The sequence below is a fragment of the Caldivirga sp. UBA161 genome (assembly GCF_002506515.1).
In the GTDB taxonomy this organism is placed as follows: Archaea; Thermoproteota; Thermoprotei; order Thermoproteales; family Thermocladiaceae; genus Caldivirga.
In genome coordinates, this window is sequence record NZ_DAXS01000052.1 from 4,795 (window position 1) to 59,401 (window position 54,607).

Annotated in this window: 57 protein-coding genes; 29 read left to right on the forward strand and 28 right to left on the reverse strand. The window is 43.1% G+C overall.

Going from position 1 to position 54,607, the window contains the following annotated elements; all coding sequences use genetic code 11:
* Nucleotides 1-185: 185 nt before the first annotated feature.
* Nucleotides 186-491, forward strand: a complete 306-nt coding sequence (locus tag BP896_RS05725) for a hypothetical protein (RefSeq protein ID WP_291766632.1) — start codon at nucleotides 186-188, stop codon at nucleotides 489-491.
* Here BP896_RS05725 and BP896_RS05730 read toward each other — a convergent pair.
* A complete protein-coding gene (locus BP896_RS05730; RefSeq protein ID WP_291766634.1) occupies nucleotides 450-953 on the reverse strand; it encodes a GNAT family N-acetyltransferase in 504 nt (167 codons plus the stop codon). The genes BP896_RS05725 and BP896_RS05730 overlap by 42 nt on opposite strands.
* A gap of 125 nt (nucleotides 954-1,078) precedes the next feature.
* On the opposite strand from BP896_RS05730, the gene BP896_RS05735 reads away from it, so the two are divergent.
* Together BP896_RS05735 and BP896_RS05740 are read left to right on the forward strand one after the other, a co-directional pair.
* Nucleotides 1,079-1,366 carry a hypothetical protein gene (locus BP896_RS05735; RefSeq protein ID WP_291766636.1) on the forward strand — a complete coding sequence of 96 codons (288 nt, stop codon included), beginning with the start codon at nucleotides 1,079-1,081 and terminating at the stop codon, nucleotides 1,364-1,366.
* A complete protein-coding gene (locus BP896_RS05740) occupies nucleotides 1,363-1,602 on the forward strand; it encodes a hypothetical protein (RefSeq protein ID WP_291766637.1) in 240 nt (79 codons plus the stop codon). The genes BP896_RS05735 and BP896_RS05740 overlap by 4 nt, the downstream gene beginning before the upstream one ends.
* 4 nt (nucleotides 1,603-1,606) lie before the next feature.
* Here the strand turns inward: BP896_RS05740 and BP896_RS05745 are convergent, their stop codons facing one another.
* Together BP896_RS05745 and BP896_RS05750 are read right to left on the reverse strand one after the other, a co-directional pair.
* Complete coding sequence (locus BP896_RS05745) at nucleotides 1,607-2,548, reverse strand: (Fe-S)-binding protein (RefSeq protein ID WP_291766639.1); 942 nt, start codon at nucleotides 2,546-2,548, stop codon at nucleotides 1,607-1,609.
* 75 nt (nucleotides 2,549-2,623) lie between these two features.
* Nucleotides 2,624-3,106, reverse strand: coding sequence for a flavin reductase family protein (locus BP896_RS05750; protein WP_291766640.1), 483 nt, complete (start codon nucleotides 3,104-3,106; stop codon nucleotides 2,624-2,626).
* Nucleotides 3,107-3,242: 136 nt separating this feature from the next.
* Between BP896_RS05750 and endA the strand changes: the two genes are divergently transcribed.
* Nucleotides 3,243-3,821: a tRNA-intron lyase gene (endA, locus tag BP896_RS05755; protein WP_291766641.1), complete on the forward strand. Its 579-nt coding sequence runs from the start codon at nucleotides 3,243-3,245 to the stop codon at nucleotides 3,819-3,821.
* Between the two features lie 19 nt (nucleotides 3,822-3,840).
* Here the strand turns inward: endA and BP896_RS05760 are convergent, their stop codons facing one another.
* Both BP896_RS05760 and glyA read right to left on the reverse strand, forming a co-directional pair.
* Nucleotides 3,841-4,827 carry a hypothetical protein gene (locus BP896_RS05760; RefSeq protein WP_291766642.1) on the reverse strand — a complete coding sequence of 329 codons (987 nt, stop codon included), beginning with the start codon at nucleotides 4,825-4,827 and terminating at the stop codon, nucleotides 3,841-3,843.
* Between the two features lie 45 nt (nucleotides 4,828-4,872).
* Nucleotides 4,873-6,168 (reverse strand): serine hydroxymethyltransferase, encoded by a 1,296-nt coding sequence (glyA, locus tag BP896_RS05765; RefSeq protein ID WP_291766645.1) that lies wholly within the window; start codon nucleotides 6,166-6,168, stop codon nucleotides 4,873-4,875.
* Nucleotides 6,169-7,169: 1,001 nt separating this feature from the next.
* Here glyA and BP896_RS05770 point away from each other — a divergent pair.
* Entirely contained in the window at nucleotides 7,170-7,535 is a 366-nt protein-coding gene (locus tag BP896_RS05770) for a prefoldin subunit beta (protein ID WP_291766647.1), read from the forward strand.
* A gap of 83 nt (nucleotides 7,536-7,618) precedes the next feature.
* Here BP896_RS05770 and BP896_RS05775 read toward each other — a convergent pair whose 3' ends face one another.
* The 3 genes from BP896_RS05775 to BP896_RS05785 form a co-directional block, all read right to left on the reverse strand.
* Nucleotides 7,619-7,807, reverse strand: coding sequence for a hypothetical protein (locus BP896_RS05775; RefSeq protein WP_291766649.1), 189 nt, complete (start codon nucleotides 7,805-7,807; stop codon nucleotides 7,619-7,621).
* 80 nt (nucleotides 7,808-7,887) lie between these two features.
* Entirely contained in the window at nucleotides 7,888-8,055 is a 168-nt protein-coding gene (locus tag BP896_RS05780; RefSeq protein WP_291766650.1) for a HEPN domain-containing protein, read from the reverse strand.
* Nucleotides 8,056-8,109: 54 nt separating this feature from the next.
* The gene (locus tag BP896_RS05785; protein ID WP_291766651.1) at nucleotides 8,110-9,543 is read right to left on the reverse strand and encodes a V-type ATP synthase subunit B; all 1,434 of its coding nucleotides are present in this window, start codon (nucleotides 9,541-9,543) and stop codon (nucleotides 8,110-8,112) included.
* 53 nt (nucleotides 9,544-9,596) lie between these two features.
* Between BP896_RS05785 and BP896_RS05790 the strand changes: the two genes are divergently transcribed.
* On the forward strand, nucleotides 9,597-10,445 hold the full coding sequence (locus BP896_RS05790; RefSeq protein ID WP_291766653.1) for a class I SAM-dependent methyltransferase: 849 nt from the start codon (nucleotides 9,597-9,599) through the stop codon (nucleotides 10,443-10,445).
* Between the two features lie 70 nt (nucleotides 10,446-10,515).
* On the opposite strand, the gene BP896_RS05795 is transcribed toward BP896_RS05790, so the two are convergent.
* Both BP896_RS05795 and BP896_RS05800 read right to left on the reverse strand, forming a co-directional pair.
* Nucleotides 10,516-10,974 carry a DUF2153 family protein gene (locus BP896_RS05795; RefSeq protein WP_291766715.1) on the reverse strand — a complete coding sequence of 153 codons (459 nt, stop codon included), beginning with the start codon at nucleotides 10,972-10,974 and terminating at the stop codon, nucleotides 10,516-10,518.
* A 179-nt stretch (nucleotides 10,975-11,153) separates the two neighbouring features.
* Entirely contained in the window at nucleotides 11,154-11,342 is a 189-nt protein-coding gene (locus tag BP896_RS05800; RefSeq protein ID WP_291766655.1) for a hypothetical protein, read from the reverse strand.
* A 269-nt stretch (nucleotides 11,343-11,611) separates the two neighbouring features.
* On the opposite strand from BP896_RS05800, the gene BP896_RS05805 reads away from it, so the two are divergent.
* A complete protein-coding gene (locus tag BP896_RS05805; RefSeq protein WP_291766656.1) occupies nucleotides 11,612-12,877 on the forward strand; it encodes an alkaline phosphatase family protein in 1,266 nt (421 codons plus the stop codon).
* A gap of 70 nt (nucleotides 12,878-12,947) precedes the next feature.
* Nucleotides 12,948-14,042, forward strand: coding sequence for a hypothetical protein (locus tag BP896_RS05810; protein WP_291766657.1), 1,095 nt, complete (start codon nucleotides 12,948-12,950; stop codon nucleotides 14,040-14,042).
* A 111-nt stretch (nucleotides 14,043-14,153) separates the two neighbouring features.
* On the opposite strand, the gene BP896_RS05815 is transcribed toward BP896_RS05810, so the two are convergent.
* From BP896_RS05815 to BP896_RS05830, 4 genes are all read right to left on the reverse strand, one after another.
* Entirely contained in the window at nucleotides 14,154-16,016 is a 1,863-nt protein-coding gene (locus BP896_RS05815; RefSeq protein ID WP_291766659.1) for an aldehyde ferredoxin oxidoreductase family protein, read from the reverse strand.
* A 91-nt stretch (nucleotides 16,017-16,107) separates the two neighbouring features.
* Nucleotides 16,108-18,084, reverse strand: a complete 1,977-nt coding sequence (locus BP896_RS05820) for a 3-hydroxyacyl-CoA dehydrogenase/enoyl-CoA hydratase family protein (protein WP_291766661.1) — start codon at nucleotides 18,082-18,084, stop codon at nucleotides 16,108-16,110.
* Nucleotides 18,085-18,148: 64 nt separating this feature from the next.
* The gene (gene glyS / locus BP896_RS05825) at nucleotides 18,149-19,921 is read right to left on the reverse strand and encodes a glycine--tRNA ligase (protein WP_291766663.1); all 1,773 of its coding nucleotides are present in this window, start codon (nucleotides 19,919-19,921) and stop codon (nucleotides 18,149-18,151) included.
* A 44-nt stretch (nucleotides 19,922-19,965) separates the two neighbouring features.
* Complete coding sequence (locus BP896_RS05830; RefSeq protein ID WP_291766665.1) at nucleotides 19,966-21,342, reverse strand: glycosyltransferase family 2 protein; 1,377 nt, start codon at nucleotides 21,340-21,342, stop codon at nucleotides 19,966-19,968.
* A gap of 92 nt (nucleotides 21,343-21,434) precedes the next feature.
* Here BP896_RS05830 and BP896_RS05835 point away from each other — a divergent pair, with 92 nt between their 5' ends.
* Nucleotides 21,435-22,346, forward strand: a complete 912-nt coding sequence (locus BP896_RS05835) for a fumarylacetoacetate hydrolase family protein (protein WP_291766666.1) — start codon at nucleotides 21,435-21,437, stop codon at nucleotides 22,344-22,346.
* On the opposite strand, the gene BP896_RS05840 is transcribed toward BP896_RS05835, so the two are convergent.
* Entirely contained in the window at nucleotides 22,333-23,964 is a 1,632-nt protein-coding gene (locus tag BP896_RS05840; RefSeq protein WP_291766667.1) for a CTP synthase, read from the reverse strand. The genes BP896_RS05835 and BP896_RS05840 overlap by 14 nt on opposite strands.
* A 105-nt stretch (nucleotides 23,965-24,069) precedes the next feature.
* On the opposite strand from BP896_RS05840, the gene BP896_RS05845 reads away from it, so the two are divergent.
* Genes BP896_RS05845 through BP896_RS05855 form a run of 3 tightly spaced genes read left to right on the forward strand, consistent with a single transcriptional unit; the run spans nucleotide 24,070 to nucleotide 25,025 of the window.
* Nucleotides 24,070-24,369 carry a hypothetical protein gene (locus tag BP896_RS05845; RefSeq protein ID WP_291766668.1) on the forward strand — a complete coding sequence of 100 codons (300 nt, stop codon included), beginning with the start codon at nucleotides 24,070-24,072 and terminating at the stop codon, nucleotides 24,367-24,369.
* Nucleotides 24,350-24,664 (forward strand): hypothetical protein, encoded by a 315-nt coding sequence (locus tag BP896_RS05850; RefSeq protein ID WP_291766669.1) that lies wholly within the window; start codon nucleotides 24,350-24,352, stop codon nucleotides 24,662-24,664. The genes BP896_RS05845 and BP896_RS05850 overlap by 20 nt, the downstream gene beginning before the upstream one ends.
* The gene (locus BP896_RS05855; protein ID WP_291766670.1) at nucleotides 24,654-25,025 is read left to right on the forward strand and encodes a hypothetical protein; all 372 of its coding nucleotides are present in this window, start codon (nucleotides 24,654-24,656) and stop codon (nucleotides 25,023-25,025) included. Before BP896_RS05850 ends, BP896_RS05855 begins: the two co-directional genes overlap by 11 nt.
* Here the strand turns inward: BP896_RS05855 and BP896_RS05860 are convergent.
* The 7 genes from BP896_RS05860 to BP896_RS05890 form a co-directional block, all read right to left on the reverse strand.
* On the reverse strand, nucleotides 25,022-25,954 hold the full coding sequence (locus BP896_RS05860) for a carbohydrate kinase family protein (RefSeq protein WP_291766671.1): 933 nt from the start codon (nucleotides 25,952-25,954) through the stop codon (nucleotides 25,022-25,024). The genes BP896_RS05855 and BP896_RS05860 overlap by 4 nt on opposite strands.
* The gene (locus tag BP896_RS05865; protein ID WP_291766672.1) at nucleotides 25,954-27,207 is read right to left on the reverse strand and encodes an MFS transporter; all 1,254 of its coding nucleotides are present in this window, start codon (nucleotides 27,205-27,207) and stop codon (nucleotides 25,954-25,956) included. The genes BP896_RS05860 and BP896_RS05865 overlap by 1 nt, the downstream gene beginning before the upstream one ends.
* 106 nt (nucleotides 27,208-27,313) lie before the next feature.
* Nucleotides 27,314-27,757 (reverse strand): 30S ribosomal protein S12, encoded by a 444-nt coding sequence (locus BP896_RS05870; RefSeq protein ID WP_291766673.1) that lies wholly within the window; start codon nucleotides 27,755-27,757, stop codon nucleotides 27,314-27,316.
* 31 nt (nucleotides 27,758-27,788) lie between these two features.
* Nucleotides 27,789-28,235 carry a NusA-like transcription termination signal-binding factor gene (locus BP896_RS05875; protein ID WP_291766675.1) on the reverse strand — a complete coding sequence of 149 codons (447 nt, stop codon included), beginning with the start codon at nucleotides 28,233-28,235 and terminating at the stop codon, nucleotides 27,789-27,791.
* On the reverse strand, nucleotides 28,228-28,539 hold the full coding sequence (locus tag BP896_RS05880; protein ID WP_291766676.1) for a 50S ribosomal protein L30e: 312 nt from the start codon (nucleotides 28,537-28,539) through the stop codon (nucleotides 28,228-28,230). Before BP896_RS05880 ends, BP896_RS05875 begins: the two co-directional genes overlap by 8 nt.
* 121 nt (nucleotides 28,540-28,660) lie before the next feature.
* Entirely contained in the window at nucleotides 28,661-29,335 is a 675-nt protein-coding gene (locus BP896_RS05885) for an AMMECR1 domain-containing protein (protein ID WP_291766677.1), read from the reverse strand.
* Between the two features lie 131 nt (nucleotides 29,336-29,466).
* Nucleotides 29,467-31,737, reverse strand: coding sequence for a DEAD/DEAH box helicase (locus BP896_RS05890; protein ID WP_291766678.1), 2,271 nt, complete (start codon nucleotides 31,735-31,737; stop codon nucleotides 29,467-29,469).
* Between the two features lie 160 nt (nucleotides 31,738-31,897).
* On the opposite strand from BP896_RS05890, the gene BP896_RS05895 reads away from it, so the two are divergent.
* From BP896_RS05895 to BP896_RS05905, 3 genes are read left to right on the forward strand one after another with little or no spacing between them, the layout of a single operon-like run.
* A complete protein-coding gene (locus BP896_RS05895; protein ID WP_291766679.1) occupies nucleotides 31,898-32,941 on the forward strand; it encodes a 50S ribosomal protein L3 in 1,044 nt (347 codons plus the stop codon).
* A gap of 1 nt (nucleotide 32,942) precedes the next feature.
* Complete coding sequence (gene rpl4p, locus BP896_RS05900; protein ID WP_291766680.1) at nucleotides 32,943-33,779, forward strand: 50S ribosomal protein L4; 837 nt, start codon at nucleotides 32,943-32,945, stop codon at nucleotides 33,777-33,779.
* Between the two features lie 2 nt (nucleotides 33,780-33,781).
* Entirely contained in the window at nucleotides 33,782-34,042 is a 261-nt protein-coding gene (locus BP896_RS05905) for a 50S ribosomal protein L23 (RefSeq protein WP_291766681.1), read from the forward strand.
* Here the strand turns inward: BP896_RS05905 and BP896_RS05910 are convergent, their stop codons facing one another.
* A complete protein-coding gene (locus BP896_RS05910) occupies nucleotides 34,043-35,044 on the reverse strand; it encodes an ROK family protein (RefSeq protein WP_291766683.1) in 1,002 nt (333 codons plus the stop codon). It lies immediately after the preceding gene.
* 292 nt (nucleotides 35,045-35,336) lie between these two features.
* Here BP896_RS05910 and BP896_RS05915 point away from each other — a divergent pair, with 292 nt between their 5' ends.
* A complete protein-coding gene (locus tag BP896_RS05915) occupies nucleotides 35,337-36,512 on the forward strand; it encodes an MFS transporter (RefSeq protein ID WP_291766685.1) in 1,176 nt (391 codons plus the stop codon).
* Here BP896_RS05915 and BP896_RS05920 read toward each other — a convergent pair.
* On the reverse strand, nucleotides 36,509-37,027 hold the full coding sequence (locus BP896_RS05920) for a nucleoside-triphosphatase (RefSeq protein ID WP_291766716.1): 519 nt from the start codon (nucleotides 37,025-37,027) through the stop codon (nucleotides 36,509-36,511). The two genes, BP896_RS05915 and BP896_RS05920, sit on opposite strands and share 4 nt — an antisense overlap.
* Before the next feature lie 243 nt (nucleotides 37,028-37,270).
* Between BP896_RS05920 and BP896_RS05925 the strand changes: the two genes are divergently transcribed.
* The 6 genes from BP896_RS05925 to BP896_RS05950 all read left to right on the forward strand — a co-directional run bounded on the left by BP896_RS05925 (nucleotide 37,271) and on the right by BP896_RS05950 (nucleotide 42,513).
* A complete protein-coding gene (locus BP896_RS05925; protein WP_291766687.1) occupies nucleotides 37,271-37,483 on the forward strand; it encodes a 50S ribosomal protein L24e in 213 nt (70 codons plus the stop codon).
* Nucleotides 37,484-37,624: 141 nt separating this feature from the next.
* Nucleotides 37,625-39,436 carry a hypothetical protein gene (locus tag BP896_RS05930; RefSeq protein WP_291766689.1) on the forward strand — a complete coding sequence of 604 codons (1,812 nt, stop codon included), beginning with the start codon at nucleotides 37,625-37,627 and terminating at the stop codon, nucleotides 39,434-39,436.
* Between the two features lie 118 nt (nucleotides 39,437-39,554).
* On the forward strand, nucleotides 39,555-40,007 hold the full coding sequence (gene speD, locus BP896_RS05935) for an adenosylmethionine decarboxylase (RefSeq protein ID WP_291766691.1): 453 nt from the start codon (nucleotides 39,555-39,557) through the stop codon (nucleotides 40,005-40,007).
* A gap of 66 nt (nucleotides 40,008-40,073) precedes the next feature.
* On the forward strand, nucleotides 40,074-40,694 hold the full coding sequence (gene hxlB, locus BP896_RS05940) for a 6-phospho-3-hexuloisomerase (RefSeq protein WP_291766693.1): 621 nt from the start codon (nucleotides 40,074-40,076) through the stop codon (nucleotides 40,692-40,694).
* A 33-nt stretch (nucleotides 40,695-40,727) separates the two neighbouring features.
* Nucleotides 40,728-41,279, forward strand: coding sequence for a hypothetical protein (locus BP896_RS05945; protein ID WP_291766695.1), 552 nt, complete (start codon nucleotides 40,728-40,730; stop codon nucleotides 41,277-41,279).
* Nucleotides 41,280-41,319: 40 nt separating this feature from the next.
* Complete coding sequence (locus BP896_RS05950) at nucleotides 41,320-42,513, forward strand: citrate synthase/methylcitrate synthase (RefSeq protein WP_291766697.1); 1,194 nt, start codon at nucleotides 41,320-41,322, stop codon at nucleotides 42,511-42,513.
* A gap of 17 nt (nucleotides 42,514-42,530) precedes the next feature.
* Here BP896_RS05950 and BP896_RS05955 read toward each other — a convergent pair whose 3' ends face one another.
* Genes BP896_RS05955 through nuoH form a run of 3 tightly spaced genes read right to left on the reverse strand, consistent with a single transcriptional unit; the run spans nucleotide 42,531 to nucleotide 44,330 of the window.
* The gene (locus BP896_RS05955) at nucleotides 42,531-42,740 is read right to left on the reverse strand and encodes a hypothetical protein (protein WP_291766699.1); all 210 of its coding nucleotides are present in this window, start codon (nucleotides 42,738-42,740) and stop codon (nucleotides 42,531-42,533) included.
* A gap of 2 nt (nucleotides 42,741-42,742) precedes the next feature.
* Nucleotides 42,743-43,243 carry an NADH-quinone oxidoreductase subunit I gene (locus BP896_RS05960; protein ID WP_291766701.1) on the reverse strand — a complete coding sequence of 167 codons (501 nt, stop codon included), beginning with the start codon at nucleotides 43,241-43,243 and terminating at the stop codon, nucleotides 42,743-42,745.
* A 1-nt stretch (nucleotide 43,244) separates the two neighbouring features.
* Complete coding sequence (nuoH, locus tag BP896_RS05965; protein WP_291766702.1) at nucleotides 43,245-44,330, reverse strand: NADH-quinone oxidoreductase subunit NuoH; 1,086 nt, start codon at nucleotides 44,328-44,330, stop codon at nucleotides 43,245-43,247.
* A gap of 115 nt (nucleotides 44,331-44,445) precedes the next feature.
* On the opposite strand from nuoH, the gene BP896_RS05970 reads away from it, so the two are divergent.
* Together BP896_RS05970 and BP896_RS05975 are read left to right on the forward strand one after the other, a co-directional pair.
* Nucleotides 44,446-45,315: an ABC transporter ATP-binding protein gene (locus BP896_RS05970; protein WP_291766703.1), complete on the forward strand. Its 870-nt coding sequence runs from the start codon at nucleotides 44,446-44,448 to the stop codon at nucleotides 45,313-45,315.
* Nucleotides 45,248-47,434, forward strand: a complete 2,187-nt coding sequence (locus tag BP896_RS05975; protein WP_291766705.1) for a hypothetical protein — start codon at nucleotides 45,248-45,250, stop codon at nucleotides 47,432-47,434. Before BP896_RS05970 ends, BP896_RS05975 begins: the two co-directional genes overlap by 68 nt.
* Here BP896_RS05975 and tmk read toward each other — a convergent pair.
* A complete protein-coding gene (gene tmk, locus BP896_RS05980; protein ID WP_291766706.1) occupies nucleotides 47,357-47,971 on the reverse strand; it encodes a dTMP kinase in 615 nt (204 codons plus the stop codon). The genes BP896_RS05975 and tmk overlap by 78 nt on opposite strands.
* 327 nt (nucleotides 47,972-48,298) lie before the next feature.
* Between tmk and BP896_RS05985 the strand changes: the two genes are divergently transcribed.
* The 5 genes from BP896_RS05985 (at nucleotide 48,299) to rtcA (ending at nucleotide 54,544) form a co-directional block, all read left to right on the forward strand.
* The gene (locus BP896_RS05985; RefSeq protein WP_291766707.1) at nucleotides 48,299-49,048 is read left to right on the forward strand and encodes a DUF364 domain-containing protein; all 750 of its coding nucleotides are present in this window, start codon (nucleotides 48,299-48,301) and stop codon (nucleotides 49,046-49,048) included.
* Nucleotides 49,049-49,155: 107 nt separating this feature from the next.
* The gene (locus BP896_RS05990) at nucleotides 49,156-50,721 is read left to right on the forward strand and encodes a PINc/VapC family ATPase (protein WP_291766708.1); all 1,566 of its coding nucleotides are present in this window, start codon (nucleotides 49,156-49,158) and stop codon (nucleotides 50,719-50,721) included.
* Between the two features lie 82 nt (nucleotides 50,722-50,803).
* Nucleotides 50,804-51,766 (forward strand): ATPase domain-containing protein, encoded by a 963-nt coding sequence (locus BP896_RS05995; RefSeq protein WP_291766709.1) that lies wholly within the window; start codon nucleotides 50,804-50,806, stop codon nucleotides 51,764-51,766.
* Nucleotides 51,767-51,773: 7 nt separating this feature from the next.
* Nucleotides 51,774-53,123 (forward strand): signal recognition particle protein Srp54, encoded by a 1,350-nt coding sequence (locus BP896_RS06000; RefSeq protein WP_291766711.1) that lies wholly within the window; start codon nucleotides 51,774-51,776, stop codon nucleotides 53,121-53,123.
* A 356-nt stretch (nucleotides 53,124-53,479) separates the two neighbouring features.
* Nucleotides 53,480-54,544, forward strand: a complete 1,065-nt coding sequence (gene rtcA / locus BP896_RS06005) for an RNA 3'-terminal phosphate cyclase (protein ID WP_291766713.1) — start codon at nucleotides 53,480-53,482, stop codon at nucleotides 54,542-54,544.
* Nucleotides 54,545-54,607 lie beyond the last annotated feature (63 nt).

Genomic DNA, 54,607 nt, shown 5'->3' on the forward strand with positions numbered 1-54,607 from the left:
GTTATATACGCTGGGGTTTCAAGCAGCACCCGAGGGAATGACTTAAGTAATATAGGTTAAGTAATTGAAGCTTTTAAGCAGGGCGGAATTTCCCCTCAAGCAGAATACGCGGTTACTACGGGTACTCATAAATTACTGTCAGTGATGAAGTGCTCACAGTAATAAGCCTGTATTAATGTAACCCTGTGGTTACTGAGGAGTTGATTAATGTCGCTGAGTTGATTAGGAGGATTAAGGAGGGGCCATGCTCATCACTGAACTGTAGCGTAACCAGTGTTAAAGTATCAGTGGGTAAGGGGGGTGATGGGAGGGCTGTATCTTCATTAATTGAGGTTGATTTAGTCAGGGATAAGGTTTACTTAACCTTTAAGCTTAAGGCTAGTGAATTAACCTGCCTAATTAAACTTGAGGTAACTGGTAGTGTAAGTGTGAGTGAGCTTAGGAGGCTTTCAAGCAGTATTACTGAGTTGCTGAATTCCCTTAAGCCTTAGGTTTACTGAGTCGAAAATCACCTTATATGAATCACCATTAAACAGGACCTTACCACCGTAGTGCTTAGATATCTTAACCATCTTAATATTATCAAGGCTCATGTAGGCGTAAACCCTTACTGCACCCCTCCTATTAAATAAGTCACTAAGCATTAAACCAACAAGCCACTTTCCAATACCCTTACCCTGGTACTCATCCTTAACCACTAAGGCTACCTCGTAGGCATTATTAATCCCATAAGCCTCACCAACGGCTATTAACTCATTATCTTGGTAGGCACCGTATATTATTGGCCTTAATGATAACAGTGATTTGACGCAATCCTCAACATCATTAATCACGCACATGAACCTTGACCTAATGGACTGCCTACTTAATGACTTATAAAATGAAATAATCAATTCACCATCCCTTAGGGGATCCAGGTACCTCACGTTAAGCATCATATCGGTATGATTCATTAACGCTTAGTAATATGTAATACTGGTATTTAAGTTTACCTAAAGTGGCCTAAACCATGAGTTAGTTCATTAATAAGGCTTTAAAGCTGAGTAACGCTTATATTTCCTTAGAGCTAGGAAGCGTAATGATGGATATTAATGATATTATTAATAAGTTAATTAGCGAGGTTAAGAATTATGGGCAAATCACTGTTGAGGATTATGGGCCAGAGAAATTACTCGTAGTTAAGTTAACAGAGGACTTATCAGTATTCGCGTCAATACTATGTGAGGGCACTGAATGTAATGTGGAGTATGCTGTTGGTGATGAGAACTTCACCATAATGCCTAAGGCCCTGGGCCTCATGGATAAGGCCCTGGAGGTTATGAGGATTATTAATAATGCCTTAATGAAAATGGGGGTGATTAAGTGAGGCATGGTTTAAGGCTTGGCTCAATTAATGCACGTAAGGTACGTGGGCCTGATGGATTCTTCACAGTGGCCATGGGTATTGAGGTGTTTAAGCTTATTGAGGATAAGGTGAAGGAACTTGGATTAACCAGTGAGGTTCTTGGTGACGTGGTTCTGGTTAAGGGTAAATCATGGAGCAGTATTAGTAGGCTACTGCAGTATGCTCGTTCAAAGGGAATTAACGTAATTGAGGATTAGGCCATTACTGCGCTCCACTCAGTACTTCAGCTAGGTCAAGTATCTTAACCCTATCGTTACTGTTCCTGGATAGGTTAGCGTAGCATATTGGGCAGGCCACAACTATGTTACTTGATAACCTTGATAATGATTCAACCCTACTCCTAGCAACCTTATTAGATAATGATGGTTTAATGGATTCCACCGGGCCACCGCAGCACATTGATGTTGAAATCCCTGTTATGTAAGGATCCTCAACATGCTCGACCCCAGCCATCTCCAGAAGCTTCCTATAGGTTTCCCTCATACCCAAGTACCTTGAGTAGAGGCATGAATCATGAATAACCACTTTACTTAACCTAGCCTTATCAACGCCCTTAATTAACTCCATGTAGTTAACAACCCTAATACCCAAGTCCCCGAAGAACTTGGGGGCCACAACCGTTAATATGTGGTGGGTATGCGGGTCAATGGTTATCACCGTCTTAATCCCCTTACTCTTAAAGTAATTAAGAACAATCGATGAGAAGTAATCCTTAAAGTCATCCTCAAAACCCAATTCATAAAGCAAAGCCCCTGAATATGGTTCATCAGGCATGAAGGTGAAGTTGACTCCATTCTTAATGAGTAGGTTAGCGATAGCCTTAACAATACCATTAACCCTCTCAATTTCACTCCTAGGGGGCTTCAAAATAACCCTAGCCATAGTAATAACCGCACCAGTAAACCTACTAACCAGGGGGCCCAACGACTCCGGTGACGCCTTCTCCATTAGGTTCGTGAATGCGTTTATGTATGGTACAAGTTGGTAAAGGCATGATGTGTAGAGTAATGTATCTCCTGATTCAGGAATATTAAGCCCCTTAACCCATTCACTGCATATACTCCTCTCAGCCGGTATGGGTAACTTATTATAGTTTAAGCTCCTAATCATAATTGCCCTAAGTCCCCTTAACCAATCCTCCATAGTGGGGGCGTTACTTAAACTAATTAAGTATTATGCCTTAAATTAGCATTACTTCTTTAGGTGAAAGACGCAGGGCTATGGGGATTGGATAGTGTAGTAATTCCTATTTAAGTATATTAACGGTGGCTTAGCATTAAGTACTTTACCGTCCTCAACCTGGCCTATGAATAATGTGTGGTCACCAGCATCATACTTAGCCACAACCCTGCAGTCTAGGTAGGCTATTGAACCATCAATAATTGGTGAACCAGTCTTAGCAGTAATAATCCTTAACCCCATAAACCTCTCTTCCTTTGGGGCTGTGGCGAACTTAACTGCTAAATCCCTCATATCGTAGGGTAGTATATTAACCGCGTAAACCCCAGATTCATTAACAGCCTTATGCGATGCCGCGTTCTTATCCAATGCCACCAGGACCAGTGGTGGGTTAAGGGAAACTGAGGTGAATGAGTTAACGGTTAATCCATAGTATTCACCATTATAGGTAGTGGTTACGATAGTGACTCCGGTTGGGTAATTCCTAAGTATTGCCTTAAGCTCCTCCCCTGTAATAGCCATGCTACTACGTAGCCAGGGCCATTTAATAATCTAACTAATAAAGACCCTTAACCTAAAGTTAATTTTGATTCAGCATTTAAATTAAAGCACTGATTAGGTATAGGTTTATAAAATATTGCAGCAGTGGTTAAATTATATGGTTCAGGGCACTAGGGGGAAGACTATTGTTAAGTATAGGGGAGTGCTTAAGGGGGATAAGGTTATTGTACCTAGTATTGACGAATCCAGGGCTCTCTATAAGCTTGGCTTCTTTGGGAAATTCCTAGGTAAGGATAAGATTAAGATTGAGGAAGTTGATTCAGTAAATTCACCAATACACTTGTCGCCGCTTGAGGCTCTTTACCTGGTTGAATTAGGCCTACTGGAGGTTATTGATGATGGCTCACTGGTAGGTAAGAGTACCCTTAAGGAGCTGGTGGAGAGGAGGTATGAGCATGGGGAGTTAGTGTATGAATTATACAAGTACTTTAGGGATAGGGGTTATGTGGTTAGAAGTGGTTTGAAATTCGGCTCACTCTACGCAGTTTATGAGAAGGGGCCTGGTATTGACCATGCACCAATGCTTGTTCACTTAATTGACCCTGGACGCAACATAACTGCACTGGATGTTACCAGGGCAGCTAGGTTAAGCCACACCGTTAGGAAAACCTTCGTGCTCGCTGTTAGGCATATGAATAGCCTTAAGTTAATAGGATTCGAATGGTGGACCCCATGAATTATTAAATGCTAATTCATTAATCAAGGGTAATTGTGAATGATGTGAATTTAGAGCAGTATCCATTAATTGGGCAATCCACACATTGATTATTTGAGCAATTGAACCCAATATCGTAAGCACCCTTCTCAGCGGCTATTGGGTCACTACTCCTCCTAATTGTTTTAATGGCAATAACCCTAGCCGCCTTATACGGTATATTCACTTCACCCTTACTTAAATTAACGTAGAGTGCCTTAACCCTATCATCATCTATAAGCACAAGGTAAGCCCCACTCCTTATCACTGTTGAGGCAGTGTACATGTCGCCAATCGGTATGTATAGCTTATTCTGGCCCCTCAACATAACTTTAAGCGCTAACGGTACTCCGGATTCATGGGCAATCCACCTTATCATTATCCTAACGCTCTTATTCCTATGGGCCGTGGAGTAGGGGCTCATGAAGCTTCTTATGAAGTTCTCCAAGTTAATGTAATTCCTAATTACTGCAAGTTCCTTGGCTAAACCACCCCTCCTTGCAGCAGCCCTTAGGCTTAGGGCGTAATTCTTAACTGCATCATTAACCTGCTGGAATTCAGCATCCCCATAATTCTTAACAAACTCCTCAGCCAGCTTAACCCCATTATCCTTAACAGGATTATTGATGAACTTAACCATGTCATCAGTAATATTGCCTATTGAATCATAAAATTTAGTGACTCTAACAACCCTGAGTGATGACAATATTGATGCAGTTAATGTAAGGTATCTGGCTATGTCCTCTACGCCATCAATAGTTAAGTAATTCCTTAAACCCTCCCCAAAGGTTATCTTACCCCTTTTATACTTATCAATGAAATTCATGTAGAAAACCTTAACCCTATTAGCAGTGTTAGCTAAATCCTTGTTAAATGTCTTGAAGACTGGCTCAACCACCAATTGACCATGCCTAGTAATCTCACTAAGGGCCTCCTCACCCAGCCTCCTTAATTCACCAATACTTAATGTTGAAGACACCTTAACCATGTGGTAAGCGGGCTTAATAAACCATTTCTTAGCTTAAAGGGCCCACTAGTAATTGAGGGGTAGGCAATCACACTTGATGCCCACATCACTTAACTTAAAGCCGTACTTAACCTCAGTGTACTGGGCCTTAAACTCCTTAACCTTATCCCTAATGGTGCTGGGTTCCTTACCATCAATAAGCATCGCCTTCATGAATGATGCTATCTCAGCCATTTCCTGAGTACCCATACCCACCCTAGTCATTTCTTGGACGCCCATCCTAATACCGCTAGGCTTCACCGCACTCCTATCCCAGGGTAGCATATTTTTGTTGACGATTATTCCACCATCTTCAAGTAATTGAGCAACCTTAGCCCCACCACCGAATTTCGAGGCATCAAAGACTACTTGATGAGTCTCAGTGAAGCCCCTAGCCTCAGCCACCACTGGTATACCGTACTTGCTTAATTCCTCAGCCAGCTTCCTGGCATTCAACCTTATTTGATAGGCATAGGCTTCACCGAAGGCCATCATTTCGATTGCCGTTATTGCCGTTGAAGCATATCTATGTAGGTGATAATTTGATGTTAATTGCGGGAAAACGGACCTTTGAATATTCTTGAAAATGGATTCATTATTAGTGAATATTACGCCGCCTTGAGGCCCTGGGAAGGTTTTATGAGTTGATGATGTCATTAAGTCAGCACCCTCATTAAGTGAATTGGGGAATTGCCCACCGGCTATTAACCCAAGCACGTGGGCTGAATCATGCATTAAATAAGCCCCATTCTCATGAGCCACCTGGGCAAGTTCCTTAACTGGATGCGGGAATAAGTATAGTGACGCACCTAGTATGACTAGTTGAGGCTTCTCCTCCCTAATGACCTTTGCCGCTAAGTCAACGTTAATGCTGAAATTCTCTTCATCACACGGTAGGTGAATTACCTTAAGCCCCAGTGCCCCTGGGGCGCCGACCTCATCATGGCTAATATGCCCACCACACTGCCTTGGTACTGCAGCAATCTTACCACCCTTAGCTAACGTTAAGTAAGCGGCCATATTGGCCACTGTACCTGAAATAGGCCTCACATCAACGTAACTTGCATGGAATAGCTTAGACATGAGGTCGACTAAGTATGCTTCCATTTCATCAACATACTTAACACCTTGATAATACCTATTGCCTATAGTGCCCTCCGCGTACCTACCCATCATGTCATTTATGTAGAAGTACTCAGCCAGCGGCGACATGACGTTTTCACTCGGTATAAGGTTTATGGTTTCTCTCCTCCTCCATGTATTATGGCTATTTATTATATCCCTTACCCTATTTACTGCATTAATAGCATCACTTAGGTTCATTAAGCTTAAACCTAATAATCCAGAAATATAAACTTATCCGCCGGCTACGTTTAGCATAACGCTTATATTATGAAGAATCAAGGCTTCTCAATAACTATATATGAGTAAAGTATTAATAGTATATTTGCCATAAGTAACTCTAATCTAATCAGCAGCTTGTTAATCAAACTCCTGAGAGCATGAGGGCATCCTTATATTTCAGTGGTAATTCATTAATTATGGTTAAGAGCGCTTTAGTGATTAGTAGTGGCCATAATGGGTTAATGGCTACTGTAATACTCAAGGAAAGTGAATAATATTACGTTAATTGAGGCTAGGGCTGGGTCATCTCCATGTTAATAGTAATCTTTTATAGCAGCTCTATGTAATCTAAGTAAAGAAACCCACAGTAATAGCCTGCATAAATGGGCTAGAGACTGGCTGGATTAATTGATGGTGATGGCATAATTCCGGCCCCTCCCAGTCCTTAATGTGAGCCTTGGGAGTTACTCCACTTTGGTGGGCTATTGAATGATGGATGCCTTTTTACTTTAAAACTTTACCCACCATGAATGGCAAAGTTTGTGGTTTTTACCAACACCTTATTGTGAAATGGAAGCATGCTGAAATAGCTATGAAAATTTACGAAGAGGATACCAGAGCTTACCTAATCAATAAATCTGCAAATTTAGAATACCTTGAAGAATTAGTTAAAGGATTAAGCAATTAGCAAAGGGGAGGAATGAATAAAATGCTGTTGGGCTCAAAGGAGCCCCATGACCCCATAACTTATCCAAGGAGTTAGGGTGGGGCTAAGTTACTGCAAATGAAGGTGTAGGGGTAAATGAAAATTAAGTGCACATGTTCTTTAAAATTAAAGTGAGGTGCAATTTCCATTGCTTTAATCTAAACCCACGGTAGATTCCCGTGAATTAAGTAAAAGCTGGTTAATGTAGTATCATTTAATTGCCTTGCAGGGAATGTTGCGAAAAGCATTTTTAGTCAAGTAATCTTAGGCAATTATGGCTACTGAAATTCCGCCAGCGGTTAGGAATGACTTAGATAGGTTGAGGCAACTTGAGGATCAACTACAAGCTGTGTTGCTTAGGAAGCAGCAGTATGAGAGTGAGCTTAGGAATGTGGATAAGGCCCTCAATGAGTTGAATAAGCTCCCACAGGATTCGAAGGTTTACAAGGTTGTGGGGACCTTCCTACTATCAACTACTAGGGATGAGGCAATACAGGATTTAAACCAGAGGAAGGAGTTACTTGACTTACATCTTCAATCCCTCGTGAAGCAGGAGAATATGCTTAGGAAGCAGATAAGTGAATTGGAGAATAAGGTTAAGCAAGTGCTCGCCGCAGGTCAAGGTGGGCAGGTTCAATAGAATGGCCGTATAAATTAACATAATATACTTAAATACTTATTTACAATAATAAATACTTAACTTAAACTAGACTATTAATGGAGTTAACATGGATTAAGCTTTAAACCATCATAAAGTGCCTTACATCTATCCTTTAACATTAACTTAACACCTGCATTATTTAGAAAATCCTCCATGCTTTTAACAATTAAGTCAATAGGTAATTCATCAGCAATAAATGACATATCCTCCACAGTACTCCACGTAACCTTACCCCTAATAATAACCAACATATCAAAGCCGCTTGAAGACCTATTACTACCCTAGCCCTGGAGCCGAAGAGTATTATAGTCGATTAACTTAATTAACGTTACTAAATTATGAGTGAATGGGTATGAACCAGCCCCATAAATAATACATCATTAGCATATAATTCAACTGCCTGATGCGATGCATAACAGGTTAGCCAGAACCTACCTTCCCTTAACGCATACTTGGCAACCTCAAACCAATCCTCAGCCCTCTTAATTAACTCCGACACAATAGTGTTAAACCATGGGTTTCTAATAAATTTAAGTAGGTTGCAATTATTCAATTAAGCCTTAACTCCCTCATCTTTAATAGACTTGAATATACCCTCCCTATAGTACCTCTTTGATACTTCAGGTGGGATATTGGAGTACTCATCATCAGGTAGTATGCTTAATGCATCCCACGCTATGTCAAGGGTCTGCTCAAAGGTCCTCCTCTCATAGAAGCCTTGGGCTATGAACCTCCTCTCAAACTCATCAGCGAACCTGAGATACCTCCTCTCACGCCAACTTAAGTTACCTTCACCAACTAGGACAGCTAGATTCCTAACATCCAGTGCCCTGGAGTAGGCTGATATGAGTTGGTTAGCCACGTACTTGTGATCATCCCTAGTCTTACCTTCACCAACAGCATCCTTCATGAGCCTTGATAGGCTCATTAGGACATCGAAGGGTGGGTAAATGCCCTTACCCCACATTGACCTTGATAGGACTAGCTGGCCCTCGGTTATGTAGCCTGTTAAGTCAGGTACTGGGTGTGTTATGTCATCGTGAGGCATGGTTAGTATCGGGAATTGGGTGACGCTGCCCCTCCTACCCCTTGCCCTACCCGCCCTCTCGAATATTGAAGCTAAGTCAGTGTACATGTAGCCTGGGTAACCCCTCCTACCCGGTAACTCACCCTTTGCTGATGAAAGCTCCCTAAGGGCTTCAGCATAATTAAGCATATCACTTAATATCACTAGGACGTGGTAATCCCTCTGCCAAGCCAAGTACTCGGCTATGGTTAAGGCTGTCCTAGGCGTGAGTATCCTCTCGGCTATTGGGTCGCTGGCTAGGTTCATTACCAGGACTAGCCTCCTTAAGGCGCCTGTCCTCCTGAACTCATCAATGAAGAATAAAGCCTCCTCAGTCCTAAGCCCAATAGCTGCGAAGACTATTGCAAACTCCTCCTCACTACCCCTAACCGTGGCTTGCCTTGCAACCTGGGCTGCAAGCATATTATGCGGTAAACCAGTGCCTGAGAATATGGGTAACTTCTGCCCCCTAACCATGGTGTAGAGCCCATCTATTGCACTAACACCAGTCTCAATGGGTTCCTCAGGGTAATCCCTGGCGTATGGGTTAAGTGGCTCACCGTTAACGTCAAGGAAGTCCTCTGCTGGAGGCATGGATAAGGAATCCCTTGGAACACCCCTACCACTTATTATCCTACCCAGTAAATCCTCGGATACAGGAAGCCTTAGGGTGGTTCCATAGAACCTAACCGTTGAGCCGCTTGCAGGTAAGCCTAATGTACCAGTTAAGACTTGGGCTATGGCGTAGTCGGGCCCAACTTCAATAACTTGAATAAGCCTAGGTTCCCCATCAGGCCCGGTTACAACACCCATTTCACCGTAGGCTACCTCCTTAGTCCTCTCAATAACTATTAAGGGTCCCTTAACCTCCCTAACAGTCTTATACTCCTGTATCCCCTTAATCTCAAGAAGCTTAGACATTAATTAAACCGCGCGGTGATTAGTTTTTAACTATTAGCGCGAATACCAGTTAAATGAAGCTTAAGGATGAGTTGAAGGGTGTTGTACCCCAGGATTTACTAAGCCTAGTACCCTCAGGCTTCGACATAATTGGGTCTAGGTCCGGGGCTGTGGCCATTGTGGAAATACCCAGTGAATTAGAGGATTACAAGTACGAGATAGCTAAGGCAATAATTAAGAGTAGTAGGAATGTTAAGGCAGTGTTGAGGAGGATTGGGCCTAGGAGTGGTGAGTTTAGGCTATATAGTTACGAGAGGTTAATCGGCGACACCACTGAGGTTATTCACATTGAGTCTGGGGTTAGGTTAATGCTTGACCCAACTAAGGTATTCTTCTCCCCTAGGGATCAGTACGATAGGATTGATTTAGCGTCAAGAGTTAATGATAATGAGGTAATAGCCTACTTATTCGCTGGAATAGCACCATACGCATTCATAATACTTAAACATAAACCCACCGTACGCCTAATATATGCCGTGGAAATAAACCCAGAGGCAATTAAGTACATTGAGGTTAACGTGAGGTTAAATAAGGCTAGGGGTAAGGTGGTGCCCATTGAGTATGATGCATCAGCATTCTGCCGGAAAATGAGGGATAGGTTCCATAGGGTAATAATGACCCTACCCCTGGGCGCCCACCAGTACTTACGTGATGCCATAGGATGCGTAACTAATGGGGGTACAGTAAACTTCTACCACACCGGCCCAGAGGAGGACCCCTTTAAGGATGCTGAGGAGGCTATTATGAGGCACTGCGCCAATGTTAATGTTGAATGCAGGATAATTAATAGGAGGATTGTTAGAGAGTACGCCCCCAGGGTATATAAGGTTAGGGTTGACTTTGAAGTAAACAAGGGAAAATAACCTACACTTAATTAGTTTTAATTAAGAGTATACTCAACTTAAGTACCCGTTGAAAAGCATTCCCACTTAATTACAGGAATCTGGGCATCTCCTCCCCTCCCCTCTGTTGCCCACTCTCTTGTGCACCGCCAATCCTATGCTCAAAATACAGCCTCAGTATCTCCGGTACCTCACCAGCTGCATCATACTTCCTCAGTAAGTCAAGGTACTGCCCAGTGTGCTCAAGGTCAATCTTTATGAAGTTAACAGCCAGCTCACGTAGCTTAGCCTCAAGTTCCTTCAACATATCTGGCGTCATTATTGACGTTATGAGTGGGTTATTTAACCATGACTCAAAATCCTTAGCTGTACGCTCTATGTAATATATCATGGCTTGCGCTGAGAGTAGTAATGTGTACCTATCCTGGCTCTTAACGTAGTCGGCATACTTCTGTAAATCATCTATTAGCTTCCTTTGGCTTATTAACCAGCCATCAAGCCTATTTATTAACCCCTTTATGTGAGCCTTAACCTGACTCTCCACGCTCATGTTTAACACTAATCCTACTACATAACCGCTATATTTAAACCTTTGCCCCAAACATTATACTCTACTCAATTATAATTAATGTTTATATAATATAATGGTTAATCACGCATTAAGTTAAGAATCTAAACCTATAATATTAAATTTATTATAATTAATAGTAGAGTTAATGCAACTACTGCCTAAGCAGGGTAAGTGCTAACCGCCAACCTAGCCGCATTATAACCCGGCACACTAGTCACCCACCCATCCGGGTAATTACCAGCACCCCTGGAATAGGTTAAGGAACTGGGTCCTGTACCTTGACCTTCCATTAAGTATGGTGCCCTCATTGGAATGCGGTTAACACCACCATTAGGTGCATTATACATTGCATCAGCATCCCTAGGCGTTAACTCCTCTATCGCCCACTAATATTATGCATTATGCCCAGTAATGAATCTAAGCCACCCATGAACTCTAAAATAACCCCGCCCCCGGCTTCACCAAGACTTAATGGTATTGCCGCCTTCTTTTACTTAAATTATATAGGGCTACATATAAAATATTACTGCTAACGTGAAAATAGCTCAGCCCTTAGCATGAATACCGATTAAGTGGAATTGTAAACGCTTAAAAAGCATAGGTTCCACATCTAAGTATGAAGCTGCTTTTCCTAGTACTGGATGGAGCCGCCGATAGGCCTAATGAGAGGGGGGAGACGCCATTATCGATGGCTAAGAAGCCTAACTTAGATTCACTGGCTGTCCAAGGGGCCTTAGGCTTCCATTATCCCTTAGGAGTAGGTAGGGCCCCTGAGAGTGATGCAGCAGTATTATCCATACTTGGTTATAACCCAGATAAATACTATACAGGTAGGGGCCCCCTTGAGGCCCTTGGGGTTGGTTATAGTATTAAGGAGGGTTATGAGGTTGCCTTTAGGGCTAACTTCGCCACCATTAATCCTGAATCAAGGATTATTCTTGATAGGAGGGTTGGCAGGAGCCTTGAGTCCTGGGAAGCCCAGGAGTTGGCTAAAGCAGTGGATGGTATTGAACTTGGAGGTGGTTTAGGGTATGCTAGGGTTATAGCAACCATTGGCCATAGGGCTGTGGTTATTATTGGAGTTAAATCAGGGCGCCTTAGTGGGGATGTTACTAATAATGACCCAGCCTACGTTAGGGTTGGTAAAGTATCTGTAGCTGTACCTAACCCTGATAATAGGATCACCCAGATAAGACCCCTAAACCCTCAGGATGAGGCAGCGTCATTAACGGCTAAGTTAGCTAATGAATTCGTTGATAAGGTAATAAACATACTTAAGGACCACCCATTAAATAAGGAGAGGGCTAGGAAGGGTTTACTGCAGGCTAACGTAATACTGATAAGGGATGCCGGTGACTCATTACCTAAAGTAACGCCAATAAACCAACTCCATGGGCTTAAATTCGGTGCAGTAGCCGAGATGCCTGTGGAGAGGGGTATTGCCAGGGCTCTTGGCATGGATATTGAGGAGGTTAAGCTCTATAATGCTCCCAAGGATGAGGTTCTTGGTGAACGCTTTGAAGCCACCATGAGGCTCCTGGAGAGGGTTGATGTGGCCTACGTCCACTTAAAGGGGCCTGATGAACCAGGCCATGATGGTGACTTGAAGGGGAAGATTAAGGCGATAGAGGATATTGATGAGTATTATGTGGCTAGGTTAGTTAAAGGCAATTGGAGTGACTCAATACTGGTTACCAGTGATCATGCAACCCCATGGTCACTGAAGGCGCATAGCGATGATCCAGTACCGATAATGCTTAAGTCACGTAGGGTTAAGGCAGATGGCTTAACGCTAAATGAGGTTAACGCCAGTAAGGGTAGCCTAGGTAGGTTTGAGTACGGTTGGTTAATAATGAGTAGGCTTAAGGAGCTTGTCTTCTAGCCTTTAATTAATGCATGAGTATTAACAAGGCTTATAAATTCACTTAATAGGTACTTAACGTGCTGAAGCGATGATGGAGGAGTTAGAGTTACTTGAGGCTAAGTATCAGGGCGCAGTGGCTAGGAGTAGGGAGGCTCTTGAGCTTGACTTCAGTATTAGGTATGGTGATAGAATGAGCCTTATGCTTAATGAGGCCCTTAAAGTTTATTTCCTTGACCTTGACAGTAAGGTTAAGGTTAGGAGAACCATAGTTGATGAAATGGAGTATAGGGTTGAGGGCCTCATTAAGGCTAGGTTAAGTTCACTAAACCTAAGCCTTAACCCAATACTAGTAACCTGGTACTATATTGGTAATGGTGAACGCGTGGATAGGCTTAAGGAGCTTCTAAGCCTGGCTGGTTATGGGATAAGCATTGATGACTACGTTAAGGCTGGTTTCCTCATGAGGATTGATAAATCAACAGTGGTAATACCTGAATACCTAGCAGGCTACTTATCTAGTGCTGGTTCACCGCAGCAGTTGGATTCATCATCAATAGTGTACGGTAATATTGATAACCCATTGTTCATGGTTGCCCTAGAGGCCATTGCAAGGAATCTTAAACCCATTGAAGGATTCATAAAGGCCTTCTATGGTCAGGGTATTAGGGATGCCTTAACTAGTGGTTTACTTAGTCAAGTTGCTAAGCTACATGATGGTGAAGTCCTAGTTAATCCATTAATTGACTTAAGAAGCCTTAGACTAGGATTAGCTAGGGCTAAGAACACTAGGGCTAAGGTGATTAAGCACTCATTATCAATGTACGGTAAATACATGTTCGATAAGGAAATATACTGCGGTATTAACTACATGTTCACCTACAGTTCAAGGAGCCTTGTAGTTTATTTATGTCCATGGACACCACACTATAAGTCAATAATAAGCAAGCATCACGGCGTAAGGAGCCTCATAGTGCTGGGTGTTAGGTTTAGGGAAAGCATGATTGAGTTCCTTAACTTAGAGAAGTATAAAAGGCCCAACCTATTGAAGGTAATGTTCATTACGTTTGACCAAGCTTTAGGTGAAATTCATGCAATATACCAGAATGAAAGCAGGAGCCTAATGGATGATGTATTAGATATTCTATATGAATCAAACTACAGGGTTACTGAAGTAACATACTAGTTACATTAATGATTACTTAAAAATTAATTAACTCACTAAATTGAATTAAGCACCCACATATGGTTGCTAAATGCGGAAAGAGGGTTAAATTAATTTAATTAATGATCCCATTTAAAGCACGTACTCAAATTCACTAAGCCCAAGCCTCCTCAACGTGTCCCTAGTGGGTTTACCATCAACCCACCCCCTTAATTTATAGTACGTCTTAATACCCTCATCAAACATCCTTGAAGCCGAATGACCCTTAGCAGGCCCATCGGGTATTGGTTCTCTCATTCTAGGCGGCAGCTCATCCTTAACCCACTTACCCTCCCTAACCCAGAAGAGCCTCTCCACGTTAAATATGCGTTCTCCAATTGTTAAAACATCATCAGGCATTAAGTCCCAGCCGTAGGCGGCATTATACAGGTTAGCTATATCCTGCTCAGTGTTAACGTTAGGCACTAGATTCTCGAACTTACAGAATATCGATGAATCAACCACTGCAAACAAGTCCTGATTCCACTTAACTAACCTAGCCTGCAGATCAATACCTGTAGGTGAGTCATCGTGAGGATCAACTTTACCCGCCTTACCAAAGACAGTACCTAATATCTCCCATGTTGGCGTGTAGGCTTCAAGGTGATCCCCACCCCTATTTGCCGTATAGTATGCCAGTGCGAAGCCCTTATGTGCCCTTGGATCATATGCAGGCAACCCCTGTCCTCTAGCCCCAGTGAAGGTTTCAGGGGCATTATACTTCAAGGCAAGCCTATAATCACCCTCAGCCAGCTCATCGCCAATACCCTCCCTATAAGCTATCTTATAGGTTAAGTCAATGTAGGAGGCTGCATCACTCCAGTCCACATCAAGCTTAAGCTTACCCATTCTGCTTAACTCAGTTGCAACAGCCAGTGTATTACCTAGGCTTATAGTATCCATGCCTAATTCATTAGCAAGCTTCTCAAGCTTAAGGACGGGTTCAGCGTTAGTTAATCCAATGTTAGGCCCCAATGCCCAAGTGTTCTCATACTCGTACTTAATCTTCTCACCTGGAACCTTAAATGGCCCACTCTTAACCATTGTTATTTGAGTACAGGCTATTGGGCAATTGAAGCAACCATGAGTCTCCACAACATACTTACTCTTAATTAACTCACCACTAACATCATCAACATTCTTAATTAATCCAGTGCCGGCGAAATTATAGTGGGGTAGGCCTCCAACAGCTTGAACAAGATTCATGAGGACGTTAGTGCCATAGGCATGTAGAGCCTTAGTTGTGTCGTGTGTTACAAGCCTTTTCACAATCTCATTATTAACCTTCATGAATGTGCTTTTATCAACCAACTCCCTATACAGGTCCCTCGTCCCCCACACTAATATGCCCTTAAGCCTCTTACTACCCATAACAGCCCCCACTCCACCGCGCCCTGCAAACCTTTCATAGTCTGAGAACCTGATGCCAGCGAACTTAACTAGGTTTTCACCAGCAGGGCCTATTACGGCTACACCAGCCTTAGTCTCATCAGGTGGGAACCCGTTCTCAGTTAGGATTATCCTAGTGGCTGAGCCAGTCCACTTACCCCAAATATGCCTGGCAGGCCTTAATGATGGCTCCCCATTCTTAACAACGAGGTAAACTGGTTCCTCAGCCTTACCCTCAATGATTATGCCATCGTAACCCGACCTCCTTAACCAGTAGGAGAAGTTACCACCTGCATTAGAGTGAGTATAGACTCCATTTAACACTGATCTTGTACTAACATTAACCCTACTTGTGGATAAAGTAGCTACTCCACTGAGTGGACCTGAGAATATGTAAAGCTTATTGCTGGGTTCAAGAGGGTTAATGCCCCTTGGTATTTCCTTAAAGGCATAGTATGCAGCTAAACCCCTACCGCCTAGGAATAATTTTAGTAAATCATCCTTAATAACCTCCTCCCTGAAGGATTCAGTTGATAAATCCACTCTAAGTATTCTGAAAACAGCCATTAGTAATTAGCTGGTATTCTCTTTTTAAATATTTCTTAGTATTTTAATTAAAGTTTATGAATATTTTTAATATTTTATGAACTATAAGCCTTCACTTACCTTGGTACTTAGGCTGCCTCTTCTCTAGGAACGCCTTAATACCCTCCTTTGAATCCTTTGTTGAGAATAGTAGGCCAAAGCCCATTGATTCTGCGGTGAGTGTGCCTTCCATTGATCCTTCACTGGCTATGTTGAGTATTCCCTTAGCAATCATGAGGGTTATCGGTGGTTCCTCAGCTAATTTAAGTGCAATGGCCTTAGTCTCATTCTCCAGTTCATTAATTGGCACAACCCTATTAACAATACCTAATTCCTCAGCCTCCCTTGCAGTTAACCTAGCTCCGGTTAGTATTAGTTCCTTAGCCTTACCCAACCCAATTAACCTAATCAGCCTCTTAGCACCCCCTGATCCCGGTATTAGGCCTAATGTGACTTCAGGTAATCCAAGTACCGCATCCTCTGATGCTATCCTGAGGTCACAGGCTAACGCTAATTCAAACCCACCCCCTAGGGCGTAGCCGTGTATCATGGCTATTACAGGCCTATTAAGTGCCTCTAGTTTATTGGTTAATTCCTGAAGCATCCTACTCGTTAAATAAGCATCAGTGGGTCCCTCTTCACTGAACATTGTTAAGTCAGCGCCAGCTGAGAAGGCTTTACCAGCACCCCTAATTACAATAACCTTAACCTTATCGAAGGGTTCAGCCTCTAGCCTATTGATTATGGCCATTAATTCATTAATCATCTTCCCATTTATTGCATTCAATTTCTCAGGCCTATTTAAGGTAATCCAAGCTATTGGCGGCTCAATGGTGAGTTTAATGGTCTCGTAGCCTCCACCATACTCATGGAATCCTGAACCAGCCTTAACCCCAATATTACCCTCAGCAACCATCTGCATTATTAATGGATCCACCTCGATACTACTATACTTCCCCCTCAATTTAATTAACTCAACCATGATGCTCCCAACACCATAGGAGTCAGCGTACTCCAGCAAGCCCCTTGGGAATCCAAAGCCTAACTTAGTCACAGTATCCACACCAACCGCGGACGCCACCTTATTCCTAATTAACCAGGCAGCCTCATTAACAGCTAATGCAATTAACCTAACTGGATTAACACCCTCCCCAGCCTCCTTAGGTACATTAACCCTACTGTACTTCCCAGCCTCAGGATACTTGTAAAAGCCCTCCCCAGCCTTTAACCCAAGTTTACCCTCCTTAACCTTCTCATCAATTAACCTGCAGCCACTGAATTCAAAACCCCTATTAGTCATTGCCTTAAGTATTGAGTTAACTACATCAACACCCACAAAGTCAATCAACTCAAAGACACCCATTGGCAATCCCAATTTAAACCTGGCTGCGCTATCAATAGCCTCAATTGTCGCCTCATTACCAGTAACCATTAGGCAAGCCGCCTCAATAAGCCTCATGAATAATCTATTGGATATGAAGCCTGGAACATCCTTATTAACTAAAACAGGTTCCTTACCAAGCCTCCTACCTAACTCAATAGTGGTGTTAACGGTTTCATCACTAGTCTTATCACCCCTAACAACCTCAATTAACTTCATTAATACTGGTGGATTAAAGAAGTGCATTCCAATAACCTTATCAGGCCTATTTGTTACTGAGGCTAATTCACTTATTGGTATTGATGAGGTATTACTAGCCAGTATTGCATGAGGTGGGGCATATTCGCTAACCCTCTTGAAGATGCTGCTCTTAACATTGAAGTCCTCGAAGGCAGCTTCAATAATGAAGTCGGCATTCCTCACGGCATCCTCCAGCGACGTGGTTATACTTATCCTAGACATAACATCATCAGGGTTTTCCCTCAACTGCCCCTTTCGATGGAGATTACCTAAGCTCCACCTTATGTTATTGAGTGCTCTCTGAAGTATGTCGAGTGTTAAGTCGTTTAAGTGGACCTTGAAGCCATTCATAGCAGCAACCTCAGCTATTCCATGACCCATGGTTCCACTACCGATTACCGCTATTTCCTTAACTTGAATACCAGCCACAGTGCTTAGCCTCCTTCAGTGAATTATAAGTATTCCTCAGTACCTATATTTACCCCTATATTGCCTACTGGTTCCTTACTATGAGCTGTAGGTTCCTTTCAGCAGCAACCTCATTAATAGGCTTACCCTTTAAAAGATCCCTAATAATGGATGCGAGGTCCTGGATCTTAACCCTAACCTGTGCCCTACTATCCCTATCCCTAACCGTGACTGTATTATCCTTAAGGGTGTCGGCATCTATGGTTACTGCAAGTGGTGTACCTAAGCTATCCCACTTAGCGTACCTAGCCCCTATGGTTCCACCATCATCGTAAACCGCTGTGATACCCTCATTAATTAAGCTCATCCTAATATCCCTAGCCACCTTAATCAACTCCCCCCTGCTCACTATTGGTAATACTGCAACAGTGATGGGGGCTATATCCCTAGGTAGCTTAAGTACTATCTTACCGTCAATGAGAGTGTAGGCGTTTTCAAGTGTAACGTAGAGTATTCTATCTATGCCGAATGATGGTTCAATAACGTGGGGTATGAAGTTCTCTGTATTCACCTTCCTGGACTCAGTCTTAATGAAAACCATATCCTTAGTTACCTTAAATCCATTAATAATCACCTCACCCTTACTCCCCAATTCCCTAACTAACTCCTCAGGGTTAACGCTGGCTAAGGCCCTAAGGACTAGGGGTGCTTCATTACCGTAGACCTCCCTTATCTTTGATGGGTTAGGGTAAACCCTATGCTCCTCAATAACCTTAGGCTCCTTAAGCCTCCTAACAGCTGAAATATCCTGGCCACTGTATGATGCATGCCTACTTAAGTCATAATCCCCCCTATAGGCGTGCCCACTAACCTCAAGCCAACCGAAGCGTTCAGTGTAGACAACGTGGTCGTAAACCATCCTAGCGTAGTGAGCCCTCTCATTAGGTAGCTTAGCTATGAACATTTGCTTCTCCTCAGGTATGCCTAGGCTTTTAAGGAACTTCACTGAGAGAGCCATGTAGAAGGCCATCCATTCATTAGCCACATAACCCATCCTCGCCGCTTCCCCAGCTGAGACAACCCTAGGTTCATTAACCCCCTTTGCAACATCTTCCTCCGTAAGTAACCTTAATTTAACATCACCAACATCATTAATGTATGGGCATGATGAGTCCTGCGGGTCAAAGAAGAGTTCAATCTCCATTTGGGAAAACTCCCTAAGCCTAATTAACCCTTGTCTTGGTGAAATCTCATTCCTACCAACCTTACCAACCTGGGCTATTGCCATGGGTAACTTCCCCATTATCCTGTATATCCTATTGAAGTTAACGAACATTCCCTGGGCGGTCTCAGGCCTTAGGTAACCTACATTCTCACTATATGGCCCTATGGTGGTTTTGAAGAGTAGGTTAAACTTCTGAACATCACTTAACTCACCCCCACAGGCAGGGCACCTTATGTTATTCCTCCTTATTAATTTAGTTAACTCAACTTCATTAAGCCCCTCAGTCTTAACCTTAAGCCCCCTCTTCCCAAGCTCCTCCTCCACTAAGTGGTCTGCCCTATACTTACGCCCACACTTACTGCAGGTTACTAAGTAATCTGTGAAGTTTTCAACATGCCCACTTGCCTCAAAGACTATGCTAGGCATTATTACTGGGGTTTCAACCTCATAGGTGAATTCCAGGTAGGGCAGTATGAACATCCTCCTCCACTTCTCAATAATGTTCCTCTTCAATAAAACACCAAGCAGGCCATAATCGTAGAATCCACCAGCCTCAACCTTACCCCTATATACATCAAAGCTAGGCCAGTAGAAGCCTGACTCCGCCACAACATCATTGAATTTATCCGACACGCAGGTTTAAGTTAAAGGTGCTTAAATGCTTTCCTCTAAATGACTTAGAGGATCTCCCTAGCGAACCTATAGTGAACATACGCATACGGTGCATCACCCACAGCCACCCATAGTGATGATGATAAGTAGCCGTGAATTAGGTTAAGGATTAATAATACCGTGAAGGTAATCATCATTATTGTTTCAATGGGTAAAGCCTTAATCACAGTCATCCCACCCTTAGGCGTAACATCCCATCCCCTGAAGCTGGATCCTAGGGCACCCTTAATGTATGAGTAAAGAACCTGCATGCTCATCGCCATAACCATTGCTGATGACCTACCAGCCGAGTATGGTGTTAACCCCCCACTCCTAGTCCTTAATGGTATGTAGCCGTAGACTAAGGCAAGTGAACCATATAGGATGAGTAGGGGTAATGTGGCTAAACCAATGAAACCACCTAATAGTAATGAGGTAACTCCAATAATTAGGCTACTCAATATGAGTAATGCAGGGGTTACGTATTGGGTTAACAGCAACACTGCATCAAGCTTAACCCTAGTACTAACGCCACTACTCATGAGCCTCCTAATCATCCTCCTTAAGGCATCGGCAACACCATAAGCCCACTTACTCTGCTGAAACCTGAAGACGCTGTATGTTCTTGGATTCTCAACGCCAACAACCTTACCGTCAATGAAATCAATGTCGAAGCCCATTGATATTAACTTAAGCCAAACATATATGTCATCCTGAGGCCCACTACCACTCCACCCATCTACTTCTCTAAGGGCGCTTGCCTTAAACATTGTACCTGTCCCAACGACTAAGGCCGGTAAACCCCTAGCCCTCCTACCACCCTGTATAGTATCAACGGCTAGGTTCATGGATGCTGTAACAGCTTCAGAAACTAAGGTATCGGTATTATACCCAAACCACCTACCAGCCACAGCAACCACGTTATCGTTAGTCATTAAGCCACAGGCCTTAAGGGGAAAGTTTGGGTCTATAAGTGAGTCAACATCCATGGTTAACACGTAATCACCCCTTGAGTGCCTAAAACCATAGTCAAGGGCACCTGCCTTACCCGCATTCTTATTAACCCTCCTAAGTACCTTAACATTATCCCCAAGGCCATTAACCCTATGCTTAAGATCATTAACGTAATCCTCTTCATCATCTGAAACCACTATCACCTCAATTGGGCCCGGCCAATTGAAGCTTAACGCCCTTTTAATAGCATCAATGACGGTGCTCATTGGTTCATGCCACGTGGGGATTATTACACTTAAGGTCCCAAACCCATTAAGGCACTCCATGGTACTACTCCTCCTTCCCCTCCTGTAGGCTAGGTAATTGTGGATATCGTAAATGAGTATTAGTATTGGGTAAATCATCAATACGGTTACTGCGATAATAACTGCAACTGTGGGGTTTATCATGCGGTTAAGCAATGCACATTACCGTATTTAACTATTATTCAAATATTCAAATTACGGTTAATACTTATTTAACCAGGTAACTAAGCCTAACTATGAGGTTACTAACCTTCGAGCAGGGTGGCGTAACTAGGGTGGGGGTATATACTGGTAGGGGTATTGTGGATTTACCTAAAGCCTACATGACTATTTACGAGGCTGAATCAGCTCCAGACTTCCTCTATTCAATGAGGAGGTTGATTGAGGATGGTGAGCCAGCGTTAAGTATTGTTAATGATTTAGTTAATAAGACCCTTAAGTCAGGTAGGGGAGATTTACTGCTTAATCAATCATCAATTAATTGGCTTCCCCCTGTCACTGACCCTGAGAAGATACTGTGTGTTGCGGTTAATTATAAGGCCCACGGTGAGGAGAGCAGCACTAAGCCCCCTGAGAGGCCATACTTCTTCCCGAAATTCCGTAATGCATTAATTGGTAATGGGCAACCCATAGTTAAGCCTAAGGCCTCTAATAAGGTGGATTGGGAGGTTGAGCTTGGTGTTGTGATAGGTAGGAGGGGTAAGTACATTGATGCTAAGGATGCGTTTAATCACGTTTTCGGCTACGTGGTAACCAATGATGTTTCCATGAGGGATTGGCAATTCCCCTCAATGGACCAGTACGGTATGGATTGGATACATGGTAAGTCCATGGATGGGGCAATGCCAGTGGGCCCATACATTGTAACTAAGGATGAAGTGAATGATCCACATAACCTAAGGTTAACACTTAAGGTTAATGGTTCAGTGGAGCAGGATGGTAATACAAGGGACTTAATATTTAAGATCCATGAGTTAATACATTGGGCATCCCAGGGAATAACCCTTAAGCCAGGTGACTACATTTCAACAGGTACACCATCGGGTGTAGGTTTCCCAAAGGGTAAGTTCCTTAAGCACGGTGATTTAGTTGAGGCTGAGGTTGAGGGTATAGGTGTTTTAAGGAATCCAGTGATTAATGAGGAGTAACCCCAGTGTACGGTGATGGTTCACCACGCCTCCATGATAATGCAGCCTTAAGTAGGGTGATGAATAATGGATGCGGCCTAGTTAGCCTACTTCTGAATTCAGGGTGGAATTGGGTTGCTATGAAGAAGTAGTGGTTATGTAGCTCAATAGCCTCCACCCTAGGTACATCAACCCTCATGGCTGAGAAAACTAACCCAGCCTCCTGAAGCTGCTTAAAGTAGGCTGGGTTAACCTCATATCTATGCCTATGCCTCTCCCTAATCCTCAATGAACCATATACCTCATGAAGAATGCTTCCTTCAGCAATACTTATCTCCCTATCACCAAGTATCATTGTACCCCCAAGCTTATTAACGTTCTTCTCCTCAGGGGTAATGTCTATTACTGGGTGGGGTGTGTTTGGATTAACCTCAGTGGTGTGTGCATCCTTAAGGCCTAAGACATCCCTAGCGTACTCCACCACTGAGAGCTGCATGCCATAGCATATGCCCAATATGGGTATATTATTCTCCCTAGCATACTTAATAGCCATTATCTTACCCTCAACACCCCTAGCCCCAAAGCCAGGTAATATTATGTAGGAGTCGGTATTCATTTTGGCTAATAAGTCAGGGTCCCTCTCCACCTCCTCTGAATCACACCAAATAATCCTCGGCCTAACCCTTAGCCAAGCGGCCGCATGCTTAATAGCTTCCACTATGCTTATGTAGGCGTCCCTTAATTTAACGTACTTACCGCAAAGCGTCACACTAACCTCTTCAGTGGCGTTAATCATTGCGTTCACTAAATTAACCCACTCATCCCACTTGGGTTCACTTACCTTAACCTTAAGTAACTTAGCCAACATATTGCCTAGTCCCTGCTCATCTAAGATTAATGGTACCCTGTATATTGTATCAACATTAAAGGAATTGAATATGAGGTCTTGAGGCACATTGGTGAATAACGATACTTTAGCCTTGACATCACTAGTTATTGGCTTAGTTGACCTTATTATTATTATGTCAGGTTGAATACCAACCCTCCTAAGCTCCATGACGCTATGCTGCAGTGGCTTAGTCTTAAACTCATCCGTAACATCAAGGATTGGTACTGGAGCCACATGAATAAACACAACATTACCATTCTCCTCAAGCCTCATCTGCCTGGCAGCCTCAAGGAACGGTAAGCTCTCGTAATCACCCACAGTTCCCCCAATCTCAATAACCACTGCATCCCAACCCTCCTTAGCAATATTCCTAATCCTGGCCTTAACTTCATTCGTTACATGCGGTATTAATTGAACCGTTTGACCAAGGTACACCCCCCTTCGTTCACCATCAATTACACTCAAGTAAACTTGACCAGACGTTATGTTGTGGCTCTTAGATAATTCAACGTCAAGGAACCTTTCATAGTGGCCTAGATCCAAGTCCGTTTCACCACCATCAGCAGTAACGTAGACTTCACCATGCTGGTAAGGATTCATTGTACCAGCATCCACGTTTAAGTACGGATCCACCTTAATTGCTGTGACGGAAAGGCCCCTAGCCTGGAGGATCTTAGCTATGGACGCCGTGGCTATACCCTTACCAACACTACTCATTACACCGCCTGTAATGAAAATGAAGGCAGTCATGAAGCTTAATTAATGCACCTCTTATAAACCTAACGGCTTAATGAACTAAGTATCTACGGTTTAAATTTACGATACGCTTTTAACACCCCACGTCAACTTAATTTAATGCAACCACCCTACAATTACCCTCACCAACAGCCCCCTGGGCATAGGGGGAGTGGATTAGCTCTAGCGCTGATTGCAATTGGGTTAATACTAATGATAATTGCAGTGGTGTTGGCGTACTTGGAGTACGTTAATGCTGCACCATTAGTAAGGTACCTTGGCTCAAACACGAGCATTAACGGTGTCCTTAACCTAATAGGCTACGTAACATATAAGTCAGTATTCATAGTGATAATAGCGTGGGTTGGCTCAATGATAATGGCTAGGGGTGTTCAAACCTATGCTGGGCAAGGTCATTGAGGCGTTCATAATGCTAATACTAGCCATTGAGGTACTAACCATGGCCCTCTCAATAATGGTTATAGTGAAGAACCTTACCTTAACTGTCTCCCAAGTAGGTAACGTATACAGTACTAAGGTATGCGTAAGCAATAAGACACCCTTAAAAGTAACGCTAATGGTAGGTTCCAGTGAGGCTTCAATTAACTCAGGACAATATGGATGCCTTACCGTTAATTCAACTCAACTATTAAGTAATGTGACGCTTGGTTTAGGCTTATTCAATGTGACGCTTGGTGTTGAGTATGCCAGGTAGGGTTAGATCTGTTTTACTGAACATTACTGTTGATGTATTAATGTTACTTATCCTATACGGCCTACTAAGCGTGCTTGGTTACTCAATATCATTAATAGGGCTACTACTGGTTGTGGTAGCTATAGCAGCCGCTGGGGTTAGGTCAATAGTGAAGGGTACTGAGCACTCGATATTTGCTGTTACAGCATCATTAGTGGAGGGCTTAGCGTTACTCTCCCTATTTACAATGGGTACTAAGCCAACTTCAGTAGGTGGAATGGTTGCAGTATCCTCATCATTTATCCTAGATTATGTGCTTGCATTATCAATAATACTATACTTAGTTTACACTATGATTGATGACTCTCTCACCCCTGATTAATTCGCATCACTAGGCCCCTTAATCCATTGCGTAACTAGGTCGCTCATATCAGGCATATCCATAGTGCTCAGCACATTTAACCTTAAGGAAGCTACATAGTTAGCTAACCTACATGCCTCATAACTACTAAGCCCCCTTAACAACCCAGTAATGTAGGCTGCATCGAAGGCATCGCCAGCACCAATGGTTGTTAACACATGCTTCACCTTATGTGCAGGGCAACGCTTAACATTACCATTATTAACCAGTAAGGCTCCTCCACTACCTAACTTAATTATGAAATTACCCCCGCTCCTCCTCATTGCCTTAACAGCATCTCTAAGGCCTAGCCCATAGAGGGCCTTAGCCTCATCACTATTAAGTAAAAGCACCCCTGGCGGTTTAATTAATGTAATTAATTCCCTAACCGATCCAGCCGCGGGGCCTGGATCCAGGAACATCATTACCCCATTATCGCTGCTGACCTTAATGACCTTAATTAACGCCTCCTTAACGTCGCTGGAGTATGCTATATTGAAGCCGCTTATGAATACTGCTTTAGATGATTTTACTACTTGTTCATCAATATCACTGGGTGTTAAGTGGGCTCCAGCGCCCACATAACCTAGGAAAGCGTGCCTACCTAATTCATCAATTATGTTGTTTGAGATTGTCGTATAGGAGCCATTCATGCGTTTTATGAAACCTGTGTATACGTTTGCATTATTAAGCATGTTAATTAGGGGAATTGAGAATGGGTCATTACCAAGCTTATCAATTACAGCCACCTTTAAGCCAAGCCTACTGGCTATAACCGCAACACTACATGCACCCCCAGGTGATAGTACTGGTTCACTAGCCACTACTAGGTCATATGCCCTTATGGGAAGCCTCCTAACCCTATAATATATGTCTAGGACGCAGTCTGAGACAACTAATAGATCAAACACTAGGCTACACCCCATATCCTTACACTAATGCCCTTACCAGTTTCCACACCTACAATGTACCAGATTATGCTTGCCGCAGCCCCAACCCCCAGTATTATTGAGTCAACAAGTAGGTACAGTTTCATTGGTATGTAAGCTGAGGCAAATAGTACTGGGATTGAGCCACCCAGTGAAATAACCCTAACTAATGCAGTGTAGGTCCCCCTCCTAATCACCCTCCAGTACTCTGACTTAAGTGTGTCCTCGGTTAAGAAGTACGCATTAATTAGTATTGAGAATACTGCGAATAAGCCCCAGAACACACCTAAGTTACGCATCCAAATATTGGTAGTTAATGCCAGTATTAAGGTAATGAGGGTCAATCCCAGTGAGGAGGTGGCAAGCATCACCTTCCTACTCACTGAGTCAGCAAATAAACCTATGATTACCCCTGATGCTAAGGCCACTATGGAAAAAACCAGTATTAGCCAATTGGTTAGGCTTGGTAGGAAGTATGGTCCAAGAGTTAAGGCCAGTAAACTGAACCCAGCTGTATAGGCCCATCCAATTAACCCACCCACCATTATCCTTAACCATGTTGGAGGTAGCCTAATCCTCACAGCATACTCATAGGGCGAATTACTAGTATTACTATTAGCCATATTATTAATTTCATTAACTTTACCAACAGCCTCCAGCCACAGTGTGGATTCAGGGATCATTCGCCTAAGCACATATAGTAAAGGCGCTATGATTATTAACGTGGCTCCCAACGCCGCTCTCTGCATCATTGGGTTAACGTTAAGTAACGTGAGTGAAGCAGCCAATACGCCACCTAAGTTAGTGAAGTTAAGTATGAGGAAAACTAACCTACTCCTAAGCCTACTTGGGAAGTATTCATGGGCGGCGGTCATAACTGTATTATATTCACCACCAGTGGCTAATAGTAGTAGGCTTAGGAATACTAGTAGCATTACGTATCCTTGGCTAATCATTAATCCAACAGCACCAGCAATGTACATTAGGAGGGTTAAGTAAAGTGTCCTCCTCCTACCAAGCGCATCTGAGAGTGGGCCAGCTATAACACCACCGATCAGTAGCCATAATGGTGGCCAAATCATTAATAAGGCTGTTAGGTACCTTGGCGTAATCACCCAGCCAGTGGCTAAGTATGAGATTGAGTATATGTATGCTTCAACAGTTGTGCTTAAGCTAAACACTATGAAGGCTATAGTATGTGTTTTACTCCAGGATTCCTCAATTGCTGAGGCCACAGTGCTAGGATAATTATCCTATTTTTAAATATTGCCTAATGCTAACTCAATAACCTAATAAGCACATAACCTCATTAACATATTATGGTATTTTAGATTCGAATAATTATCTAACAGGTTTCTGTTTCTTACCAAGTAGTATAGCTTTAAGGCTAACTCCATTAACCTTAGTTACCTTAAACCTTACGCCAGGTAAGTCACCGTACGCCCTACCCTCAGGCCCTCCAATCCTCTCAATTATGACCTCATCATGCTCATTAATGAGGTTTAACCCACCATCCCAAGGTACGAATGCTGTAACAACTTTACCATTCTTAGTAAGTTGAACCCTAACGCACTTCCTAACCGCTGCATTTGGTTTCCTAGCCTCAACACCCACCTTCTCAAGAACTATACCCCTAGCCATTGGGGCTCCTTCCAGTGGATCATACTTCTTAACGAAGCCCAACGCACGCTTCTTATACTGAATATCACTCCACCTGAACTTCTGCCTCTTCCTCCTAAGCTTCCTAGCAGCATACAGCCCTAGTGGGCTCTTTTTACCACTCACAATGTGCCCCCCTGAGTCAGCTTAATAAGCGTTATGGTATCTTAACGTTATCAATGTCGAAGTACCTCTTAGCCAGTAATGCTGCCCTTTTAAGATTCCTATGGTACTTGCCTAATGCTATACCCTTCTCCCCCTCCTCAACCCTAATTATAGCCACCTTCCCATTATTAGGAAGCTTATTAATAGTTATGTTAATTACCTTAGCTGGGTAAAGTGCATTCCTTAACAATTCCTCAGGGTCATCACCATACTCAACTATTTCAACATCCTTGCCGAGTAGATTCTTAAGCTTCTTAACATTTATACCCCCTTTACCAACAGCCAATGGTGCGAAATTCTTATCTACCATGAATATTATCCTATTGAATTCAGGGTCATATATTGCATCCCTTGGCGTTATCCCGGTGATGCTTTCGAATAGTGCTGCGTACCTTAATTCATCATCAGTAAGTATAATTCGACCCCTACTCTTAGACATTGCCACCACCAGCAAGAGACATTATACTACTCTCCCCTGGGTCAATAATAGCCACAACAGCTATTTTATGGCTTCTCCTTAGAGCACCACCCAATTCCCAGCTTGAACCAGCATATGTGAATATTGGCACTTGAGATAACTTAGCGTATCTTTCAACATCCTGCCTAATACTTGGTGGCACGTTAGCGGCCATTATAACTAACTTAGCGTCACCATTAAGTATAGCCTTTATTGATTGCCTAACACCCATCGTCAACCTACCTGTGTTAGCTACAACTTGCAGTTCCCTTGATATATCTATCATCTACCTCCATCATCCCTTAGTCTTTTATAAATCTTTCGCCAAGGAGCCTAACCATAGGCTAATTATATAGCAATAATGTTTAGCATTAAGGGGGTTCATTAAACCCCATGTTAACGATGCATTAATTCACCAAACCCTTGGCCGAGTTTATTTCCCTAAGGTACTTATTCATGTAAAGTAGCCTCTCAATAACCTCACCCTCAGGTTCTAGTTCATAGAATACCTGAGTCTCAAAGATCCTGACTTCACCGCATCCCTTACTGCATATGAGTGAAATTAACTCATCCATTGATGGGAGCCTATTCTTCTCCTCACTGAACTTAGCTGCGGTTTCAATAATCTTATGCGCTAAGTAAGCCTCAATACTACCATCTGGCCTCTTAATTAGTAAACCATGATAACCCGGTATGAATACTTTGGTTAAGTTATCCATGTTCACTTGCCTAGGTTGATTATTGACGACAACTTCAATAACTACTCTCTTAACCTCACTTAGCGATAGTGGGCTATACTTAGGTGAATTGAATGCCGCATACCTAGCTATCATTATTACGTCATCGTAAAGGTTCCTAATGGGGTACGGTGACCCAACATCACCTCTAAGCTCCCTATACCTGAATCCATTACTTACCTTAATCTTCTCCACAGACACCCATACGCCAAGGCTCATTGACTTAAGGTGATCGGCAGTAATGGGAATCTTCTCAATATTCCTTAACTTGCTCTCTATTGCGTACCTAGCCAACTTAATCAGTAGCGCACCATCACTTAATGTTAATGGCCTAAATAAATCCATTGAAGCTACTGCGCATTCCTAGGTTTAAAGCATAATCCAATGATTAACCAGTAATATGTTAGTATTATCAGCAATCTAAGAGGAATAATTTAGAAGATACCGCTTGAACCTTAGGTATTGGGGGTGCAGCGTTAATACATGTGGTCAAGTAGGCTGCCTCCACTGCGCCTATTTTTCCCCTTAACCATGGGTTCATTAAACTTAACCACCCTACCATCCTTAACCAATTGGCGGGCCTGCTCAATTATTGAGCCAGCAATCTTATCCCCTATTCCACGTACCCTAGTTAAGTCACTTACATTTGCCTTAGCCAAATCCTCAATTGACCTATAGCCTGCAGTGTAGAGGGCCCTGGCCCTAACCCTACCCACACCCTCAAGGTTAATGACCAACTCCAGTAATTCATCATTAACACCATACTTTACCCTATACCTAAGCGCCCTTAACCCATTCACAATACTACCACTTAACCCCAGTGTCCTAGCCAGTTCCTGAAGTGCCCCTATTAGCCACTCAGCCTGATCTGAGAGTACTCTTAAATCCCCAGGCTGCACGTCATAAGCCTTCATTATCTGGTCCTCACTGCTTTCATTAATCCACTCAAGGAGCGCCATGGCTGTTTTAAACTCTGACAGGAAGTCCTCATAATCCTCAGGGTAGTTAACTAACTCATCTACTTCACTGGGTTTAAGGGGTATTGAGGACCACATTGAGGCTGCCTGTTGAGCTAGGTCATCAAGTTCACTCTTCCTCACCTTAACCTTAGGTATCTTAGGTGACTTAACAACAAGCATCAGTGAGTAGGCGTTTAAGTCAGCATCATTACTGAGACTGTTTAAACCCATTATGAAGACATGCGCTGTATCTGGGTCAAGGTACATCCTATTAACCACCTCACCAACCTCAGTAGCTTCAAGCTTAGCACCATTCTTTATTATGAAGCCGTAATCAACCAGTTCATCAATAATCCTACTAATCATTCTCCTCACTGAATTAACTTGAATCATTGATGATAACTTACCCTGAAACCCAGCGAAGGTGTTTGAGGTAAACTTAACTAGGTCATCGATGGTTTCAGCATATTGGCTAGCCACTGCAGATAGTATGTGGAATTTAAGTGATGTAGTGTTCATGAAGTTTGACTTAACGTACTCCGGTGGGGACTTAATGTACTTATCAATTACGTAATCCACCTCATCCTTACTTGAGGCAATTATTATTGCTTCACCATAGGGATCAAGGCCTGGCCTACCTGCTCTACCAGCCATCTGCTTATACTCCATTACAGGTATTTCAATGAAGCCGAAGCCTGGTTCATAACGCCTATATTCATTGATAATAACCCTGCGTGCAGGTAAATTAACCCCAGCGGCTAATGTTGTCGTGGATGCTAATACCCTTAATACGCCCCTCCTAAACCCCTCTTCAATAACCCTCCTAACCTCTAATTCAAGGCCAGCGTGGTGGAAGGATACGCCACACTTTATTAAGCCTATTAATTCCTCAGCCAGTATTCTTGAGGATGAAGCCTCCTTAACCTCCTCAGCCAGCTTATTCGCTTCACTGGGGTCAATGTACCTAACTGGGGATGAGCATATGTATTCAGCTAGCTTTCTAGCTATCCTCACTGCTCCTTGCCTTGATGATGAGAAAACCAGTGCTTGCCCACCATCATTCAAGGTATCCACAGTGAGGTTAACCAGTGGGTCACCTTGCCCACTGATTCGCCTCTCACCATCATTAATGTAGGTTACTATACCCCTATGGTAAACCCCCTCCCTTAGGCTAACCGGCCTCCAATCCGACTTGACTAGCTTAGCGTTAAGCCAATTAGCCAACTCCTCCGGGTTGCCTATTGTTGCGCTTAAGCCAATAATCTGCGGGTTAAGGTTAAGCATCCTTAACTTAGCTATAATTGATTCTATTATCGGCCCCCTCTCATCATCATTAATGAAGTGTATCTCATCAATTATGAGTTGCCCAACACTCCATATCCAACTTGGCTTAAGCCTAAGTAAGCTATCAAGCTTCTCATAAGTGGTTATTATTACGTCATAGGAGCCTAACCACCTATCCTCACTATTGTAGTCACCTGTTGAGGCAGCCACCCTAATGCCTAATTCACTGTACATGTTGAAGTCGTTAAGCTTCTCGAAGGCTAATGCCTTCAAGGGGACAGCCACCAGTGACTTCTTATCATTAACCAGGACATTGTTTACAGCAGCTACTTCAGCTAGAAGCGTCTTACCTGAGGCTGTGGCTGAAACCATAAGTACGTTTTCACCATTAAGTAAACCAGCCCTAACAGCCTCCTCCTGGGGTGGATACAGCGTCTTAATGCCCCTCTTACTTATTAAGAAGTCCCTAAGCACGCTTGGCAGTGGTAACTCCTCAATGTTCACTAAGGGGGTTGCACCTTAATGCTTAATATTTCTTATCATTATAGGTGGCTTAAAGTTTAAACCTAAGGAAGGAACACAACCTAAGTACCCGCACCACTGATCATCATCTATAAAGCTTAAAAAGGCCTCATTCATTAACCCACTGCTAAGGTGTCTTGTAGTGGGGTTGAAGATTCATAGGCCTAGGAGAGGATCCATGGCCTACTACCCTAGGAAGAGGGCTAGCGACATAGTGCCTAGGATACGTAATTGGCCTGTGATTGACTTAGGTAAGCCCACCCTCCTTGGTTTCGTTGGTTATAAGGCTGGTATGGTTCACGTTACCATGGTTGATGATAGGAAGACAAGCCCATTCTTCGGTAAGGAGCTCATTAAGGCGGCTACAGTTGTGGAGGTTCCCCCACTTTATGTTGTTGGTTTAAGGGCTTACGCAATTAATCCCCTTAATGCTGAGTTAGTAAGTGTTGGTGAGGCTTGGGTTAATATCCCTAATGATGTGAGGAAGTATATTACAAGGAGGATACCTACATTACCTGAGAAGTTTGATACTGATAAGGCACTTACTGAACTTCAGGGTTTACTTGACTCAGTAAGCTATATTAAGGTTATTGCAATGACTCAGCCCTATAAGGCTGGTGTAGGTAAGAAGACGCCTGAGGTTCTTGAAATACCCGTGGGTGGTGTACCAGCAATTGATGAACAGTTCAAGTACGCCTCAGGGTTATTGGGTAAGGAGGTTAAGCCAGTTGATATCTTTAAACCTGGTCAATTAGTGGACGTTATAGGGGTCACTAAGGGTAAGGGTACTCAGGGCGTGATTAAGAGGTTTGGCGTTAAGGAGTTGCCCAGGTGGCATAAGCATAGGAAGGGTTCGAGGAGAACTGGGACAGTTGGGCCTAAGCCTGCGGTAATGTACACTCAACCAAGGATGGGGCAGATGGGGTTCCATAGGCGCACTGAGTATAATAAGAGGATACTTAGGATAAGTGATAATGGTTCTGAAATAACGCCTAAGGGTGGGTTTAAGCATTACGGTATAATAAGGAGCAGCTATATACTCATTGAGGGTTCAACACCGGGTGTGGTTAAGAGGCTTATAGCCTTCAGATACCCCATTAGGCCGCCGTTTAATTATGACCTTAAGCAGGTTCAGGCACCAAGCGTGACCTGGGTAAGCACAATGGGCATTAGTGGGGTGAGTTGAAGTGAGTATTGACTTATCCCCATTACTTAAGAATAAGTATGAAGTTCCAACTAAGGCCAAGTTACTGAACCTTAACGGTGAGGCAGTTGGTGAAGTGGACTTACCTGAGCATTTCAGGACGCCGATAAGGCTGGACTTAATTAGGAGGGCTGTGTTAAGTGCATTAACAGCTAGATTTCAACCGAAGGGTACTGATAAGGAGGCTGGTTTAAGGACATCGGCAGTAAGCTTCGGTACTGGCTTAGGTATAGCCAGGGTTCCTAGGATTAAAGGCAACATGTGGCCGAGGGCTAGGATTGCACCAAACGTGGTTAAGGGTAGGAGGGCTCATCCACCTAAGGTTGAGAAGAGACTGTGGGAGAGGATTAATAGGAAGGAGAGGCTCCTAGCGATTAGGTCAGCCATAGCCGCCACCGCAGTCAAGGAGCTTGTAATAGCGAGGGGGCACTTGGTGGGTGATGTTAAGGCAATACCACTGGTTGTTGTTAATGACTTTGAGGGGATTAGTAAGGCCGCTGACGTTAAGACCGTGTTTAAGGCTCTTGGACTATGGGGTGATGTACTTAAGGCTCAAGGCAATATAAGGATTAGAGCCGGGAGGGGTAAGATGAGGGGTAGGAGGTATAAGGAGCCTAAGAGTGTTCTGGTTGTTGTCTCAAGGAAGGATGCGCCGGTGATTAGGGCTGTTAGGAACATGGCTGGGGTTGATGTTGTTTACGTCGATAACTTAAGTATACTTCATTTAGCGCCGGGGGGTGTGCCAGGCAGGTTGACGTTATGGACCCAGGGGGCTATTGAAAGGTTAAGTAATGAGAAGCTCTTCACAGTGGGTGAGTGAGCGTGTCAACTCAACCAATCATAACCAGGTTCGTTTTAACTGAAAAGGCTATTAGGTTGGCTGAGAAAGAGAATACACTAACCGTAGTGGTGCCTAGGAGTGTTAACAAGAAGGTGATTAGGGATTACGTGGAGAAGGCCTATAAAGTTAAGGTCATTGATGTGAGGACTCTAATAACTATGGAGGGGGAGAAGAAGGCTTACGTAAGGTTATCAAGTGAGAATAATGCCATTGAACTATTAACAAACCTAGGGTTACTGTAATTAATGCATTCCCTTTTCCTGTGATTCAATGAATGGCTTAAGTGATTCAGGTATCCTTAGGGCTAAAGCCGCGGCACCAATTATACCTATATCATCCCCAAAGCGTGTGCCGGTTATTTCAGGCATCCTATTAGCCACATATCTCTTAACGTATTTGTTTAACCCATCCATTATCACATCAACGTTATTAAGGAAAACACTACCGCCTAATATGACTACTTCAGGGTCATAGGCATTTATAGTATTAGCCACCCCCGCTGCAATTGCCTTAAGAACGTAGTCAATGAACTCCACTGCAAATGGGTCACCCTTCTTGAATCCATTAAATAAATCCGGCGTAGTGGCCTTACCCTCCTTAACCATTAAAGCTAATTCACTCATTTGCCCCCTATACCTCTTCTCAAGGTACCATCGTGCACTCTTAGGTATATTACCACCACCAGCAATGGCCTCCAAGTGCCCATAGCCGCCGCAGCCGCATTGTAGGTCGGATTCAATATCAACCACAGCGTGCCCCATTTCATGGGCATTACCATCCTTACCCACTAGGAGGTGTCCATCAACCACAACACCCATGCCTATTCCTGTGGATAACGTTATGTACACTACGTTGCTCTTCCCAACACCTTGACCAAATAGGTATTCACCCCAAACCGATGCCATGGCATCATTACCTATGACTACGGGTAAACCAAGCCCCCTCCTCAATGGGGCATATAGCCTAAACCTCTTAACCCTCCACCTTAAATTAGGGGCTATTAGGACATTACCCGCCTTCAAGTCAAGGGGACCTATTGAACCTATACCCACTGCTGAGATTGAGGGTAGGTACTTGCCTAAATTCTCACTAGCCCCCTTAATTATTATATTAGCCACAGTATCCTCATCACCCTCCTGGGGCATGGGGACCTTAACCTTATCAACTATTTCACCACTCACGTTAACTACCCCTATCCTAATGAAGCTTGCACCCACATCTACACCTAAGTAATATTGAGCCATTGCCTCACCTTAACCTTAGCTAATGGTTAGGATTTTTAAAGCATTAACCAAGGAATCCACTTGAGTAATAAGCATTAGTGGAGTATGATGAGTGCCCTTAGCCAATGTAGGTCTGAGTAAACTTAGTGATGCTCCAGCAGGTTAATGCAAAACCCAGGCTCCCACCATATGGCAAAGCTTCTTAACTGGGTGGTTGGAGTTGGTAAGAGGTTAAATACTATAAGTGTAAAGCTTGGCCTTTAACTTATTGGGGAGATAGATTTAAATACTCAATAGCTAATGCGGTTTAATTGTGGATAAGGATAAGTTGAGGTTATATGTTTTAATTCAGAATTTAGCTAATGGTTTAACGCAACCGTTCATGAGTTTTCTAGCGGTAGCCAGCGGTGTGCCTAATATTGGCTTAGGCTTAATTTCATCCGCAAATGGCTTCTTTGCAGGAGTGACGCAGCTACCATTAAGGAAACTCAGTGAGCCTGTTAAGTTGCTTAAGGTATCGACAGCAACATTAAGTGCCTTATGGTTAATAATGGCATTCATCTCCTACACTAACCCTATACTCTACGTGGTTACTTACCTATCCATTGCAGCCATTAGTGGTATTTCTGCATATGCGTGGGCACTATTATTGGAAAGAGCCAGTAGGGGTTCTAGGGGTAGGGTTCTTGCTGAATATGGTTTCTTTGGGTCAATAGGTGGTTTACTGGCTACTTTAACAACTGGACTAGTGGTTAGGGGTAATTATGCCCTAGCTAAGTACGTGTTCTTAACGGCGGCATTACTAATTATCAGTAACTTCACTGTATTAATGAGGCTGGATAACGTTAAGTATGATGAAGTGAATTCAAGTAACATTAAGCAGAGTGTTAAGGGTATTGAGAGATTCCTAGGTGCAACATTCCTATTCGCTGTGGTCTGGTCCTTTGCCTGGCCAATATTCCCAGTAGCCCAATACTACGTATTCAGTATGACTACTGAGCAGGTTGCCATACTAAGCATAGTGGGTGGTGCATCAACATTAATACTACAGAGGCCTGTGGGTTCGCTTGTGGATAAGCATAGGAGGCTAATGATGTTCCTAGGTAGGTTCCTCCTAATAACGTTCCCATTAATGTACGTTTTCAGCACTAGTGTCTATCAATTGTTCGTAATAAACGTGGTATCCGGCTTCACTAACTCAGTGTCTAATACAGCCTACATGGCTTACCTCTTTGATAATTCAAGGGATAAGAAGAGCGCAATAACAATATATAGTGCAGTCTACGGCACTGGGACACTGGTTGGTTCACTTATAGGTAGTGTATCATTAACTGCAGCTGAATTAGTGGTTGGAGTTAAGGAGGCTGTTAAGTACCTTTTATTGATTGATGCTGCGGCTAGAGCCGGGGCAGCGGTGGCTTACTTAAAGCTGCCTGAGTTTAAGCCAGCCAGTAAGGGTACTTTAACAGTCTCAGCTAGAACTAATTAAGCCTTATTAAGCAGTGCCCCCAAGTAATTAAGTACCTCATCCACTGCGGTATCCCTATTAACGTAACTTAACCTAAGGATCTTGCCTTGGGTTGAGTGTGAATCAGCCCAGCCTCTCATTTTAACGTGAATAGTTATGAGGAAGCGCTTAGAATTAACAATATCCTCCACTCTCCTTAAGAATAATGGATACTTCATCTCCATTGGACCAACCTCATCAATAACGTATAAGTCACCCACCTCGTTAAGTAGTGTTAAGCCCCATTCAATTGAATTAACATCAACATGATACTTACCCACCATTGGTCCCTGCACCTTATTAACATGAGCCAGCCACCTCCATTCACCATTACTAACATTAACCAGCTTAAAACCAACCCTAACACCCTCCTCCTTCTCCTCAAGCGTATAGAAGCCTATAACCTTAACGCCGCGCTCCTTAAGTCTACTGGTCACCTTAACAATAAGCGTGGTTTTACCAATCCCAGGTGGCCCTGTGATGAAGATGCCCTGCATAACCACTTAAACACGCCTAGAGGCTATGCCTCGCCTATAAATATTTGTGAATCTTCGGAGCCAGTGTTTCAACTACATGATGATAAGCGCATTTCATGATACTGCGGTGAAGGGGTCATCCGCCAAATGAACCGTAGGTGGTGAAAGCTTTTAAGTTAACTTACTGTAATGGCTAATTACGTTAATGCAATGGCTACGTAGCCAATGCGTCAAATTTAAAAGAATAGGGGAATTAAGGGGGTTGTGAGGATTTACAATTGCTCATACTGCGGGAGGCCAATACCACCTGGCTATGGGTTAATGTATGTTAGGGTTGATGGAGTCGTCCTACGGTTCTGCAGTAGGAGGTGTTTTATAAGCATGGTTAAAATGGGTAAGAACCCAAAGAAGCAGGCTTGGGTTAGGAAAATAAAGCGTAGTAAACCCACTGCCCAGCTAAAACCAGCTAGTAAATAGGGGAAAATACTCACGTATTGTGGGGTTATTAAGTTCATTAATTTCAAGCTAATGAAGCGTAGTTTCATTAAGGCTTTAATTAATTGGCCTCGCATTTAGTAAACAATAGGTTAAATAGCTTCAGGATAATAAGGCGTCCTTGTGATGAGGAGGCTTATCGCATTCTTAGCGGCATTAATGGCCATGGCACCTGTATTAGCGGCAGTACCCAACTATATTGTTAATTATGGTTTAATGTACATTAATGGTTCCCCAATACCGATAACGCTACCTACCAATGGTTCATCAATAATACCGTTAAACTGCAATCATGGTGTAGTTAATTTAACACTCGTAATTGACCCAAGGTCACAATTAGGCTTATCCTCAGTCTCACTGGTTCTGAGTAATGGGTCAATAACCCCATTAATGGGTCTAATTACCCCTAAGTACATGAACGCTTGGGTTAACTGCATGAACACCTACGGGTTAATAGTGGCTGTTTCCAATTACATGAAAATACCCCCAGTGCTTTACCTCTATAATGGGCCTGTAATCACCGGTAGCTATAGTGGTTCCGGGTTCCTCACCATTAATAATACAGTTAGCCTTGGGTTAAACCCCCTATACACTATTATTGGATTAGTGGTAATTGGGGGGTCAGTGAAGCCTACATCTCCCTTCACATTCCTAGTAAATAAGAGTAGCTACATCATCAACACTAATGGTATACCCATATTAATGAATAAGTATGTTTACGTGTCCTACACCCTTAATCCAACCTTCAAGGTTAATAATGCCACCGTGTACTACTCAGTTAACACAACATACTCAATACCAGTTGCCTCAAACGTTCCCTGGAGTGGCTTAGCCATATTAAGCAATGACACTGCCTACTACATGGTTAACGTAATGGGCTTCTTCAGTAGGCTTAACGCAACCTTGCCCATATTTATTCCTGGGCAGGAATTAGTTAAGTTAAGTGGGTCAATTAACTGGGTTGAATCAACTGCCTCAGTATCCCTGAACCCATGGTGTAGTAATTTCCTAATACCCACTCAATCTAATGGAGGGAGCATAGTCGTAACAGTTCCATCTAATGAAACCCTGTACATAGGTGATCAACCTGTAGCTAACTTAATTGTACTTGGATTAGCTAATGATAAGGCTACGGTTAACTTAAATAATGTTATAACTGGGAATTCAATTAATGTTGAAACCCTTGATGGGTATCCTTTAAACGCAACAATTCTACTTCTAGGCCATGGAGCATACAGTGTCTTAAGGAATACCACTTGCCTTGCTCCAGGGCTTTACTCCATGGTTATTATAAGTGGCTCAGGTTACTATAGGCTTATGGTTAATATAAATCAATCATCAACAGTAGTTAAGGTACCATTATTTCATATAGTTAACTTAACTGCTACATTAACCCAATTACCACCCTCATGCAGCCATGTTATGTTAATGATGAATTCATCCATGCATTTAATCAGTGGTAATAATAATACATTTAAGGTTACTTTAAGTGATGTTAAGTACGGGTCCAGTATACTCATTAATGCAATGATTAATGGTTCAGTAATAGGCTCAACTGTAATCAAGGTTAATTCAAGTAAACTAAACGTTAGTATACCGGTGAGGGTAATTAACGTTAAGGTGGCTGGCCTTTTGGGGTCGCCAATAAGTGCAGTTATTAATGTAGGTGGCTTAAACTTCAACATCAATGGCTCAGCCACCGTATGCGCACCAATAGGCGTTAATTACATTACAGTACATGCAGCAATCGGCTCCTACACTGTGCCAATAGTGGGTAATTCAGCGTCAGTTAACGTACTATACTACATTAGTTGGGATTACTTAGCCGCAATACTGCTTATACTCGTGATCATAATTATTACCGTATTATTAGTGAAATGGGTTAGCGGCAATAAAGGGAATGATAAAGGCATCATAATAACCACTGGTGATTAATCATGGTAAACTATTGTTAACCATGTGGCCGTAATATAGGGTATATGGGCTCAAACTGGGGGTAAAGTTTTTAAGCAAGGGAATATTATGGGTTTAAAAACCCACTAAAAATGCAGCAATGAAGACCCAAATCAATCCCCTCACATTGGGAGAAGAAGTTCCCAAGCACGTGAGGGGGATTGGGGCAGTTGTATATGGTACTCATGTGTACGGTAATTTATATGACTGTAACGAGGAAGTGCTTCGAGATGAAGTGAAGTTAACAAATATAGTTAAGGAGGCTGCTGAAAAGGCTAATGCCACCGTGGTCTCATTATTCTACTACAAGTTCACGCCAAGCGGTGGGTTATCAGTAGTGGCTATTGTGTCTGAATCCCACATATCAGTTCACACTTGGCCTGAGCATAAGTATGCGACTGTTGATGTTTATACCTGTGGGCCCCATACAGATCCCATGGTGGCTTTTGAATACATTGCGCAGAGACTTGAAGCTAAGAAGTATAGTGTCAACATAAGTGATAGGTCACTTTATGATGGTGAAGAACCTGGCGATGGCTTAAAGCAAGTTTAAAGCCGCCCCACCCCCTTGTTTAAAAAAGGGTAAATGTTTAAATTTTTTAAAAATAACCCTTAAGTAATGAATCTAGATTTCCCCCCATACTTCATGATGGCGTATAATGAGGTAAGTAGATTTATAGAGGAGGCCATAAAGGTTATGCGTCCGGATCAGGTTAATGAATTCATTGACGAGCTTGAGAAGCTTTACCACAGGGGTAATAAGGTACTGGTTGTTGGGGCTGGTAGGTCAGGCTTAGTTGCGAGGGGGTTCGCCATGAGGTTAATGCACCTTGGATACAAGTCATATGTGCTGGGTGAAACAATAACTCCAAGTGTTGGTTCAGGGGACTTAGTTGTGGCCATAAGTGGAAGTGGGACAACCAGTATTGTTGTTGCTGCCGCTGATGCTGCTAAACGCATGATGGCTAAGGTAGTTGCAGTAACCAGTTACCCAGATTCCCCCCTAGCCAAGATAGCTGACATGGTCCTCGTCATACCGGGTAGGACTAAGGTTTCTAGGATTGATGATTACTTCGCTAGGCAAATCCTTGGGCTTCATGAACCACTAGCCCCCTTAGGTACATTATTTGAAGATACCACGACTGTTTTCCTTGATGCTGTAATAGCGGAGTTAATGCATAGGTTAAATAAGACTGAGGAGGATTTAAGAAACATGCACGCTAACATAGAGGTTCCATAGTAATACTAATAAATTTAAAATACCTAAAGCCACGTGAGTGTTAGAGCCATTACCCTAGGTGACTTTGAGCAACTGCGGAAACTAATTAACTCAAATCCAAGTGATTTAATTAAGCTATTTAAGGCGAAGAAGAAGGATAATACATACATTATACCCCTCCTTAAGGCGCCTTGGATTATTGCAATTGAACTAGGATACCAATACAGCCTTGAATCAAGTGAGGGAAGATTAAGCGTAGAGGGGATTAACTTCAGGATTTTAAATAAACAAGCCAGGGCTGTTGCTGGCTTCCTAGCCTCTAACGGCTTTATATATGGAACATACCTCGGCGGTAAGGGTAGGTTCAAGTGCATTAGGGTTAACGTTACTGTACCAATTGGTTTAACAATACCCTTGAATAATATTGAATTTGAGTCAACTCAGGCATATGTAAGTGTCTATGGAGGTAAAGTAATAGTTCCTAAGTGTTCATTAATTAATAGTTCTAGTTTAACTTCAAATAGGCTTATAGTGGCTGCGCTGAATTCGCAAGCCATGGGTAATGTGGTTGTCGAATTCTCTACACTTAAGGTGTTATATTTATAGGTAAATTAGCTTTTTAAGCATAAATTCAGCTAGGTGAACTATGGAGTCTGTTAAGAAGGTTGAAATAAGTACAAGCGGAAAGGTGATAGAGTCTCCATGTGGGCCAATAATACATGGCCTTGAGGATGTTCTAATAAAGGTAACATCAATAAGCGACATAGATGGTAGGAAGGGGATACTATGGTATAGGGGGTATAGGATTGATGATTTAGCCAAGTACTCCAACTTTGAGGAGGCGGCATACCTAATTCTCTACGGTAAACTACCCACTAGGAGTGAGCTCTCAGAATTCAGCGAGAAGCTTGCCGCCAATAGGGATTTACCTGAGGAAGTTTACTCAATAATAAGGGTCCTTGCTGAGAATAAGGTTCACCCAATGCTAGTACTGGAGTCAGCTGTATCAGCCTTAGCAGGCTTCGACCCTAAGGCTGGGGATTTAAGTAAGGAGGCTCTCTATGATCAAGCAATAAGATTAGCCGCAGTATTTCCAACTGTAATAGCCGCCCACTATAGGTTCAGTAGAGGCTTGGGTGTTATTAAGCCTAGGAAGGATCTCAGCCATGCCGCCAACTTCCTCTACATGATGTTTGGTTCAACACCTGATGAAATATCCACTAAGGCAATAGACCTATACCTAGTGCTTCACATTGATCACGAGGTTCCTGCATCAACATTTGCAACGCATGTAGCCATATCCACTTGGACAGACTTATACTCAGCTATTGTGGCTGGAATAGCCGCATTGAAGGGGCCACTTCATGGTGGCGCCAATGAGGCGGCAATGAAGCAGTACCTTGAGATTGGGAATCCAAGTAATGCTAGGCCTTATGTTGAGAAGCTGCTTGCTGAGGGTAAGAGGTTAATGGGTGTTGGTCATAGGGTTTACAAGACCTATGACCCAAGGGCCAGGATTTATAAGGATCTTGTCAGGGAGTTGAGTGAGAAGAAGGGTAACATGACTTACTACCAGATAGCTGAGGAAGTTGAGAAGGTTGTTTTAGAGAAGCTTGCACCGAAGGGCCTCTACCCCAATATTGACTTCTGGAGTGGTATAGCAATGTACCTGCTTGGTATACCCTACGAGTACTATACGCCTATATTTGCCATGTCCAGGGTTGTGGGTTGGTCAGCCCATGCGATTGAGTACTTGAATGAGCATAGGTTATTTAGGCCAAGAGCATGTTACGTTGGGCCACATGATGTTCAATACGTTCCAATTGACCAAAGAAAGTGATCTACAATATTGTTACTTTAAAAGAAAACTTTCCTCTGCTTTAAGAATTCCCTAAACATATCTGTTTCAGTGAACATGTCCTCATACCCATCATTAACGCTCTTAAACTTAACGTACTCTGACCAGAGCGCCCTATGGTTTTCATCATACCTGCTCTTTAATCTAACATGCTTAAGCAATGAAAGAGTGTTCTGGTAATCCCTCCCGCAAACTGGGCACTTAACCACTTCTACTTCACCTCATCCTTCCTCATTTTAATTATCTTAAGGTTACCGTTCTCATCGAAGTCATATTTAACCACGTACTCAGCCTCATCATCCCACTGAGGCAAGTTGTGCATATCCTCCGGCTTAAAGACTGTTGACTCTAAATCTGGGAATACCCCATCACTTATTGTCGTACCCTGCAGTGAACCAACTGGGCAAGCATCAACACAGAAGTGGCAGAGTATGCACTGCTCGTACCTTATCCCAGGATAGAATTTGCCATTGGGTGCCCTATACATGAATATTGCATTAACTGGGCACGCCCACGCGCATTGGAAGCATGAGATGCATTTCTCAACGTCATTAATTATGAAGCCCCTGAACCTATCAATAACCCACCTCCTCTCCCTGGGGTACTGTATGGTGAACCTAGTGGGCTTAACAAACTCCTTCACTCCAACAGCTAGCGCATTTAAGTGCCCAGCCACTGGATTAACCTTAGGTTGAGTAACCTTCTTAGCCATGTTAAATCACCGGGAACACTAGCCTAATAACTATACTCCATATAACACTTACTATTGACAGAATAAGTAGCGTGCGCCATCCCATTCTTAAGGCGTGGTCAAGCCTGTAATTAGGGTACACTGCCCTTAAGAATGAGAAGAACATCATCACTAAGAAAACCCTAATACCAAGCCACAGGGGTGCAGATAAATCACCTAATGGTCCAATATATGGCCCACTCCAACCACCTAGGAAGACTATGGAGAGTAGTAGAGTCATTACGTAGGTCTTCTCATAACTCATGGTCATGGTTAAGCCGAAGACTAAGCCACCATACTCTGTGAAGGGCCCAACAACAATATCAGTATCATTCTCCACAATATCGAATGGGAACCTTGATGAAGCCATTGCAGTGGTTATGAAGGCTACAATGAAGGCTATTGGGTTAAGTATGGCCCCAGGTATGTAGTGAGCTACCTGGGCATTAACCATTGTGAATGGGTCAGCTGTACCAAATAGTATTATCATGGCTATTATAGATAACATGAATGGTATCTCGTAGGCTGCATACATGAAGGCTTCCCTAACAGTACCTATGTAGGCCCACTTATCCGTTGAAGCCCAGCCGCTCACTATTATAACAATGTTGAATATTGATATGAGTACCGCGGCAATCAATATATTGTAGCCAGTGTTTATTGCGTATACATGAGGCCCAGCGGGTAAGAATAGGACTGGTAGTAATGCGAATATGAAGCCGAAGACCGGCATGTGTAGGAAGTAGGCTTCATCAGCCTCCTGGTGAATTATGATTTCCTGAAGCATGTACCTTATTAAGTCACTTACCGGTTGTATAACACCACCAATCCTCTTAGATATTTCAAGTGGCCCATACCTCCATTGAACCCTTGCCGCAGCTTTCCTCTCCCACCATATGACGAATATTAGTGGTATGAATAAGCCAATAAGGCCGGGAACGAACCAGACGGCAAATATAGGCGTCCATAGTAGGAAGTTTACTATTGGCCCAATCACAGGTACCTTAAGTAGGAAGTTAATTAACGGCTGTAGGAACGGTATCTGCACCATGGGCTCTAGGTAACTCATGAAAGGTCTTTTCCTCTTCTATATTTAAGGATTAACCCTTTACCTAAAGCAAAAATCATGAAGCAGCCTAGTGGGACGAAAAGGTTAATAATATCGGAAACGTTGATGCATTATAATGAGTAATAGCAATGCTGTGGTTAAGTTAATTAACGTTAGCAAGAGGTACTACATATCTGAGTCCATATACGTTGACGCATTGATTAACGTTAATTTAAATGTGCACAGAGGTGAGGTTGTCATTATAATGGGTCCCAGCGGCTCAGGTAAATCAACGTTACTCAACATAATGGGTATGCTTGATAAGCCCACTAGTGGTAGGGTTTACTTGGATGATGTTGATGTCACTGATATGAGTGAGAATGAGTTAGCTAAATTAAGGTTACTGAAGGTTGGCTTCCTATTTCAGCAGTATAACCTTATTCAAAACCTGACGGCGCTTGAGAATGTCATGATGCCGATGCTGATGAGCGGCATGTATGATGAAGCCATGGCTGAGGCTAAGGCTAGGTATTTACTTGAGTTAGTTGAGTTAACGCCATATGTTAATCATTATCCAAATCAACTATCAGGCGGCCAACAGCAGAGGGTTGCATTAGCTAGGGCTCTTGCCCTTAACCCAAGCCTAGTAATAATGGATGAGCCCACTGGTGCCCTTGACCCGGTTAGTGCATCAAAGCTTCTTGCGCTTATTAATGTGTTAAATAAGGCTATTGGAGTAACCATGGTTATCGCCACCCATAACCCTGACGTGGCTCAGATAGGCAGTAGGATAATTAACATTAGGGGTGGTAGGGTTTATGAGACTGGTGTGGTGGAGAGGATTAACATAAGTGGCATTAACGTGAAGGATATGGTTAGGAATTATGTTGAGGGTCTTAAAATAGATTTATTAGCCAGGAGGCGCAGTAGATTAGCTGATGATGTTGGTAGGATTGAGGAGGAGATTTCACGACTTGAGGAGGTTATTGAGGATCAGAGGCATTAATGCCCCCTTAATTAACCTACCCCTACTTAAGAGGAAGCCGTGGTTAATCATAATTGCCTTACTCACCATTGTATTCATTCAGGTTACCCACGTTGCTGAGGCCACTGCATCATTATCGATAACATACACCATTAACTACATTAACTACTACACGAGTAACGGCGTTAAAACATACATTAACTATGGCATTAGCCTAATTAATGAAAACTCCTCAGTAATCAATGCTGTGGTGGGCTTCAGGCTGCCACCGTACTCATCAATACTATACGCTTCAAGCGGATACATGGTGAATGGTAATGAGGTTTACTGGGACGTTACAATTAACCCATTTGAGACCATGTCGCTTAACGTTGAGTTCCAGAACCCATTAGTGAATAATTATGTGGTGGGCTTCAGGTACCTAATCAATGGTTCAACAACCCCCGGTCAAGTAATAAACGGTAGTTCAGGCATTAAATTAATAATGCTGGTTAATGCATCAAACATACTGGGCTTACCGCTCACCTATAATGCATACATACCGCTTCAGAACGGTATTAATTACTACTACTCAACACCACCCACTGGTATTGTGAGCATTGGTACTGGGGATTACACGTACTGGTCCGGTGAATTACCTATTAACGGTTCCGTTGGGTTGAATGTAACATTCATTATAGCTAATTCAGGTAATTGGAGCGCATTAAACTTAGGTTCATTAACATTCACCTCATCAATAGACTTATCCTACTACCTGAATTACCTTAAGTTAACTATAGGCCAATTAAACAACACGCTCATGGAATTTAGTAATATATCTTATATAAAGCCTATAAGCGGCAATGCCACAATTCTCCTAAATGACCTATACCAATTATCCTACCTACTGAATACTACAGCTGCCTTATATAGGCAATCAGCCTACTACATGAATACCACCAGGGTTATTGAGAGCTTATTATTGCTTCAAGTAAATGAGGTTGATTACGCCCTGAGGGCTGAGTATGGTGTTTTAAGTAGGCTTAACTACACTATCCCAATGGTCTCCTACTCCCTTAAGCAGATAATGAGTAATTTAACGCAGTTGAATAATGAGATAATTAACCTTCAATACCAGGTAATTTCAGATGTAGTTTACGCTTATGGGGAGATTGAGCAATATAACGTTACGTTAATGGAGATAATACCAATACTTAACGCCACTAACACTACACTAGCTGGGTACTATCAATACTTAGGTTATGTTCAGGATAACTTAACTAAACTGTATAGTGAGGTTAATTCACTTAATATTAATGGGGAAGTTAAGTCCAGTATACTTAATTCATTAAGTAGGTTAATTAAGGATGTGGAAGTAATGAGGGCTACGGTGCTTAGGCTTGAGGGTTACGTTAATGGTGCTGAGATGGGTGTTTTAATGGCTAGTAGGCAATTAAGCGAGTTGGCTTATCAGTTAAACACTAGGGGTACTGCCTTAGTCATTGCATTAACTAATATAAGCAATACCCTCGTTAAGACTAATCAAAGCGTATACTCACTTTACATAGCCCTCAATTACCTGGGTAATGTGCTTAACTCAACAACAAGCACACTCAATACAACATTAGGTAGGCTTAATGCGGCGTTAGCAGTACCGGCTTCACTATACGGTAACTTAACCAATATTACCAGTGGCCTCATCCAAACTAGCTCACAGCTTCAGAATGCATCAGCTAGGTTAATGAGAATGTACTTCAACTTAACGGGCCAATACCTACTCTTCAGCCTAGCCATTAACCAAAGTATTGCATACCAGAGGGCTAACATAGTCAATGAATTAAACACGTATGAAGCCTACTACGGGGTTGCCAAGGGCATTTATAACCAATATTTAAGTAACCTAATCATCAACTCCTCATCATATACGGTTGATGTAGTTGTTGAGCAAACCAATGAGGTGAACTTACCCATAGTGTTAAATACAAGGTACATCTCCTCAGTACTATCTAACATCACCATAATCAAAGCAAAGCCTGATGCAGGTGGTTCAGTGAATGGAATTAGTAAGGGTGCCTACGGATTATTAATTATTGCCCTTGCACTTACCCTTGGCCTTATCCTCAATAAGCGTAAGTACATCGCCAACAACATTATTAATTAACCTTGATGCATCAATAACAGGGTAATTACGCTCCCTAGCCCTCCTAAGGTAAGCCTCCTGAACACTCCTAAGGAAACCAGTGTTCTTCTCAAAGTACTCAAGAGCCCCCCTACTGGTTAACCTACTCACCACTGTGCTTAATGGTGCATTAAGCACTATTACTAAGTCTGGCTCAGCTACCATTGAGTTAACCTCAATAATCCACTCAATGGGTACACCTTGGGAACCCTGATAAGCCACTGAGGATTCAATATACCTCTCAGTAATCACTATGTAACCCTCCTGAACCTTAGGCCTAATAACCCTATTATAGTGGATCACCCTATCTGCAGCAAATAGGAGCGCCAGGGCCATTGGCTCAACCTCAAGGTTTCTTTCAAGTACATTCCTCCTTATGAATAAGCCAATAGGTGAGTCACTTGGCTCACTTGTAACATAAACCAAGTAACCCCTCCTTCTTAATTCATCAGCAGTAAGCCTAATCACCGTGGATTTACCAACTCCATCAATACCCTCAACATCAACGAAAATGCACATACACAACTCCTTAAGAGGAACGAGGAAGGCTCAGGTTTTAAATAAAACCGGCCCTAACCTTAAGGCAGTGGATTATACTCTATAGCTTAGCCTCATTATCAATGAAGGGATATATCATAGTACTCATAATCATACTGGTCAGCCTTTAGGTCATTCATCATTAACTCAAGGGCCTGCGTGGCTACATCACTAGGTAAGCAATACTAAATACCTCTTATAGGGTTTTCCTCTACTACTTGTTTAATAATGTTTCCTAGAGGTTATTCATGGGGCTATTGCATTGGTTTTCATGTAAAGTATTAAACTACTAGGCCTTAGGTTAATATTATGGTTAAGAGCAGGGTTATTGATGCCTTAGTGTCCTACGCCAAGGAGAATGATACTGAGGTTAGGAATGCCACTATTGGCGTTTACTGGACTTGTGTATACTCGAAGTACTGCGGCGTCTCAATGACTTACCACACCAGTAACAGTAACATGAGCGTTAGGGGGTTTGGGCATTTAGAGGAGAGGAGTGTAGGTGAATTAGCCGAGTACTTAAGGTCATGGAATCTACTGGAGGCTAGCGTTGGTTTGGCGGCAGTGAATTCGGTGATTGAACCTAAGGGTGATGCTGAGATTAATGGCCTGGACATAGCCTTGAAATACAGTAAAGGTAAGAAGGTGGTAATGGTTGGCAGATTCCCAGGTTTTACGAGGTTTAAGGAAGTTGCTAAAGAGGTTGTGGTCCTGGAGCTTAACCCATTCCTAGTGGATCCCGCTAATGGGATTTTACCCTCCACAGCGGCTGAGAGTATTATTGAGGATAGCCAAGTAGTGGTGATTACTGCTTCAACAATAATCAATAAGTCGATTGATAGGCTACTGGAGTTGGCTAAGAGGGCTAATGCCTACGTTATCCTACTTGGCCCAAGTACCCCAATGCTTGACTTAATGTTTGACTTCGGAGTTAACCTACTGGCTGGTGTAAGGATTAATAACCCACTCTCATTCATGAGGAAGATTAGCCAGGGATGCGGAATGATAAGCCCAGAGAGGATGGAGGGTGACGTGAGTTTCATAGTTAAGGTGCATTAAGCCTTAATACTAATCAATAGATTAATTACCTTACTTAACGAACATTGAAGGTGAGTTAAGGCTCATAAGTTTTTAAGCCTCAGTGCACCCGCATTAACTGGTACTTAATGCTTGCAGCTGGGGAAATCTATATTCCGGATATGTCAGTCTTCCTAGATGGGTCTCTGAAGGAGTACCTTCAGAATAATGGGCTTAAGGGTAGGTTACTGATACATACTGGTGTCGTTAAGTACTTTGAGGATGATGCCAAGGCAGGCTCCTCACTGGGTATACTTGGGCTTGAGGAGGTGGCTACTATTCATGACATGGCCTCAAAGATTGAGGGAGTTACCGTGGAGTACGTTGACATTACCCCGAGGTCAGCTGATTTAAAGGACCCTGAGAGCCTCGTCTTAAGTACCGCTAGGGAATTAGGGGCAGTGTTGATAACCAGCGATGCCATGGTTAAGAAGGTTTGTGAGGCAATGGGCATTAGGTACATTTACATTGGTAAGGGAACTGAGGCCCTTGAGATTGAGAAGTGGTTCCAAAGGTACTCTGACATAATGTCAATACACCTTAAGGAGAATACGCTCCCCATGGCTAAGAGGGGTTCACCAGGTAATTGGGAGTTAGTTTACCTGGATAATAAGGTCCTCTCCAAGGAATACCTGGAGAGGCTAGTGAGGGAGATTATTTCAACAGCATACAGTGGTGGTAATGGCGCCGTCATTGAGGTTAAGAGGAGCCACTCATTGATAGTTCAGTATAGGGATATTAGGATAGTGGCCGTCTTCCCACCCGTCTCAGACGGCATAGAGATAACCGCTGTTAGGCCCTTGGTTAAGAAGCGTGTTGAGGAGTATAACCTACACCCCAAGGTTATTGAGAGGCTTGAGAAGAGGGCTGAGGGAATACTAATCGGTGGTGCTCCAGGTGCTGGTAAAACTACTTTCGCCCAGGCGCTTGCCGAATTCTTCGTATCCAAGAATAAGGTGGTTAAAACCATTGAGTCGCCGAGGGATATGGTTCTACCAGACCAAGTCACTCAACTCTCCAAGAATTTAGCCACATCAGAGGAGCTTCATGATATCCTCCTATTATCAAGGCCGGACTACACTATATTCGATGAGATGAGGGATACAGCTGATATTCAGCTTTACGTTGACCTTAGGTTAGCTGGAATAGGCATGGTTGGCGTCATTCATGCAACATCACCCATAGACTCAATTCAGAGATTCATAGGTAGGGTTGAGTTAGGTATGTTACCCTCAATAGTGGATACAGTAATCTTCATTGATAAGGGGGCTGTTAGTAAGGTTTACTCACTGGAGATGACTGTTAAGATTCCTGCAGGCTTGAAGGAGGAGGATTTAGCGAGGCCAGTGGTGGTTATTAAGGACTTCATAACTGAGGAACCTGAGTACGAGGTCTACGTCTTCGGTGAGGAGACCTTCGTAGTACCCTTAAGGAGGAGGAGCGTGGAGGTTAATAAGAGGGCTATGAACCAGTTACTTAAGGTTGTTGGTAAGTACGTGCCGCTTGATCAAGTTATAGTGGAGCCAAGGGAGGATGCCCTTGTTATTAAGGTTCCACAGGAGTACTATGGATTAGTGCTATCTAAGAGCTTACCCAGGATTGGTAGGATTAAGAGGAGGTTTAGGGTTGATGTTAGGATTGAGCCTAGGCAGTAATTAAGGCTTAATTCATTTAATTGCTTAAACTAATGGTGGATTCAAGGTAAAAGTATAAATATCCACCTAGGGTTTAGGGCATATGGGTTTAAGAAAGGAGAATGATGCTGCTGCAGATTCATCGCAATACGCATACTACACATACGACTATGGAGGCTATAACACGTACAGTGGTAATAATTACAGTAGCCAAACTTACCCATTCGACATAACTCAATACTACACGGCTCAAATGCAGTATAGCATGTATGCTAATAAGGCCCCCACGGGCATAGCCTACTTAGATGCATTACTCTATGGTGGCCTTAAGAGGGGTGAGGTTTACTTAGTTGCTGGTGAGGCGGGTTTAGGTAAGACTATTTTTAGCCTTAAGTTCCTTAAGACTGGGGCAGACATTGGGGAGTCAGGGATATACATTAGTGTTGATGAACCCAGTGAGGATGTTAAGAGGGGTGCCTATGAGGCGTTGGGTTGGGATCTTGATGCCTATGAGAAGCAGAACAGGGTGATAATATACGACTTCAGGACCCACTTTAAGCTCTACTCCAAGGAGGGCACCACCCTTTCACTTGACCCTAAGGATGTGGCTAGGATGATTATTGATGTTATTCAGAAGAATAAGGCTAAGAGGGTTGTGGTTGACCCCATAGCCCCATTAATAATAACAGGGCACCAGGACCTCCTATGGGTTAGGGAGTATTTAAGGGAATTGGTGTTTCAACTTAAGCGTTATAAGGACACCACAACCCTTTTAACATCAGAAATACCCACTGGTGAGGCAACTAAGGTTAGTAGGTTTGGCGTTGAGGAGTACTTGGCTGGTGGCGTGCTTATTCTACAGCTCTTCGAGGAGCCTATTACCCACCAGATACTTAGGGTGATGTATATTAGGAAGATGAGGTGGATGCCAATATCACCAATGAAGCTCGTCTACGAGATTCAAAGGGGTGAGGGAATAATCATAAGGGGTACTTTAACTGACGTGCTTAGGTATGTTCAGCAAAGCATGTACCAGTACAGTTACTACCCATACACAACCCAGTGATTAACTAATGAGGGACTTAATGGAGGCGATAGGCGGCATAATAAGTAGGATTAGGGGCTCAACACTAATTGATGAGGAAACCCTAAGGGGTATACTTAGGGATCTGCAGAGGGCATTGATAAGGGCTGACGTTGACGTTAAGTTAGTTTACGAATTAACAAAGAGTATTGAGGAGGAGTTTAAGGAGGCTAAGGAGCTTCCCCCAGGGTTAACGGCTAAGGACTACTTAATTTACCTACTTTACAGGAAGCTCACCGACCTACTTGGTGGTGATAAGGAGCCTGACGTTGAGATTAAGGTTAAGCCCTACATACTAATGCTAGTGGGTACTGAGGGTAGTGGTAAAACAACCACAGCAGGTAAGTTGGCTAACTTCTATATTAAGAGGGGGCTTAAGGTTGGTTTAATTGAAACCGATACCATTAGGCCTGGGGCCTTTGACCAGTTAAGGCAATTAGCCGAGAGGGTTAAGGCAATGTTCTTCGGTGGCCCAGGCCTAGGTAATGCGGTTAACATTGCTAAAGTTGGCTTAAGCAGGATGATTGCCAGTAAGGCTGAGTTGATAATAATAGATACAGCCGGTAGGCATAGGAATGAGGAGGAGCTCCTCAATGAGGTTAAGGAGATTTACGAGGCTGTGAAGCCCAATGAGGTAATGCTTGTTGTTGATGCAACCAATGGTAAGCAGGTTGGGGCCCAGGCGGAGGCCTTCAGTAAGTATGTTGCAGTAAGCTCAATATTCATAACAAAGCTTGATAGTACAGCTAAGGGTGGTGGCGCCCTCGTATCCGCTGTTAAGACTGGTGCTAGGATTAAGTTCATTGGTAATGGTGAGGATATTGAGGATATTGAGGTCTTTAACCCAAGGAGGTTTGTGGCTAGGTTAATGGGTATGGGTGACGTTGAGTCACTCCTAGAGAGGGTTAAGGCAATGGAGGAGGAGGAAGAGGTCCTTGAGGATATTGAAACCGGTAAATTCACTTTACTAACATTAATGAAGCAGCTTGAGGCAATGAGTAAGCTTGGGCCATTAAGTAGGGTTCTTCAAATGCTCCCCATGGGGTTAATGCCTCAGTTGAAGGAATTGAATGATGACCAATTAATGAACGCCCAAGACAGGATGAGGAGGTGGTTATCAATATTAAGGTCAATGACTAAGGAGGAGCTACTTAACCCAAACATGCTTAATGCCTCAAGAATTAGGAGGATAGCCAAGGGATCAGGGGTAACGCCTAGGGATGTTAGGGAATTACTAAGGTACTATAATGAGATGAGCAAAATGATGAGTAGCCTTAAGAAGAGTCAACGCAGGTTAGGGAGCCTATTCAAGAGGTTTAACATTAATCAAGGCCAGTAAGAGCTGTGGCTCATAACCATAAATAGTGAGGGTCCCAGCCCCTCACAGGCTACCATCACTCCCCTGGAGCCTCCACGGAGCCTGCATCATGATTAGGCCCACCACTAATTGAAGGCAGTGTACAGCAAGAAATGGGCCGCGTATTAACTCTTAGAGGTTAATTTCTCAACGCTGGCTTTAAACTTTAGTTGTCAGTAAGGGGTGAACCAATCACTACTCATTCCGGAAACCTTCTCATCACCACGAGTACTATTGGGGAGCCTTTAAATAAGCTTAGGTTCAATTAAGGTAATGCAGCATTATTAACTGGTGATTCATAGGGTTTATTAACCAAGGCCCAGTGGGTGCTATTAATCATGATAACGATAGATGGTTCAATGGGTGAGGGGGGTGGGCAAATATTGAGGACTGCCTTAGCCTTATCCATAATCACCGGTAAGCCCTTCAGGATAATTAACATTAGGGCTAAGAGGAGTAACCCAGGGCTACAGCCACAGCATTTGGCAAGCGTAGTGGCTGCGGCGAGGATTAGTAATGCTAGGGTTAATGGAGCCTATAAGGGATCCCTAAGCCTCACCTTTGAGCCAAGTAATGTTAAATGCGGTAACTATAGTATTGACATTGGGACAGCCGGCAGTGTAAGCCTAGTGCTTCAAACACTACTACCCGTATTAGCCATAGCCAACTGCAGTGAAGTAATGCTCGACATAACCGGCGGCACAGATGTACCTAAGGCTCCCCCCATAGATTACGTACGCTTCGTACTAGCCCATAACCTATCCCTAATGGGTGTGGGGATTAACCTGGAGTTAATTAGGAGGGGCCATTACCCAAGGGGTGGTGGTAGGGTTAGGGTTACTGTTAAGCCAACCAGTAGGCTTAAGCCAATTAACATAACTGAGCTTGGTGAATTAAGGGGGATTTGGGGATTATCACATGCCGTTAGGTTACCAAGCCACGTGGCAGTTAGGCAGGCTAAGGCAGCCGAGGAGTATTTAAGTAAACTAGGCCTAAAACCCAGTATTAACCTTGAATACTATGAGCAGGGTAAAGACCCCCACCTAGGTCCTGGTTCAGGAATAACACTATGGGCCGAATCCACCAATGGGCAGAGGATTGGGGCTGACTCACTGGGTGAACGCGGTAAACCCGCTGAGGAAGTAGGTAAGGAAGCAGCAGCATCCCTTGCAGCAGTGATTAATGCGGGGGCAGCCTTCGATGACCACATGGGTGATATGCTCATCCCATTCCTAGCCCTAGCGGAAGGTAACTCGGAGTACACTGTAGCCAACTTAACATCACACTTATCAACAAACATAAGCATTGTTAAATTATTCCTAAACACAAAAATAGAAGCCGCAGGCTACAATAAGAAGGTTAAAATAACCATTAACCCCACCACCACATTAAGGAACCACTAGATACATAAATCCAATCATACTACAAACCTTACTTTAATTCTACTGAAAGCCTCGCCCCTTTAG

Coding starts and splice junctions, on each gene's coding strand:
- BP896_RS05730 (WP_291766634.1), bottom strand. CDS start 953: ATGAATCATACCGATATGATGCTTAACGTGAGGTACCTGGATCCCCTA.
- BP896_RS05735 (WP_291766636.1), top strand. CDS start 1,079: ATGATGGATATTAATGATATTATTAATAAGTTAATTAGCGAGGTTAAG.
- BP896_RS05745 (WP_291766639.1), bottom strand. CDS start 2,548: ATGGAGGATTGGTTAAGGGGACTTAGGGCAATTATGATTAGGAGCTTA.
- BP896_RS05750 (WP_291766640.1), bottom strand. CDS start 3,106: ATGGCTATTACAGGGGAGGAGCTTAAGGCAATACTTAGGAATTACCCA.
- endA (WP_291766641.1), top strand. CDS start 3,243: ATGGTTCAGGGCACTAGGGGGAAGACTATTGTTAAGTATAGGGGAGTG.
- BP896_RS05760 (WP_291766642.1), bottom strand. CDS start 4,827: ATGGTTAAGGTGTCTTCAACATTAAGTATTGGTGAATTAAGGAGGCTG.
- glyA (WP_291766645.1), bottom strand. CDS start 6,168: ATGAACCTAAGTGATGCTATTAATGCAGTAAATAGGGTAAGGGATATA.
- BP896_RS05770 (WP_291766647.1), top strand. CDS start 7,170: ATGGCTACTGAAATTCCGCCAGCGGTTAGGAATGACTTAGATAGGTTG.
- BP896_RS05775 (WP_291766649.1), bottom strand. CDS start 7,807: ATGTTGGTTATTATTAGGGGTAAGGTTACGTGGAGTACTGTGGAGGAT.
- BP896_RS05785 (WP_291766651.1), bottom strand. CDS start 9,543: ATGTCTAAGCTTCTTGAGATTAAGGGGATACAGGAGTATAAGACTGTT.
- BP896_RS05790 (WP_291766653.1), top strand. CDS start 9,597: ATGAAGCTTAAGGATGAGTTGAAGGGTGTTGTACCCCAGGATTTACTA.
- BP896_RS05795 (WP_291766715.1), bottom strand. CDS start 10,974: ATGAGCGTGGAGAGTCAGGTTAAGGCTCACATAAAGGGGTTAATAAAT.
- BP896_RS05800 (WP_291766655.1), bottom strand. CDS start 11,342: ATGTATAATGCACCTAATGGTGGTGTTAACCGCATTCCAATGAGGGCA.
- BP896_RS05805 (WP_291766656.1), top strand. CDS start 11,612: ATGAAGCTGCTTTTCCTAGTACTGGATGGAGCCGCCGATAGGCCTAAT.
- BP896_RS05810 (WP_291766657.1), top strand. CDS start 12,948: ATGATGGAGGAGTTAGAGTTACTTGAGGCTAAGTATCAGGGCGCAGTG.
- BP896_RS05815 (WP_291766659.1), bottom strand. CDS start 16,016: ATGGCTGTTTTCAGAATACTTAGAGTGGATTTATCAACTGAATCCTTC.
- BP896_RS05830 (WP_291766665.1), bottom strand. CDS start 21,342: ATGATAAACCCCACAGTTGCAGTTATTATCGCAGTAACCGTATTGATG.
- BP896_RS05835 (WP_291766666.1), top strand. CDS start 21,435: ATGAGGTTACTAACCTTCGAGCAGGGTGGCGTAACTAGGGTGGGGGTA.
- BP896_RS05840 (WP_291766667.1), bottom strand. CDS start 23,964: ATGACTGCCTTCATTTTCATTACAGGCGGTGTAATGAGTAGTGTTGGT.
- BP896_RS05845 (WP_291766668.1), top strand. CDS start 24,070: ATGCAACCACCCTACAATTACCCTCACCAACAGCCCCCTGGGCATAGG.
- BP896_RS05850 (WP_291766669.1), top strand. CDS start 24,350: ATGCTGGGCAAGGTCATTGAGGCGTTCATAATGCTAATACTAGCCATT.
- BP896_RS05855 (WP_291766670.1), top strand. CDS start 24,654: ATGCCAGGTAGGGTTAGATCTGTTTTACTGAACATTACTGTTGATGTA.
- BP896_RS05875 (WP_291766675.1), bottom strand. CDS start 28,235: ATGTCTAAGAGTAGGGGTCGAATTATACTTACTGATGATGAATTAAGG.
- BP896_RS05880 (WP_291766676.1), bottom strand. CDS start 28,539: ATGATAGATATATCAAGGGAACTGCAAGTTGTAGCTAACACAGGTAGG.
- BP896_RS05885 (WP_291766677.1), bottom strand. CDS start 29,335: ATGGATTTATTTAGGCCATTAACATTAAGTGATGGTGCGCTACTGATT.
- BP896_RS05910 (WP_291766683.1), bottom strand. CDS start 35,044: ATGGCTCAATATTACTTAGGTGTAGATGTGGGTGCAAGCTTCATTAGG.
- BP896_RS05920 (WP_291766716.1), bottom strand. CDS start 37,027: ATGCAGGGCATCTTCATCACAGGGCCACCTGGGATTGGTAAAACCACG.
- speD (WP_291766691.1), top strand. CDS start 39,555: ATGAAGACCCAAATCAATCCCCTCACATTGGGAGAAGAAGTTCCCAAG.
- hxlB (WP_291766693.1), top strand. CDS start 40,074: ATGAATCTAGATTTCCCCCCATACTTCATGATGGCGTATAATGAGGTA.
- BP896_RS05950 (WP_291766697.1), top strand. CDS start 41,320: ATGGAGTCTGTTAAGAAGGTTGAAATAAGTACAAGCGGAAAGGTGATA.
- BP896_RS05960 (WP_291766701.1), bottom strand. CDS start 43,243: ATGGCTAAGAAGGTTACTCAACCTAAGGTTAATCCAGTGGCTGGGCAC.
- nuoH (WP_291766702.1), bottom strand. CDS start 44,330: ATGAGTTACCTAGAGCCCATGGTGCAGATACCGTTCCTACAGCCGTTA.
- BP896_RS05970 (WP_291766703.1), top strand. CDS start 44,446: ATGAGTAATAGCAATGCTGTGGTTAAGTTAATTAACGTTAGCAAGAGG.
- BP896_RS05975 (WP_291766705.1), top strand. CDS start 45,248: ATGATGTTGGTAGGATTGAGGAGGAGATTTCACGACTTGAGGAGGTTA.
- tmk (WP_291766706.1), bottom strand. CDS start 47,971: ATGTGCATTTTCGTTGATGTTGAGGGTATTGATGGAGTTGGTAAATCC.
- BP896_RS05985 (WP_291766707.1), top strand. CDS start 48,299: ATGGTTAAGAGCAGGGTTATTGATGCCTTAGTGTCCTACGCCAAGGAG.
- BP896_RS05990 (WP_291766708.1), top strand. CDS start 49,156: ATGCTTGCAGCTGGGGAAATCTATATTCCGGATATGTCAGTCTTCCTA.
- BP896_RS05995 (WP_291766709.1), top strand. CDS start 50,804: ATGGGTTTAAGAAAGGAGAATGATGCTGCTGCAGATTCATCGCAATAC.
- BP896_RS06000 (WP_291766711.1), top strand. CDS start 51,774: ATGAGGGACTTAATGGAGGCGATAGGCGGCATAATAAGTAGGATTAGG.
- rtcA (WP_291766713.1), top strand. CDS start 53,480: ATGATAACGATAGATGGTTCAATGGGTGAGGGGGGTGGGCAAATATTG.